Annotated in this window: 54 protein-coding genes, 1 pseudogene and 1 riboswitch (1 of these 56 cut by a window edge); of the genes and pseudogenes, 19 read left to right on the top strand and 36 right to left on the bottom strand. The window is 71.3% G+C overall.

All coding sequences use genetic code 11. The features are described from left to right. A protein-coding gene (locus ACF1G2_RS26020) for a thiolase family protein (protein ID WP_391800580.1) crosses the window boundary here: on the bottom strand, positions 1-573 show its start. It extends 597 nt beyond the left edge of the window; the window shows 573 of its 1,170 coding nt (coding positions 1-573); it begins with the start codon at positions 571-573; its stop codon lies off the left edge, out of view. 117 nt (positions 574-690) lie between these two features. On the opposite strand from ACF1G2_RS26020, the gene ACF1G2_RS26015 reads away from it, so the two are divergent. From ACF1G2_RS26015 to ACF1G2_RS26005, 3 genes are all read left to right on the top strand, one after another. Further along, positions 691-1,152: a winged helix-turn-helix transcriptional regulator gene (locus ACF1G2_RS26015; RefSeq protein WP_391800579.1), complete on the top strand. Its 462-nt coding sequence runs from the start codon at positions 691-693 to the stop codon at positions 1,150-1,152. A 109-nt stretch (positions 1,153-1,261) separates the two neighbouring features. Next, the gene (locus ACF1G2_RS26010) at positions 1,262-2,137 is read left to right on the top strand and encodes an undecaprenyl-diphosphate phosphatase (protein ID WP_385852935.1); all 876 of its coding nucleotides are present in this window, start codon (positions 1,262-1,264) and stop codon (positions 2,135-2,137) included. An 88-nt stretch (positions 2,138-2,225) separates the two neighbouring features. After that, a complete protein-coding gene (locus ACF1G2_RS26005; protein WP_391800578.1) occupies positions 2,226-2,441 on the top strand; it encodes a hypothetical protein in 216 nt (71 codons plus the stop codon). Positions 2,442-2,454: 13 nt separating this feature from the next. Here the strand turns inward: ACF1G2_RS26005 and ACF1G2_RS26000 are convergent, their stop codons facing one another. Next, positions 2,455-3,054 (bottom strand): flavin reductase family protein, encoded by a 600-nt coding sequence (locus ACF1G2_RS26000; RefSeq protein ID WP_391800577.1) that lies wholly within the window; start codon positions 3,052-3,054, stop codon positions 2,455-2,457. A gap of 82 nt (positions 3,055-3,136) precedes the next feature. Between ACF1G2_RS26000 and ACF1G2_RS25995 the strand changes: the two genes are divergently transcribed. Both ACF1G2_RS25995 and lnt read left to right on the top strand, forming a co-directional pair. Continuing rightward, positions 3,137-3,574, top strand: coding sequence for a nuclear transport factor 2 family protein (locus tag ACF1G2_RS25995; protein WP_391800576.1), 438 nt, complete (start codon positions 3,137-3,139; stop codon positions 3,572-3,574). 143 nt (positions 3,575-3,717) lie between these two features. Further along, entirely contained in the window at positions 3,718-5,364 is a 1,647-nt protein-coding gene (gene lnt / locus ACF1G2_RS25990) for an apolipoprotein N-acyltransferase (RefSeq protein WP_391800575.1), read from the top strand. On the opposite strand, the gene ACF1G2_RS25985 is transcribed toward lnt, so the two are convergent. Both ACF1G2_RS25985 and ACF1G2_RS25980 read right to left on the bottom strand, forming a co-directional pair. Continuing rightward, the gene (locus ACF1G2_RS25985; protein ID WP_391800574.1) at positions 5,288-6,193 is read right to left on the bottom strand and encodes a Gfo/Idh/MocA family protein; all 906 of its coding nucleotides are present in this window, start codon (positions 6,191-6,193) and stop codon (positions 5,288-5,290) included. The genes lnt and ACF1G2_RS25985 overlap by 77 nt on opposite strands. A gap of 64 nt (positions 6,194-6,257) precedes the next feature. Next, positions 6,258-7,463 carry an FAD-dependent monooxygenase gene (locus ACF1G2_RS25980; protein WP_391800573.1) on the bottom strand — a complete coding sequence of 402 codons (1,206 nt, stop codon included), beginning with the start codon at positions 7,461-7,463 and terminating at the stop codon, positions 6,258-6,260. An 82-nt stretch (positions 7,464-7,545) separates the two neighbouring features. Here ACF1G2_RS25980 and ACF1G2_RS25975 point away from each other — a divergent pair, with 82 nt between their 5' ends. Both ACF1G2_RS25975 and ACF1G2_RS25970 read left to right on the top strand, forming a co-directional pair. Then, positions 7,546-8,145: a TetR/AcrR family transcriptional regulator gene (locus ACF1G2_RS25975; RefSeq protein WP_391800572.1), complete on the top strand. Its 600-nt coding sequence runs from the start codon at positions 7,546-7,548 to the stop codon at positions 8,143-8,145. Positions 8,146-8,273: 128 nt separating this feature from the next. Next, complete coding sequence (locus ACF1G2_RS25970) at positions 8,274-8,741, top strand: hypothetical protein (RefSeq protein WP_391800571.1); 468 nt, start codon at positions 8,274-8,276, stop codon at positions 8,739-8,741. Between the two features lie 143 nt (positions 8,742-8,884). On the opposite strand, the gene ACF1G2_RS25965 is transcribed toward ACF1G2_RS25970, so the two are convergent. From ACF1G2_RS25965 to ACF1G2_RS25910, 12 genes are all read right to left on the bottom strand, one after another. Beyond that, positions 8,885-9,358 (bottom strand): hypothetical protein, encoded by a 474-nt coding sequence (locus ACF1G2_RS25965; protein ID WP_391800819.1) that lies wholly within the window; start codon positions 9,356-9,358, stop codon positions 8,885-8,887. Between the two features lie 114 nt (positions 9,359-9,472). Continuing rightward, positions 9,473-10,156 carry a uracil-DNA glycosylase gene (gene ung / locus ACF1G2_RS25960; RefSeq protein WP_391800570.1) on the bottom strand — a complete coding sequence of 228 codons (684 nt, stop codon included), beginning with the start codon at positions 10,154-10,156 and terminating at the stop codon, positions 9,473-9,475. Between the two features lie 80 nt (positions 10,157-10,236). Then, positions 10,237-11,811, bottom strand: a complete 1,575-nt coding sequence (locus ACF1G2_RS25955; protein ID WP_391800569.1) for an ABC transporter substrate-binding protein — start codon at positions 11,809-11,811, stop codon at positions 10,237-10,239. A 148-nt stretch (positions 11,812-11,959) separates the two neighbouring features. Then, positions 11,960-12,727, bottom strand: coding sequence for an SDR family oxidoreductase (locus tag ACF1G2_RS25950; RefSeq protein WP_361678071.1), 768 nt, complete (start codon positions 12,725-12,727; stop codon positions 11,960-11,962). Positions 12,728-12,753: 26 nt separating this feature from the next. After that, the gene (fabG, locus tag ACF1G2_RS25945; RefSeq protein WP_391800568.1) at positions 12,754-13,515 is read right to left on the bottom strand and encodes a 3-oxoacyl-ACP reductase FabG; all 762 of its coding nucleotides are present in this window, start codon (positions 13,513-13,515) and stop codon (positions 12,754-12,756) included. Positions 13,516-13,681: 166 nt separating this feature from the next. Continuing rightward, on the bottom strand, positions 13,682-14,065 hold the full coding sequence (locus ACF1G2_RS25940) for a DUF3037 domain-containing protein (protein WP_391800567.1): 384 nt from the start codon (positions 14,063-14,065) through the stop codon (positions 13,682-13,684). Beyond that, positions 14,062-14,907: a HipA family kinase gene (locus tag ACF1G2_RS25935; RefSeq protein WP_391800566.1), complete on the bottom strand. Its 846-nt coding sequence runs from the start codon at positions 14,905-14,907 to the stop codon at positions 14,062-14,064. Before ACF1G2_RS25935 ends, ACF1G2_RS25940 begins: the two co-directional genes overlap by 4 nt. 26 nt (positions 14,908-14,933) lie before the next feature. Beyond that, positions 14,934-15,266: a hypothetical protein gene (locus ACF1G2_RS25930; RefSeq protein WP_391800565.1), complete on the bottom strand. Its 333-nt coding sequence runs from the start codon at positions 15,264-15,266 to the stop codon at positions 14,934-14,936. A gap of 151 nt (positions 15,267-15,417) precedes the next feature. Then, positions 15,418-15,711, bottom strand: a complete 294-nt coding sequence (locus tag ACF1G2_RS25925; RefSeq protein ID WP_391800564.1) for a hypothetical protein — start codon at positions 15,709-15,711, stop codon at positions 15,418-15,420. Continuing rightward, positions 15,708-18,434 carry an ATP-binding protein gene (locus tag ACF1G2_RS25920; RefSeq protein WP_391800563.1) on the bottom strand — a complete coding sequence of 909 codons (2,727 nt, stop codon included), beginning with the start codon at positions 18,432-18,434 and terminating at the stop codon, positions 15,708-15,710. Before ACF1G2_RS25920 ends, ACF1G2_RS25925 begins: the two co-directional genes overlap by 4 nt. Positions 18,435-18,678: 244 nt before the next feature. Then, positions 18,679-20,847, bottom strand: coding sequence for a hypothetical protein (locus ACF1G2_RS25915; protein ID WP_391800562.1), 2,169 nt, complete (start codon positions 20,845-20,847; stop codon positions 18,679-18,681). Between the two features lie 28 nt (positions 20,848-20,875). Then, positions 20,876-21,766, bottom strand: coding sequence for a M48 family metalloprotease (locus tag ACF1G2_RS25910; protein WP_391800561.1), 891 nt, complete (start codon positions 21,764-21,766; stop codon positions 20,876-20,878). A 1,037-nt stretch (positions 21,767-22,803) separates the two neighbouring features. On the opposite strand from ACF1G2_RS25910, the gene ACF1G2_RS25905 reads away from it, so the two are divergent. Together ACF1G2_RS25905 and ACF1G2_RS25900 are read left to right on the top strand one after the other, a co-directional pair. Then, a complete protein-coding gene (locus ACF1G2_RS25905) occupies positions 22,804-25,104 on the top strand; it encodes an alpha-N-acetylglucosaminidase (RefSeq protein WP_391800560.1) in 2,301 nt (766 codons plus the stop codon). Positions 25,105-25,199: 95 nt separating this feature from the next. Continuing rightward, positions 25,200-25,619, top strand: coding sequence for a Rieske (2Fe-2S) protein (locus ACF1G2_RS25900; RefSeq protein WP_383170923.1), 420 nt, complete (start codon positions 25,200-25,202; stop codon positions 25,617-25,619). Here the strand turns inward: ACF1G2_RS25900 and ACF1G2_RS25895 are convergent. Next, positions 25,606-26,265 carry a cysteine hydrolase gene (locus tag ACF1G2_RS25895; RefSeq protein WP_391800559.1) on the bottom strand — a complete coding sequence of 220 codons (660 nt, stop codon included), beginning with the start codon at positions 26,263-26,265 and terminating at the stop codon, positions 25,606-25,608. The genes ACF1G2_RS25900 and ACF1G2_RS25895 overlap by 14 nt on opposite strands. Positions 26,266-26,388: 123 nt before the next feature. Here ACF1G2_RS25895 and ACF1G2_RS25890 point away from each other — a divergent pair, with 123 nt between their 5' ends. Beyond that, positions 26,389-26,847 carry a pyridoxamine 5'-phosphate oxidase family protein gene (locus ACF1G2_RS25890; RefSeq protein ID WP_391800558.1) on the top strand — a complete coding sequence of 153 codons (459 nt, stop codon included), beginning with the start codon at positions 26,389-26,391 and terminating at the stop codon, positions 26,845-26,847. A 167-nt stretch (positions 26,848-27,014) separates the two neighbouring features. On the opposite strand, the gene ACF1G2_RS25885 is transcribed toward ACF1G2_RS25890, so the two are convergent. Beyond that, the gene (locus tag ACF1G2_RS25885; RefSeq protein WP_391800557.1) at positions 27,015-27,920 is read right to left on the bottom strand and encodes a LysR family transcriptional regulator; all 906 of its coding nucleotides are present in this window, start codon (positions 27,918-27,920) and stop codon (positions 27,015-27,017) included. 73 nt (positions 27,921-27,993) lie between these two features. Here ACF1G2_RS25885 and ACF1G2_RS25880 point away from each other — a divergent pair, with 73 nt between their 5' ends. After that, a complete protein-coding gene (locus ACF1G2_RS25880) occupies positions 27,994-29,028 on the top strand; it encodes a DMT family transporter (RefSeq protein ID WP_391800556.1) in 1,035 nt (344 codons plus the stop codon). 113 nt (positions 29,029-29,141) lie between these two features. Here ACF1G2_RS25880 and ACF1G2_RS25875 read toward each other — a convergent pair whose 3' ends face one another. After that, entirely contained in the window at positions 29,142-30,473 is a 1,332-nt protein-coding gene (locus ACF1G2_RS25875) for an aminotransferase class I/II-fold pyridoxal phosphate-dependent enzyme (RefSeq protein ID WP_391800555.1), read from the bottom strand. A 35-nt stretch (positions 30,474-30,508) separates the two neighbouring features. Between ACF1G2_RS25875 and ACF1G2_RS25870 the strand changes: the two genes are divergently transcribed. Both ACF1G2_RS25870 and ACF1G2_RS25865 read left to right on the top strand, forming a co-directional pair. Continuing rightward, the gene (locus tag ACF1G2_RS25870) at positions 30,509-31,174 is read left to right on the top strand and encodes a pyridoxamine 5'-phosphate oxidase family protein (RefSeq protein ID WP_391800554.1); all 666 of its coding nucleotides are present in this window, start codon (positions 30,509-30,511) and stop codon (positions 31,172-31,174) included. Positions 31,175-31,183: 9 nt separating this feature from the next. Further along, positions 31,184-31,824, top strand: a pseudogene (locus ACF1G2_RS25865) (FMN-binding negative transcriptional regulator). Here ACF1G2_RS25865 and ACF1G2_RS25860 read toward each other — a convergent pair. The 3 genes from ACF1G2_RS25860 to ACF1G2_RS25850 form a co-directional block, all read right to left on the bottom strand. Continuing rightward, positions 31,821-32,783, bottom strand: a complete 963-nt coding sequence (locus ACF1G2_RS25860; RefSeq protein WP_391800818.1) for a DMT family transporter — start codon at positions 32,781-32,783, stop codon at positions 31,821-31,823. The pseudogene ACF1G2_RS25865 and the gene ACF1G2_RS25860 overlap by 4 nt on opposite strands. Positions 32,784-32,978: 195 nt before the next feature. Further along, complete coding sequence (locus ACF1G2_RS25855; RefSeq protein ID WP_391800553.1) at positions 32,979-34,007, bottom strand: DMT family transporter; 1,029 nt, start codon at positions 34,005-34,007, stop codon at positions 32,979-32,981. Between the two features lie 41 nt (positions 34,008-34,048). Then, positions 34,049-34,588 carry a Clp protease N-terminal domain-containing protein gene (locus tag ACF1G2_RS25850; RefSeq protein ID WP_391800552.1) on the bottom strand — a complete coding sequence of 180 codons (540 nt, stop codon included), beginning with the start codon at positions 34,586-34,588 and terminating at the stop codon, positions 34,049-34,051. Positions 34,589-34,786: 198 nt separating this feature from the next. On the opposite strand from ACF1G2_RS25850, the gene ACF1G2_RS25845 reads away from it, so the two are divergent. Continuing rightward, the gene (locus ACF1G2_RS25845; protein ID WP_383296361.1) at positions 34,787-34,996 is read left to right on the top strand and encodes a hypothetical protein; all 210 of its coding nucleotides are present in this window, start codon (positions 34,787-34,789) and stop codon (positions 34,994-34,996) included. 69 nt (positions 34,997-35,065) lie between these two features. Next, positions 35,066-35,494 (top strand): SRPBCC family protein, encoded by a 429-nt coding sequence (locus ACF1G2_RS25840; protein WP_391800551.1) that lies wholly within the window; start codon positions 35,066-35,068, stop codon positions 35,492-35,494. A gap of 151 nt (positions 35,495-35,645) precedes the next feature. Here ACF1G2_RS25840 and ACF1G2_RS25835 read toward each other — a convergent pair whose 3' ends face one another. Next, complete coding sequence (locus ACF1G2_RS25835) at positions 35,646-36,278, bottom strand: PadR family transcriptional regulator (protein ID WP_391800550.1); 633 nt, start codon at positions 36,276-36,278, stop codon at positions 35,646-35,648. Positions 36,279-36,426: 148 nt separating this feature from the next. Here ACF1G2_RS25835 and ACF1G2_RS25830 point away from each other — a divergent pair, with 148 nt between their 5' ends. Beyond that, positions 36,427-37,236 (top strand): PhzF family phenazine biosynthesis protein, encoded by an 810-nt coding sequence (locus ACF1G2_RS25830; RefSeq protein WP_391800549.1) that lies wholly within the window; start codon positions 36,427-36,429, stop codon positions 37,234-37,236. Positions 37,237-37,303: 67 nt separating this feature from the next. Here the strand turns inward: ACF1G2_RS25830 and ACF1G2_RS25825 are convergent, their stop codons facing one another. Continuing rightward, positions 37,304-38,125, bottom strand: coding sequence for a CPBP family intramembrane glutamic endopeptidase (locus tag ACF1G2_RS25825; protein WP_391800548.1), 822 nt, complete (start codon positions 38,123-38,125; stop codon positions 37,304-37,306). A 195-nt stretch (positions 38,126-38,320) separates the two neighbouring features. Further along, positions 38,321-39,820, bottom strand: coding sequence for a glutamate-cysteine ligase family protein (locus tag ACF1G2_RS25820; RefSeq protein WP_391800547.1), 1,500 nt, complete (start codon positions 39,818-39,820; stop codon positions 38,321-38,323). 478 nt (positions 39,821-40,298) lie between these two features. On the opposite strand from ACF1G2_RS25820, the gene ACF1G2_RS25815 reads away from it, so the two are divergent. Together ACF1G2_RS25815 and ACF1G2_RS25810 are read left to right on the top strand one after the other, a co-directional pair. Next, on the top strand, positions 40,299-40,898 hold the full coding sequence (locus tag ACF1G2_RS25815) for a hypothetical protein (RefSeq protein ID WP_391800546.1): 600 nt from the start codon (positions 40,299-40,301) through the stop codon (positions 40,896-40,898). A gap of 328 nt (positions 40,899-41,226) precedes the next feature. Continuing rightward, positions 41,227-41,433, top strand: coding sequence for a DUF5999 family protein (locus tag ACF1G2_RS25810; protein WP_308354866.1), 207 nt, complete (start codon positions 41,227-41,229; stop codon positions 41,431-41,433). Between the two features lie 101 nt (positions 41,434-41,534). On the opposite strand, the gene gcvP is transcribed toward ACF1G2_RS25810, so the two are convergent. Beyond that, positions 41,535-44,420, bottom strand: coding sequence for an aminomethyl-transferring glycine dehydrogenase (gcvP, locus tag ACF1G2_RS25805; protein ID WP_391800545.1), 2,886 nt, complete (start codon positions 44,418-44,420; stop codon positions 41,535-41,537). A 179-nt stretch (positions 44,421-44,599) separates the two neighbouring features. Further along, positions 44,600-44,698: riboswitch (glycine riboswitch) on the bottom strand. Between the two features lie 114 nt (positions 44,699-44,812). Here gcvP and ACF1G2_RS25800 point away from each other — a divergent pair. Continuing rightward, complete coding sequence (locus tag ACF1G2_RS25800) at positions 44,813-45,181, top strand: PRC-barrel domain-containing protein (protein ID WP_391800544.1); 369 nt, start codon at positions 44,813-44,815, stop codon at positions 45,179-45,181. A 124-nt stretch (positions 45,182-45,305) separates the two neighbouring features. Here the strand turns inward: ACF1G2_RS25800 and ACF1G2_RS25795 are convergent, their stop codons facing one another. From ACF1G2_RS25795 to ACF1G2_RS25750, 10 genes are all read right to left on the bottom strand, one after another. Next, positions 45,306-46,721, bottom strand: coding sequence for a DNA polymerase IV (locus ACF1G2_RS25795; RefSeq protein WP_391800543.1), 1,416 nt, complete (start codon positions 46,719-46,721; stop codon positions 45,306-45,308). A 73-nt stretch (positions 46,722-46,794) separates the two neighbouring features. Then, the gene (locus tag ACF1G2_RS25790; RefSeq protein ID WP_391800542.1) at positions 46,795-47,442 is read right to left on the bottom strand and encodes a MerR family transcriptional regulator; all 648 of its coding nucleotides are present in this window, start codon (positions 47,440-47,442) and stop codon (positions 46,795-46,797) included. Positions 47,443-47,622: 180 nt separating this feature from the next. Then, positions 47,623-48,096 (bottom strand): bifunctional nuclease family protein, encoded by a 474-nt coding sequence (locus ACF1G2_RS25785; RefSeq protein ID WP_158985224.1) that lies wholly within the window; start codon positions 48,094-48,096, stop codon positions 47,623-47,625. A 53-nt stretch (positions 48,097-48,149) separates the two neighbouring features. Beyond that, a complete protein-coding gene (locus ACF1G2_RS25780; protein ID WP_391800541.1) occupies positions 48,150-48,893 on the bottom strand; it encodes a MerR family transcriptional regulator in 744 nt (247 codons plus the stop codon). A gap of 29 nt (positions 48,894-48,922) precedes the next feature. Further along, positions 48,923-49,840, bottom strand: a complete 918-nt coding sequence (locus tag ACF1G2_RS25775; RefSeq protein ID WP_391800817.1) for an FHA domain-containing protein — start codon at positions 49,838-49,840, stop codon at positions 48,923-48,925. An 82-nt stretch (positions 49,841-49,922) separates the two neighbouring features. Further along, positions 49,923-50,765 (bottom strand): DUF881 domain-containing protein, encoded by an 843-nt coding sequence (locus ACF1G2_RS25770; protein ID WP_391800540.1) that lies wholly within the window; start codon positions 50,763-50,765, stop codon positions 49,923-49,925. Between the two features lie 5 nt (positions 50,766-50,770). Beyond that, a complete protein-coding gene (locus ACF1G2_RS25765; RefSeq protein ID WP_158985233.1) occupies positions 50,771-51,103 on the bottom strand; it encodes a small basic family protein in 333 nt (110 codons plus the stop codon). Next, on the bottom strand, positions 51,100-52,029 hold the full coding sequence (locus ACF1G2_RS25760) for a DUF881 domain-containing protein (protein ID WP_391800539.1): 930 nt from the start codon (positions 52,027-52,029) through the stop codon (positions 51,100-51,102). The genes ACF1G2_RS25765 and ACF1G2_RS25760 overlap by 4 nt, the downstream gene beginning before the upstream one ends. Positions 52,030-52,130: 101 nt before the next feature. Next, positions 52,131-54,626 carry a sugar phosphate nucleotidyltransferase gene (locus tag ACF1G2_RS25755; RefSeq protein ID WP_391800538.1) on the bottom strand — a complete coding sequence of 832 codons (2,496 nt, stop codon included), beginning with the start codon at positions 54,624-54,626 and terminating at the stop codon, positions 52,131-52,133. A 116-nt stretch (positions 54,627-54,742) separates the two neighbouring features. Continuing rightward, the gene (locus ACF1G2_RS25750) at positions 54,743-55,351 is read right to left on the bottom strand and encodes a CDP-alcohol phosphatidyltransferase family protein (protein ID WP_260227174.1); all 609 of its coding nucleotides are present in this window, start codon (positions 55,349-55,351) and stop codon (positions 54,743-54,745) included. Positions 55,352-55,543 lie beyond the last annotated feature (192 nt).

Below are 55,543 nucleotides of genomic sequence, written 5' to 3'. Positions count from 1 at the left end.
GTCGAAGAGCCCGGCCTCCCAGCTCCGCGCGGCCTTGGCGTGCGAGGCGGCGGCGAACTCGTCCATCGCCTCGCGCCCGAGGGACCACTTCGCGGCGATCAGCTCCGCGCTGATGCCCTGCGGCACGAGGCCCTCGGGGTAGCGCGCGGCGACGCCCGGTCCGAAGGGGTCGGCCCCGGGCGGCACGTTCGACCACATCGGGACCCGGCTCATCGACTCGACCCCGCAGGCGACGGCGATGTCGTACGCCCCCGAGAGCACGCCCTGGGCCGCGAAGTGCACCGCCTGCTGGGATGAGCCGCACTGGCGGTCGACGGTGGTGGCGGGCACGGACTCGGGGAAGCCGGCGCCGAGCCAGGCGTACCGGGTGGTGTTCATGGCCTGTTCGCCGACCTGGTCCACCGTTCCGCCGATGACGTCGTCGACGAGCGCGGGGTCGATGCCGCTGCGGTCGATCAGCGCCTTGAGGGTGTGGGAGAGCAGGGCGACGGGGTGGACCTCGGAGAGGGCGCCGTTGGCCTTCCCCCTGCCTATGGGCGTACGGACTGCTTCGACGATGACGGCGTCGCGCATGATGACGGCTCCTCGCTCACCTGGTGAGTTGGAAAACTGGACCTACACCTGCCAGTAACATAACCCAGTCGGTTTGATTTTCAAACCATCCGATGCCCGCTCCCTTAGGCTGGGCACATGAAGGCCGCCCCCCGCCCCTGTTCGATCGCCGACACCCTCGCCCTCGTCGGTGAGAAGTACGCGCTGCTGGTGATGCGCGAGATCTCGCTCGGCGTCCACCGCTTCGACCGCATCGCGCGGAACACCGGCGCCCCGCGCGACATCCTCACCGCCCGCCTCAAGCGGCTCGTGGAGGCGGGGATCCTGGAGAAGGTGCGGTACAGCGAGCGCCCGGCGCGCTTCGAGTACCGCGCCACCCTCGCCGGGAAGGAGCTGCAGCCCGTCCTGCTGACGCTGATGGCCTGGGGCGATCGCCATCTGAACGGTGAGGACCGCCCGGTGCTCCTGGAACACAGCTGCGGCGAGGTGCTCAGCCCGCGCGTCGTCTGCGCCGGCTGCGGCGGCGAGGCCGACCCCGCCAGCCTGACCCACCACGTGCGGTCACCCGGCTGGACGACCAAGGGCCCTGTGGAGACCTGAGATCAAGGGCTTCACCCAGGGACGGTACGCTGCGCAACGACCGGCGGTCGATCTCCGATCCGACCGCCCCATCTGACCGCACGAGCACATTCGGGACGGCCCTAGCCCCATGAGTTGGTTCGAATCATTCATCCTCGGACTCGTCCAGGGGCTGACGGAGTTCCTTCCCATCTCCTCCAGCGCGCACCTCCGCCTCACCGCCGCCTTCGCCGGCTGGGAGGACCCGGGAGCGGCCTTCACCGCGATCACGCAGATCGGCACGGAGACCGCGGTCCTGATCTACTTCCGCAAGGACATCGCCCGGATCGTCTCGGCGTGGTTCCGCTCGCTCCGCGACAAGTCGATGCGCGGCGACCACGACGCGCAGATGGGCTGGCTGGTCATCGTCGGCTCGATCCCGATCGGCGTGCTCGGTGTGACGCTGAAGGACCACATCGAGGGCCCGTTCCGCGATCTGCGGCTGATCGCCACGACGCTCATCGTGATGGGCATCGTCCTCGGCGTCGCGGACCGGCTCGCCGCCCGTGACGAGGCCGGCGGCCGGCACCGCGCGGCCCGCGAGCGCAAGACGCTCAAGGACCTCGGTGTACGGGACGGCCTGATCTACGGCATCTGCCAGGCGATGGCCCTGATCCCCGGCGTCTCCCGCTCGGGCGCGACGATCTCCGGCGGTCTGCTGATGGGCTACACCCGCGAGGCGGCGGCCCGCTACTCGTTCCTGCTCGCCATCCCCGCCGTGCTGGCCTCGGGCGTCTTCGAGCTGAAGGACGCCACCGAGGGCGGCCATGTGTCCTGGGGTCCGACGATCTTCGCGACGATCATCGCGTTCGCCGTCGGTTACGCCGTCATCGCCTGGTTCATGAAGTTCATCACGACCAAGAGCTTCATGCCGTTCGTGATCTACCGGATCGCCCTGGGCATCCTTCTCTTCATCCTGGTCGGCACGGACACGCTGAGCCCGCACGCGGGCGAGTCCGGCAGCTGACCCGTCCGGCGCCGGTCGGCCCAGGCCGGCGCCGCCGGGGCCGGGTCTCCGCCGGGCGATCTTCGGGTGCGCGTCGCACCCTGGAACCATGGCCTGGCAACCCCCCATCGTCGTGCACCGCCCGTCCCCCGACGGCGGGCGGCGCGTCACCGTCCGCGGCCGGATCGTGGGCCTGGCGCACAACGACACCGACCTCGTCGAGTTCCTGCGCCGAGCGGGGCTCGAGGACGCCGACATGATCCTCGACGATCCGCACCTGGTGGAGTGGCGCGGCGGCCGCCCGCACCGCTGGGAGGCCGCCTGAGCCGCGTGACGCGTCAGACCTCGGGGTCGTACGGGACCCGGGCGATCTCACGGATGCCGCCCAGGGTCCCCCACTCGTTCCGGCCGAGCCGGGTCAGCGGGCGCATCAGCGTGATGTCGGGGTGGCCGTCCACCAACACGGACTCGTCCACCGCCGCGTGCACCACCCGTCCGAAGACGACGGTCGAGTCCCCGATCCGCAGTGTGCTGTGCAGCTCGCACTCCAGCGCGACGGGCGAGGACGCCACCCGGGGCGGCTTGATCCGCAGGCTCGGCTCGCGCTCCACCCCGCAGGCGTCGAACTCGCTCACGCCGCGCGGGAAGTCCGTCGCGGTGGCGTTGATCTGCTCGAAGAGCGGCTCGGGGGACAGGTTCACGACGAACGCGCCCGTGTCCTCGATGTTCCGCAGCGAGTCCTTCCGGCCCACCGAGGTGAACTGCACCACCGGGGGCGTGACCGAGGAGATCGTGAAGAAGGAGTGCGGTGCGAGGTTGTCGGTCCCGTCGGCCGACGTCGTGGAGATCCAGGCGATGGGCCGGGGCACGACGGTGGCGGTGAGCAGCCGGTAGAAACTGTTCCGGTCACTGCGGTCGGGATCGAAGTCGATACGCATGCCGAGAAGTATGACCGGTATCCGACCACGCCTCCGACGCACGGCTCTTGGCGCCCCGCCTCCGCTGCCCGACACTGAGGCGATGACGCAGCGCGTGGACCTCGCGACCGTGATGGACCGGATGGCCATCGACGACCTCGTCACCGGGTACGCGGTGGCCGTGGACGACTCCGACTGGGCGGGCTACCGGGCGCTGTTCACCCGCGACGGCCGGGCCGACTACCGCGGCTCCGGTGGTGTCGAGGGCCCCGCGACCGAGGTCGCCGACTGGCTCGCGGAGACGATGCGGCTCTTCCCGGTGCGCCAGCACCTCATCGTGAACCGCCGGGTCCGGATCCAGGACCTCGGCGGCTACCCGGGCGACAGCGCGGACGTCCGCGCCGACTACGTGAACCCGATGCGCTTCGAGTCGGGCGAGGACTTCGTCTGCGGCGGCCGGTACACGTTCACGCTGGCCCGGACGGACGGCGGCTGGCGGCTGCGCACCGTGGTCGTCGAGGAGAGGTGGCGCCGCCTCTGACGGCCGTAGGCGGTTCGCGCGCGCTGTACGGCACCGTACGGCCTGACCGACGTACGGCCGTAGGGGTCGTCCGGTCGTGGCGCCCGTGGGGCCGCGGCGGTCGTGCGGCGCACACTGGAGGCGACACCTGGAGGCGACGCCGCATGCGGAATCCGTTCGGCAGTCGCGACGGCGCGGCCGCGCCCGGCAGCGGCGCACGCACCGGTCCGCGCCCGGTGCCCGTGACGTCGCACCGCGCCGCCCGCGCCGTGCTCGCGGTCGTCGCCGGCGCCCTGCCCGCGCTGGCGTTCCCGGAGGCCGGGCTGTGGTGGCTCGCCCATGTCGCGCTCGTCCCCTGGCTGCTGCTGCTTCGCACCGCCCCCACCGCGCGCCGGGCGGCCCTCGAGGGCTGGCTGGGCGGCGTCGGGTTCGTGCTCGCCGTGCACCAGTGGCTGATGCCGAGCCTGCACGTCTTCATCCTCGTCATCGCCGCGCTGCTCGGTCTGCTGTGGCTGCCGTGGGGATGGCTCGTGCGCGCGATGCTCGGAGACGGTCCTTCCGGCCTGCGCGCCGCTGCCGCGATCCTCGTCGTCCCCTCCGGCTGGCTGCTCATCGAACTCGCCCGGTCCTGGGAGGGCTTGGGCGGGCCCTGGGGGCTCCTCGGCGCCAGTCAGTGGCAGGTCGAACCGGCGCTGCGGCTCGCCTCCGTCGGCGGCGTCTGGCTGGTCTCGCTGCTCGTGGTGGCGGTCAACACCGCTGTGGCCCTGCTCGTGGTGTCGACGGCCGCCGTACGCCTGACGGGCCTGGTCGGCCTTGTGGTGTGCGCCCTCACCGTGGGCGTGGTCTGGTGGGGCGTCACACCACCTCGCGAGCAGGGCACGGCGCGGATCGCCGTCGTCCAGCCGGGGGTGTACGACGGGCCGGCCGGCGCCGAGGAGCGGTTCGCCCGGGCTGAGGAGCTCACCAGGGAGCTCGCCGGCCAGGATCTCGATCTGGTCGTCTGGGGCGAGAGCAGCGTCGGCGCCGACCTGACCGCGCGCACCGATCTCGCGGCCCGGCTGTCCGCCCTGTCGCGTGCCGTGGACGCGCCGATCCTCGTCAATGTGGACGCACGCCGCGCCGACCGGCCGGGCATCTTCAAGAGCAGTGTTCTGACAGGGCCGCAGGGCCCGACGGGCGACCGGTACGACAAGATGCGGCTCGTGCCGTTCGGCGAGTACATCCCGGCGCGACCGGTGCTCGGCTGGGTGACCTCGGTCGGCAAGGCGGCGGGCGAGGACCGGCGACGCGGGACGGAGCCGGTGGTGATGACGCTGCCGGCCGAGGACGGCCGGCCGCCGCTGCGGATCGGCCCGCTGGTCTGCTTCGAGTCGGCGTTCCCCGACATGAGCCGCCGGCTGACCCGCGACGGCGCCGACGTGCTCGTCGCCCAGTCGGCGACGTCGACCTTCCAGAACAGCTGGGCGCCCGCGCAGCACGCCTCGCTGGGGGCGCTGCGCGCGGCGGAGTCCGGGCGGGCCATGGTGCACGCGACGCTGACCGGTGTCAGCGCCGTGTACGCCCCGGACGGCAGCCGGGTCGGCGCGCCCCTGGGCACCGACCGGAGCGCGGCCGCCGTCTACGACGTACCGCTGGCGCGGGGGACGACGGGCTACGTCCGGTACGGCGACTGGGTGTTGTACGGCGCCCTGAGCGTTCTGGCCGCGCTCTGCGCCGCCGAGGGCATGGGTGCCCTCAGGAGGCCTGCGTCAGAGCTTCGCGCACCACGCGCTCGCACAGCTCGTGGGTGGCGAGGGCGTCGCGAGCGCTGAGCGTCGTCCCGTCCCGTACCGCGTCGAGGAAGGCCAGCACGGCCTGCTCGATACCGCGCTGACGGGCCACCGGCACCCAGTCGCCGCGCCGGCGGGTCGTCGGCTGCCCCTTGTGGTCGACGATGTCCGCGAGGTTGAGGACCTGGCGCTTGGTGTCCTGGCCCGAGACCTCCAGGATCTCCTCGGTGGAGCCGTTCATCCGGTTCATCATGCCGATGGCGGTGAAGCCGTCCCCGGAGAGCTGGAGCACGACGTGGTGCATGAGCCCGTCCTTGATCCGGGCGCGTACGTCGGTGTGCTCGACGTCTCCCGGCAGGAGGAAGCGCAGGGTGTCGACGACGTGGATGAAGTCGTCGAGGACGAGGGTGCGCGGGTCCTCGGGCATGCCGACGCGGTTCTTCTGCATGAGGATCAGCTCGCGCGGGTGGTCCAGGCACTGCGCGTAGCCGGGGGCGAGCCTGCGGTTGAACCCGACGGCCAGGCTCACCCCGCGCGCCTCGGAGAGCTCCACGAGCCGTTCGGAGTCGGCGTACTCGTACGCCAGCGGCTTGTCGACGTACGTCGGTACGCCGGCCTGGAGGAGCCGGGCGGTGATCTCGGGGTGCGCGTCCGTCGGCGCGTGCACGAACGCCGCGTCCAGCCCGGCGGCGAGCAGCGAGTCGAGGTCGCCGTGGCGCTGGTTCCCGGGCACGCGGTGGATCTCGGCGACCCGGTCCAGAGTGGTCTTCGTCCGTGTCTGGAGGTGGAGTTCGACCCCGGGGAGGGCGGCGAGGACGGGGAGATATGCCTTCTGAGCGATGTCGCCGAGTCCGATGCAGCCGACCTTCACGGGGTCTCCCTAGCGCTTGTTGGTGTGCTCTCTCCGGCGGCCTGCGGCCCGCCGTTCGCGCTGGTCAGCTTACGCGGGCCCGCTCGTCGGCGAGCGGGGGCCGCCAGTCGGCGATGCCGTCGAAGCCGCGCAGCACGAGTCCGGGGCCGAACCGTGAGACGGCGGCGATGAGCGCGTTGCGCAGGGCGACGGCGGGTGGGGCGCTCAGCAGGGTGAGCCGGCCGGTGCGGGCGGCCTTGCGGACGATCGCGGTGGTGCGCGGCAGCCGGTCGGCGGTGTACGCGGTGAGGGCGCGGCTCGGCGGAGCTCCCCGGGCGATGTGGTGGGCGAGGACGATCGCGTCCTCGATGGCCTGGTTGCCGCCCTGGCCGAGGGTGGGCTGCATGGCGTGGGCGGCGTCGCCGAGCAGGGCGACACGGCCCTGGTGGAAGGCGGGCAGGGGGTCGATCAGGTGGTGCACGTCGTTCCGCAGCACGCCGGCCGGTTCGACGGCGGCGAGGATCTCGGGGACCGGCTGGTGCCAGTCGCCGAAGAGGCGGAGGAGTTCGGCCCTCTCGTCGTCGGGGGCGTGGGCGCCCTCCGGGGCGGCGGCCATCGCGTAGGCGTAGATCCGGCCGTCCTTGAGGGGCTGGGTGCCCCAGAGGCGGCCGCCGCCCCAGGTCTCGTGCGGGGCGAAGGGCCGGTCGGGGGCGGGGACGACCACGCGCCACGTGGTGAAGCCGGAGTAGGCGGGGCCGGGGTGGCCGGGGAAGAGGGCGCGGCGGAGCGTGGAGCGGATGCCGTCGGCGCCGACGACGAGGTCGGCCTCGATCTCCTGGCCCCCGTCCCCGTCCCCGTCGGCGATCCTGACGAGGGCGGGCCGTCCGTCGTCGCCGGGGTCGACGAGGGACGCGGCGGCTCCGGTCCGTACGACCCCTTCGGGGAGGGCGGAGGCGAGGATCTCGACGAGGGTGGCGCGGTGCAGCAGGACGAGCGGGCCGCCGAAGCGCTCGGCGGCCGCCTTCGCGCTGGTTCGGGCGAGCCAGCGGCCGTCGGGGGCGCGCATGCCGCCGTCGCCCTGCCAGGCGGACAGTTCACGGACGCGGTCGCCGAGGCCGATGACGTCCAGCGCGCGCTGGGAGTTGGGGGCGAGCCCGATGCCGGCTCCCACGGGGGTCAGGGCGGCGGCGCGCTCCAGGACGGTGACGTCCCAGCCGGACTGGTGGAGGGCGACGGCGACGGTGAGTCCGCCGATGCCGGCTCCGACGACGACGGCACGGTGCTGGTCCATGACTCCTCCTCGGGAACTACAGGTGTAGTTGGGCACCTCGAAGGTACTACAGCCGTAGTCGCACCGGTAGTAGGTTGTGCCCATGACGGCCCGCACCCCCGCCTCCGCCCCCTCCCGCACCACACGCGTCGGCGACGCCGCGCTCGAACTGCTCGTGGAGCGGGGGATGCGCGGGCTGACCCATCGAGCCGTCGACGAGCGGGCCGGGCTCCCCCAGGGGTCGACCTCCAACCACGCCCGCACCCGCCAGGCGCTCCTGGAGACCGCGGTACGGCGGCAGGTCGAACTGGAGGCGCGCGTGCTCGCCCCGCACGAGATGCCGGACCCCGGGCGCGGGCTCGACGCGCTCGTGGACGCGCTGGCACTGGCCCTGCACCGATATCTCACCGACCACCGGTCGCTGCTCGTCTCGCGCTACGAACTCGCCCTGGAGGCCACCCGCCGCCCCGAGCTGCGCTCCTTCTTCGACGCGGCGGGGTCGGCGGCCTTCCACGGGCCGCTGATCGCGATGATGGCCGGGGCGGGCTCCCCGGCCCCCGAACGGCATGCCCTCTCGCTGATCGCCTGGTGCGAGGGGCTGATGTTCTCCTGCGCCGCCGGGTCCTTCCACTCCACCGTGCCCGGCCGGGACGAACTACGGACCGGGTTCGAGGAGTTGCTGCGGGGCATGCTCGGCCGCTGAAGGCCCTGGAACGGCCGGAGCGGCGGGAGCGGCGGGGTCCGGTCATCCACATCGCCGAGGTCACCCGTGCGGGGCATTCCCCGCCGGTAGGGGCGCGAAGATCACCGTCCGGCCAGCAGAGTGGCGCGGTGCATGCAACGAGAACCACAGCGAGGTTCCTGGTCGGGGCGGCGGTCGCCGCGCTCACCGGCTGCGTCTCGGTCGGTCCGCCGCCCGCCGCGCCTCCACCGGCTCCGGAGGTGAGCAGCCCCGCCCCCCGCGTGGAGGTCGCTCCGCAGATCGTCGAGGGCCCGGCCCGCGAGGCCCTGGAGGCCGCGCTCCCCGCTTCCCCGACGCCGTCTCCGCTGGCGAAGCCGAGGAAGCCCCGGGAGTCGAGGGAGCAGAACGGGGCCGGCGTACGGAAGGGCGCGGGCAGTACACAGCGCCAGTCGTCCGCGCCGCGGGAACAGAGACGACGGACCAAGCCGCCCCGGCCGCCGGAGGTGCCCGAGCCGCCCCGCTCACGGGCCGATGTGTGCCGGCTCGGCGCGCAGTACGGGGGCTGGCACCCCGAGAGCGTGCAGTCGAAGGTCTGCAAGGACGCGTACGCGCGCTGAAACGGGATGCCGACGGGGCGGGCGCGCGCTCACACGCTCCACGGCGCGCAGAGCACCGAACCGGTACGGGCGCGCCCCGCAAGCCTCGCACGGCCCGCACGCACTGAAATCCGGTACGCGGACGTGCCCCGCAAGGCCCGTCGTCACCGCGAGCGGAGCCGTACCTCCAGGCGGTCGATCGCGGCGCGGACCCCGTTGCCGTACCCGTCGTCGTCCAGGGCGTCCGAGGCCGCACGGGCCCGGTCGAGATGGATCCGGGCCGCGTCGGGCTGCTGGAGCTTGAGATAGTCGGCGGCCAGGTTCAGGTGGAGCGAGGGGTACAGGGCGCGGAGCGCGGCCGTCGCGTCGTGGGCGGCCAGCCGCTCCTCGCTCAGCCCCCCGGCCGCCAGCAGGGCCCGCAGATCCCAGGCCAGCTCGGCGTCCGGGTCGTCCTGCGCGTCCGCCATGTAGTGCGCGAGCGTGCAGCGGTGCAGCGGATCGCCGTCGGGGCCGATCTGCGCCCACAGCTCCACGAACCGGTTGCGGGCCTCCTCGCGGTCCCCGCCGTGGAGCAGCATCGTCGCCTGCCCGATCCGGGTCATGACGCCGTCGTCCGACGCCCGCTGCTGCTCGGTCACTGCGGCCTCCACACGCTCTCCGTCCAGGGGCTCCGACGCTAACCGTCACGGCCCCCGATCCGGCACAGGCTCGGGTGGCACCCCGAGCCTGTCAGCCGGGCGGGCTCAAGGCCCTCAGCCGAGGTTCGGGATCCGCCAGTCGATCGGCTGGTGGCCCTGGGCCGCGATCCCCGCGTCGATCTGCGTGAAGGGACGGGATCCGAAGAACTTCTTCGCCGACAGCGGCGAGGGGTGCGCGCCCTTCACCACGACATGGCGCTCCTCGTCGATGAGCGGGAGCTTCTTCTGGGCGTAGTTACCCCAGAGCACGAAGACCGCCGGGTCCGGGCGGGAGGCCACCGCGCCGATCACCGCGTCCGTGAACTTCTCCCAGCCCTGGCCCTTGTGCGAGTTCGCCTCGCCGGCCCGGACGGTGAGGACCGCGTTGAGCAGCAGGACGCCCTGTTCGGCCCACGGCATCAGATAGCCGTTGTCCGGCACGGGGTGGCCGAGCTCCTCCTGCATCTCCTTGTAGATGTTCCGGAGGGATGGCGGCGTCTTGACACCGGGACGGACCGAGAAGCAGAGGCCGTGCCCCTGCCCCTCACCGTGGTACGGGTCCTGGCCGAGCACCAGGACCTTCACCTTGTCGTACGGAGTCGCCGCCAGAGCGGCGAACACCTCGTCCCGCGGGGGGTAGACCGGCCCCTTGGCCCGCTCCTCCTCGACGAACTCGGTCAGCTGCTTGAAGTACGGCTTCTGCAGCTCTTCGCCGAGGACGCCGCGCCAGGACTCGGGCAGCATGTCGGTGTCGGTCACGTCAACAACCTCCGGTAGGCGATCTCTTGTACGTCCAAGAACCTACCGGGGGCCACTGACAACGCTTCCGCTCGGGCCGCCTACCAGCTGGTCCGGCGGTTGAGCTCCCACATCTGCATGACGGTCTGCGGGTCGAGCGCGCGCTCGGCGCCGCCGATGTCCTCGCTCGCCGCGATGTAGAGCTTGCCCTGCCACAGCGGGAGGAGACGCACGTCCTCCACCATGATCTCCTGGGCCTTGCGGAACTCGGACACGGCCGCCCCGCGGTCGCTCTCGCGCCGCGACTTCGGAAGGATCTCGTCCGTGATCTCGGGGCTCAGGTACGGCGTGCCCAGCGCGTTCTGCTTGCCGACGAACGGCGCGATGAAGTTGTCCGCGTCCGGGAAGTCGGGGAACCAGCCTCGGCCGAAGACCGGGTACTGCCCCTTCTGGTAGCCGGCGGCGAACTCCTTCCACGGCTTGCTGCGCAGGGTCACCTCGAACAGTCCGGAGGCGTCCAGCTGACGCTTGAGCTCGGCGAACTCGAGCGCGGTGCCGGAGCCGTACCGGTCGGTGGTGAACCAGAAGGTCAGCGCGACGGGCTTCTTGATCCCGGCCTCGCGCAGGATCTCGCGGGCCTTCGGGACGCTGGGCTCGCCGAAGCGGTCGAAGAACTCGGTGGTGTGGCCGACGATGCCCTTGGGGACCATGGAGTACAGCGGCTCCGCGGTGCCCTTGTAGGCCTTGGCGACCAGTTCCTCACGGTCGACGAGCTGGGCGATCGCCTTGCGGACGGGCTCCTTGGCGACCGAGGGGTCCTGGGCGTTGAAGACGAGGTAGCGGATGTCGGCGCCGGTGGACTCCACGAGCTGGAGCTCCTTGTTGGCGTCGCTGTCCTGCAGGTCGACGACCTCCTCGGCGGTGAGGCCGCGGTAGGTGGCGTCGATCTCCTTCTTCTTCAGCGCCTCGACCATCGGCTCGGACTCCGCGAAGTACCGGATGGTCACGCCGTCGTTCTTGCGGTCCGCGAACCCCTTGTAGGAGGGGTTCTTGGTCAGCTCGGCCTTGTCGCCCTCGGTGTACGAGTCGAGGACGTACGGGCCGGAACCGGTGAGACCGCCGTCCTCACGGAGCTTGTCGGCGGGGTACTCCGCCGGGTCCACCAGGGACATGGCGGGAGTGGCGAGGATGAAGGGGAAGGTCGCGTCGGGCTTGTTCAGCTTGAAGACGACCGTACGGGCGTCCACGGTCTCGATCTTGTCGAGCGAGCCGAGCATCCCGTTCGGGCCGCCCTCGACGTCGATCTTCCGGATGCGCTCGATCGAGTACTGGACCGCCTTCGCGTCCAGTCTGTTCCCGTTCGAGAAGGTGAGGCCCTCCTCGAGCTTGCACTCGAACACCCGGCTGGCGGTGTCGGTGAACTTGCAGTCCGCGGCATCGGACTGCGGGGAGGTGCTGCCGGTCGGGAAGCTCACCAGCGTCTGGAAGACATTTCGGAACAGTTCCCAGGAATTGTCCCAGGCTGCTGCCGGATCAAGCGTGGTGGGAGAACTCGTCGTGCCGACGACGAGTCTCTGCTCCCCGGCGGAGGCATTGTCAGAAAACAGGCTGCATCCGGACACCAGGGATATGGACGCAAGGGCTGCAGCGGCCTGCAGACTGGTCCGGTTGAACACGTGCACGCTCCTCGTTCAGCCATGGGTCGGCCGACCATACCGCAGCGCCCCGCCAGGTCAATGTTCGACCCTGGCGGGGCACTTGTTGCATTCAACGATTAACCGGGGTCAAACCGGTCAGGAATTCAAGAAAGTGTCCGGATACCGGTCACTCGACGCCGGAGTTGAGGAAAAGCCCTCCGTCGACCACCAGCGTCTGGCCGGTGATCCAGTCCGACTGTGCGGAGGTGAGGAAGGCGGCGGCCCCGCCGATGTCCTCCGGGACCCCGAGCCGTCCGAGCGGGTACGCTGCGGCGGCCTCCGCCTCCCGGCCCTCGTAGAGGGCCTGGGCGAACTTCGTCTTCACGACGGCGGGGGCGATCGCGTTGACGCGGACCACCGGCGCGAATTCATGGGCCAGCTGAAGGGTCAGATTGACCATGGCCGCCTTGCTCATCCCGTACGCCCCGATGAAGGGCGAAGCGGAGATACCGGCGATCGAGGCGATGTTCACGATCGCGCCGCCGTGGTCCTTCTGCCAGGCGCGCCAGGTCAGCTGGGCGAATCCGAGCGCCGAGATCACATTCGTCTCGTAGACCTTACGTGCGACATTCAGGTCGAGTTCGGCGATCGGACCGAAAACCGGGTTGGTTCCGGCATTGTTCACCAGGAAGTCGACCCGGCCGAAGGCCTCCATGGTCGCCTCGACGGCAGCGGCCTGGTGGGCCTCGTCGTGGGCCTTGCCGGGCACGGCGATGACCCGGTCGGAGCCGAGGCGCTCCACGGCCTCCTTGAGGGCCTCCTCGCCCCGTCCGGTGATGCAGACCCGGTCACCGCGGGCGACCAGCGCCTCGGCGACGCCGTAGCCGATGCCCCGGCTGGCTCCGGTGACCAGAGCGACCTTGCCGGACAGCTCGGGCAGTTCCTTCGTGCTCATCTACGTCTCCTCTTCCCGCTCGGGCGTCAGTTGAGCGGGCCGCCGGCCACGTACAGGACCTGGCCGGAGACGAAACCGGCGTCCTCGCCCGTGAAGAAGGCGATGGCGTTGGCGATGTCCTCCGGCTTGCCGACCCGCTGCACCGGGATCATGGAGGCGGCCGCGGCCTGGAAGTCCTCGAAGCCCATGCCGACACGCTCGGCGGTCTGCGCGGTCATCTCCGTGACGATGAAGCCCGGGGCGACGGCGTTGGCGGTGATGCCGAACTTGCCGAGCTCCTTGGCGAGGGTCTTGGTGAAGCCCTGGAGGCCGGCCTTGACGGCCGAGTAGTTCGCCTGGCCGCGGTTGCCGAGCGCGGAGGACGAGGAGAGCGAGACGATACGGCCGAAGCCCGCGTCCACCATGTGCTTCTGGCAGGCCTTGGCCATCAGGAACGCACCCTTGAGGTGGACGTTCATGACCATGTCCCAGTCGGCCTCGGACATCTTGAAGAGCAGGTTGTCGCGGAGCACGCCCGCGTTGTTGACGAGGATCGTCGGCGCGCCGAGCTCGGTGGCCACGCGCGCGACGGCGGCCTCGACCTGGGCGCTGTCGGAGACGTCGCAGCCGACGGCGATGGCGGTGCCGCCGGCGGCCGTGATCTTCTCGACGGTGTCCTTGCAGGCCGCCTCGTCGAGGTCGAGTACGGCGACGGCACGGCCCTCGGCGGCCAGCCGTACGGCGGTCGCGGCGCCAATGCCCCGCGCCGCGCCGGTGACGACGGCTACGCGCTGCTCGGTGGTCGACATGCTGGTTCTCCTCGCCCTTGGATCATCCATGGATGCGGCTCACACGGTGCGTCCCACACATGAGCGACCGCTTAGTACCTTCCGCAGACGAGACGCTAGAAGCCCTGGCACCCGGTGTCAACGGCCCACCGGGTGCACCGGATCACTCCGCATCGCGCGCCGGGGCTCAGCGCACCAGCAGATCGAGCAGCCTTTCGACCTCCGCCTCGGGATCGGCGGTCAGACCGGTGTGCACCGGGCCCGGCTGGACCACGGTGGACCGGGGTGCGATCAGCCAGCGGAAGCGCCGTCCGGCGTCGTCGCGCGCCGCCTGCCCGGCGTCCTCCCCTCCCAGGCAGACGCCCTCCACGGCGTGCAGCGCCGCCCGTACGCCGACGACGTCCGCGCCGGGGTCCAGCGCCCGCAGCTTGCTCTCCTCCAGGTGCGTGCGGGCGGCGACGTAGGACCGGGCGCGGCAGTAGACCACCACGCCTGCGTTGAAGAACTCGCCGCGCTCGACGCGGGGCACGACGCGCAGCAGCGCGTACTCGAAGACGTCACGGTCGGTCACGTGGTGCGGTCCTTCTCGACGGAGTGCGGCCGGGGGGCGAGGCGGTCGGCCAGCCAGCCGGGCGGCTGTGCGGGCCGGCGCTCGACGCGCGGACCGAGGGTGATGCGCTCGTGGATGGTCGCGGCGCGCGGCAGCAGCGCGTCCACGTACGCCTGGCGCAGCGCGTCGGTGCTGTCGAACCCCGGCTCGTCGACGAGCCACTCGTCGGGGACGTCGGCGGCGACCTCCTCCAGGAGCTCGCGTGTGACCAGGGGCGCCAGCTCGGCCGCGGCGGAGGCCACGTCCGGTGAGAAGGGCGCGAGGGCGTGGTCGGAGGCGTCGTACGGCTTGGCGGCGGAGGCCTGGGCGCCGCGCCAGTTGTGGTGCCAGATCATGGTGGCGCCGTGGTCGATCAGCCAGAGGTCCCCGTGCCAGACGAGCATGTTGGGGTTGCGCCAGGACCGGTCGACGTTGTTGATCACCGCGTCGAACCAGACGACCTTCCCCGCCTCCTTCGGGTCCACCTCGTACGCCAGCGGGTCGAACCCCAGCGAGCCCGGCAGGTAGTCCATCCCGAGGTTGAGCCCGCCGCTCGCCTTGAGCAGCTCCTGGACCTCCTGGTCGGGCTCGGAGAGCCCGATGACGGGATCGAGCTGGATCCCGACCAGCTCGGGCACCCGCAATCCGAGCCGCCGCGCGAGCTGGCCGCAGACGACCTCGGCGACCAGCGTCTTCCGCCCCTGCCCGGCCCCGGTGAACTTCATGACGTACGTACCGAGATCGTCGGCCTCGACGATCCCGGGGAGCGAGCCGCCCTCACGCAAGGGCGTGACGTAGCGCGTCGCGGTGACTTCTGTCAGCATCGCCCCAGGTTATCGGGGCGCCGGCTTCAGACGTCGCCGTCCCAGCGCATCAGGTTCTGGAACAGCTCGCCCTGTTCGATCGCGTCGTCCAGGGCGTTGTGGGTGTGGGGCCGCGAGGACAGCAGACGGCTCGGCATCGAACGCTTCGTCGCGTCCTTGACCGGCACACCGGCCTTGGCGGCGTACAGCGACTTCAGATCCATGCAGCGGGAGTGTCCGAAGGGCGAGCCGCCGTCGGCGAACCGCATGAAGTACCAGTACACCCACATCCAGTCGTAACCGAGCGGGTACGCGACGAACACCGGCACGGCGCCGAGCTCCTCGGCGACGCCAGCGAGCCACGCGGCCGCGGCATTCATGGCGTCCGCCGGCTCCCGCCCGTCCCGGGCCAGCCGCTCACGGTCCAGCCCACTGACGGCCAGCGCCTCGGGGTCGTAGTCGTCCGCGGCCTGCCCCGCACCCGGTCGCCCGAGTCGTGTTCCTCGACCGGAACACGCCCGGCTTCGTCCATCAGCCCCGCGCTGCCTGCTGCCTGGCCTTGATGGAGTCACCGGCGTCGAGGGCGTCCTCACTGCCGCCATCGGCGTCCGCCGGTTCCGCCGTCGCCTCGGGGGCTCCAGGCTCTTCCGGCTCCGCGACCTCCTCCGGGGAGGAGTCGTCGGCATCGTCGTCGGCGTCCGCTTCCGCCGCGTCTTCCGGCTCCAGCGGCTCCTCAGGCTCCCCGGCGGGCTCCGGGAGGTAAGGCAGCTCGGAGGACGAGGGCTTGTCCACCGGATGGGACTCGGTCGCGTCGAGCTCGCTCACTGTGCCTCCCTCGTGGTCTGGTCCGGCAGCACCGGCTTGCGAGGTCTGCGGTCGAAGCACGCCAGCGTGCGGGCGAATCGTCTGGCCCAGTCCTCCGAGGGGTCCGCGCAGCCCACCACCTTCTCCAGTTGCGACGGCGTGTACCGGCCGTGGTAGTAGTGCCGCGTCCGGGTTCCCTTCCGGGCCTTCCACTGCGGCTCGCCGACCGGGCACGGGTCGTGGCCGTCGAGCTGGGCCCGCATCACCCAGGCCACGTGTTCGGAGAGACCGTGGGGCGAGGCCGCCGCCCCGACCCGGCTGTGCACCGCACGGTCCACGGCCTGGCCGATCGCGCACTCCACCATGCGCCGGTCCGTGGACCAGTAGGGGGCCAGGGAGCGCCGCATGGCATCCCCCGGAAGGGGAGTGGTCCAGCTCAGCAGATGGGACGCCACGGTCATCTCGGCCCAGAGCGTGATCCGCAGCTCGTCCTGCTCGCTCAGGCGCTGCGCGGTGCGCAGCTGCCGGAGTGTGCACGGCGCCGCTGCGCAGTCCGTCCCGCAGGCGCGGCTTCGCGTCGCGATCATCGGCGCCGGGGAGGCCGGGCGGATGGCCGCGGCGTCCTCGCGGGCCGTGCCGTCCTGCATCCGGACCAGGATCGGATAGTCCATGCCGTCGGTGAACACGGCTGCCTCACCCGGCTTGAGCGTGACCAGGTATTCCGATTGCGCGTCGGTGATGTTCATGGTGGCGCCGACGGCCTCGCGGTCGTCCTGGGCCGGGAGGCGGTGGACGACCTTGGCGGCGGTGTTCTTGATGACGTCGGGCACGAGCTTGCTGGGGATCTGGTCGGCGATCACCAATCCCTCGCCGTAGGCGCGGATCTCGGCGAGCAGGCCGGCGAACATCTCCACGGCATGCGAACTCGCCCCGCCCTCCTCCGAGCGGCGCAGCAGCCGGTGGGCTTCCTCGAAGACCGTCAGATGTCGCAGAGGGAAGGAGAGCCGACGCGTCGTGCGCTGTTCCATCCGCAGGTACTCGATGAGCCGGATGAGGATCGTGCCCATCAGGAACGCCTTGTCCCTGTCGTCACCGACGTCCTCGATCTCGAAGACGACGTTGCGCCTGAGGAGCTCACCGAAGTCGATGGGGTGGCCGCCCTCCAGGAACCGACCTGTCGTCCCGAGCCGGAGGCTGGCGAGGCGGATCTTGATGAAGCCCTGGACGTTGTCGGTGATCTCCTTGCCGTAGCCGATCTCGGAGACGATCTGGAGCGCCGTGTGCTCCAGATCCTCGAGCGTCGGGTAGCGCGGCTCGGTCCCCTCGACCCGCGGTTCGCCCAGGGTGAGATCCCAGCCCAGGTCCTCGTAGCACCGGGTCAGAGCCGCGCTCAGTACCTGCGGGAACGGCTCCTGCGGGTCGAAGGAGGCGAGGAAGAGCGCGCGGACCATGTCCAGATGGGTCTGCAGGGGGAAGTGCTCACCACCCGGGTAGCGGGACGGTTCCAGGGGGTTCAGGCCGGCGGGGAGCGCCTCCCGGTCACCGGGCTTGATGACGATGACGTCGTCCTCGTCGCCCAGCCGTGCGGACATGAACCGGTACTCCGCCTTGGCGGGTTCGACGACCAGCCACGGCAGGCGCTCACGCGTCGCGGCTTCGAGCAGGCCACGGACCGTCTGGGACTTGCCGCCGCCTGTCGCCCCGCAGACGAACGTGTGCCTGTTGAGTGTGGAGCGCGGCAGGTCCAGATCGCCCACGGGGCTGCGGTTCCGGTCCAGGATCGCGCCCAGCCGGAGGGGAGCGGTGGGCGAGGACGTCTGCCGGTCCGCATGCTCCGGGGTGACGTCGAACTCGGGGCGGAGCGCGAAACGTATGCCGGGAATCTCCTGGGAGGGGGGACGGGCGACGGCGGCCAGCAGCTCCGAACTCGCGTGAAAGGGGTAGCCCACGGGCTCCGGCATGGAGGCCCCGAGCAGGGTCGCCAGGTCCACTCCACGCCCCGTGGGCTTGAGCGCGTACGGCAGGCCTTCGAGGTCCGTCGACGCGCAGAGCAGAGCGGCGACCCGCTGCGCGTCCTCGGGCGTGGCGGCACCCGCCAGGAGACGCACCCGCCAGAGTCCGGTGGCCTCGGCCCTGGTCAGCTCCTTGTGCCGGTGCTCCAGACGGGTCCGCTCGAGAGCGTACTCAGGAGAGCTCTCCGCCTTGGACTGCGCTCTCCGCTGCCGGTCGGCGGTGTCCCCGATCATCTCGTCGAGTTCGTCCGGAGCCACCGGGTCGGCGACGACCAGCCAGGCGAAGGGCTCCTGCCACACACCGAGAAGGCTGTCCTCGAGGGTGGGGCGGATCGTGGCCGCCCCCCGTCCTCGGGGTTCGTCCTCGACCAGCAGGCCGTCGGCGACTCCGGCGACGGCGGTCCAGTACGGGAAGCGCGCCATGGCCTCGGCGAACGCCCCTGCCGGAGTTCGACGGGCACGCGCACCGGCCGGGAGCCGGAGCAACACCGCCTCGGGATCGGCGGCGTCATCGGTCCCGACGAGGGACGAGCCACCGAGATGGACCTCGACCGCGCGTGCGGCCGACGGGCGGGACCAGCTGAGCAGGACACGTCCCGGGGGCGGTCCGGCCGTGGCCGGCCCCGCCGAGATGGGGGCATGGCATGCGGAGACGAGCGCCGCGAATCTCTGCGCCCGCAGCCGGTCGTCCTGATCGACCGGCTGGGAGGAGTCCGGCCTCGGGCGCGGCATCTCGGTCAGTCGATAGGTCGGGATGCCCAGAACCGGGTGCGGTGCCGGATGACCCGGAGCGGTCGCGGTCCCCGCGGTGGAGTCCGTGACGGCGGGAGTCCCCGGCCACATCACGATCGTCCGCCCGAGCCGGAAGGCGCCCCCGATGGGCCCCGCTGGTGCTCGTCCTGCCTGGCTGACACGGTTCCCCCATGATTCGATCTTGAGACCCAAGGGTCTCCTGGTGTTCACGGCACGGTGGCCGCTACCTCTTCGGCGCCTGGGGCGGCCAAGAGCCGGGAGGCTGCGGAGGAGCCCCTTGCGGCCATGGCCATGCCGCCGGTTGTTGCTGTGCACCGGGCTGAACGCCGTACGCGCCATACGCGCTGTTCGCGCCGTACGATCCGTTCGCGCCGTACGAGCCGTTCGCGGTCGGCTGCGGCTCGTGCACCGGGTGGGCGGACACCTCAGGCGGCAGGGCGGGGGCCGGCCGACCCGGATCACCCGTCGGCTGCTGCGGCGACACTGCGGCGCTCGGAGGCAGTGGCAGAGCGGCCAAGGGCTGGTTGCTGAACCGTTCGAGCTTCACGATGTTCGGGTTGCACACGGCAGTCCGCGTGCTGACGGATCCGTCCGGACCGCGCTCCACGAAGACGAGGCTGAACTCCGCGAGCGCCTGCAACTGCGTGGGTTCCAGCACGTATTCGTACACCCGCTGGGTCGTGGTCCCGTCGCTCGTGTTGACGGTGGTGCCTTCGGTGCGTGAGGTCGACTCGTTGGTGCCGAACGTCTTGGTCGTGCTCCGGTTCTCCGACTCCGTGTAGCTGCCGCCATCGCTGGACCCGCTGGTCGTGCTGCTCGGGAATCCGAGCCCGCCGCTGTAGGAACTGGAGGAACTGGTTCCCCAGTTGGAACCCCAGGAACGGGAGAACCCCTCCGTCACGGCGGTGGAGGTGGAGGTCCCCTTCGTGACGGACACCGAGCTGCTGACGCTCTCGCCGCGCGTGTCGGTGAGGGAGTGCAGGATGAACCGGTAGTCCCGACCGAGGAAGTCGGCTGCGACGCCGGCTTCCTGGTGGTTCCCGAGCCGCATGAACGCCACGGCGCCGCCACCGATCATGTCGCGTGCGGTCTCCCGCAGATGCGCGTGCATGACGGTCAGCTGCGCGCCGCGCCACTCACAGACCCGCGCGAGCTGTTCCAGGTGGCGCCGCTGCACCTCGTGCTCCCCGAGGGCCACCACGACGGCCGGTGCCTGCTCGTCGAGCGTGGAGAGGCGACGCGCCACGCTGAGGATGGCGAGGTCGGTGAGAAGTTCGATGCTGGCGGTGCCCGTCGTACGGTCGAGGCTGAGGCACGTCAGGTAGCCGGGGCCACGACCCGCGCGCTCGCTGCCGAGCTGCGCGAGCGGCTGGACGAAGGCCTCGAGCCTCAGCAGGTTCTCGCGTATCTGGTCCTTGTTCTTGTCCGTGAGCAGGTCGTCGGCGATGCGGTTGCGTTCCGCCCGGGTCAGAGAGCCGCTGTCGTCGAGATCGCCGAGCAGTGCCCGCAGACCGGCGGCGATCCTCGCGGGTGTGACGTCCTCACCGAGGGCGTCACAGAGGCGGTTGAGGATCCGGCTGTCCATGCTGCGGCTCGCACGCGTGGCCTCCGCCGTGTCCCCGTAGACGGCTTCGACGAGCGCGTCTACGAGTTCGTCCGGCCGGAGGCCGTCGAGGATGCTGCTCTCCGTCTGCTGGCTCGGCAGAAGCTGTACGTCGACGGGGGCGCCCATCTGCGCCGTCAGGACCGACAGCTCCCGGCAGATCTGGGCCTGGGTGAGATCCAGGACGATCAGCGGGCGCTCGCGCAGCGTCGACGCTCCGAAGACGGTGAGGAAGCCCTCCCGGCTCCGCCGGGATCCGCCGAACACGTCCAGTCGCGGGTTTCCCCCCTCGATCGCCAAGGGGCCCCAGAGGTCCAGGCCGCGAATGCGCTGGTCCTCGGTGTACTCGAAATGGGCCTTGGCATGGGTCCACGCGGCGGACTCGTGCTGGTACCGCTGGGCAAGCTCGTGGCGGACCTGCTCGACCTTCTGGTCGGCCGTGGTCGCCGCGCCGCCGGAGAGAGTGTGGACGAGAACGGCGCCCACGGCGGCGACGGCCGCGAGCACCAGTCCGATCGTGCCGGCGAAGATCGCAACCACCAGGAAGAAGGCGGCGAGACCGCCGCCGACCTTCAGCGCGGTTCCCTTGCGGTCCGCGGTGTCGAGGCGGGCAGCCCGTGCCCTGTTCAGCAGCATCTCGGGTACGTCGAGAGGGACGGGCGCAGGGTGGGTGAACGCGTGGCGGTGTGCCTCCGCGTCACGGTAGATCCAGCCGATCCGCTGTCCCGGGTCGAACAGCCGGACCAGCGGATCCGCATCCACACGTGGTTCGTTGGGTTGAACGGTCATGACATGGACTCCTGGTGGGGCACGTTGCTCAGCCGGCTGCCGCGGCGAACTTCTCCAGTTCGCGGATGCGCTGATGCATCGGAGGGTGGGTCTCCATGAGGCGGGCGAGAAGCTTGGCGTTCGCACGGCCCGTATCTGCGCCCTGCTCCTGCCAGCCGCTCAGCACGGCGTGCAGCTGCGGACCGTAGCCGAGTTCCGCGGCCGTTCGGTCGGCTCGCAGTTCGGCCGCGCGTCCGGCCCACGCGAGCAGGTACGGCGTGACGAGCACGACCAGCACCGGCGGAAACGCAACGGTGATGCCGATCACCACGGCCACGAAGACGAGACCGACCAGACACCCGAGGATGGGGAGAACCTGGGCGGCGATCAGGATGCCCATCATCACCCACCGAGCCACGTACATCGCGAACCTGCCCAGGAGGCCGTACCACTGGCCGAGCAGGCCGGCCCAGGCGTGTCCGCCGCGGTGGTGGCCGAACTCGTGCGCCAGTACCGCGGCGAGCTCGTCCGGCTCGAGACGGTTCAGCGACCACCGGGTCACACCGACCATGTGACCGGCGGCGGCAGCGGCGTTGATCTCGTCCCTGTCCTCGATCCACAGTTCGTACGGCGGCTTGGCGATGTTCGCCCTGCGCATGACCTCGTCCCACAGCGGGCGGAGCGCGGCGAGTTCCGCTCCGGTCGGTTCGCGCCACTTGAGCAGCGTCTTCGCGAACAGCCGCTCGGCTGGACGGTAGAAGACGAGCGCACCGGAAGCCAGCCAGGCGACGATGAAGGCGATGTCCACCCCCGCAGGCATCAGCGCGGAGAGCAGCAACACGACCAGTGCGCTGCCGAGGAAGTTCGGCAGCATCAGCAGCAGGGTCGTCAGGGCCGTCGCATCGGCACGCCGACGGACCTGGTGGACGTCCGCGTACATGTCATGACCGCTCGTGTACGCCGGTGCAGGGGGCGGCGGCACGGGCGCGTGGGCAGGCGGGTACCCGGGGGCTGCGGCCGGGAGGTGTGGGTGCGGCTGGGGTGCCGGTTCAGGCTGGGGTTGAAACTGCGGCTGCGGTTGGAACTGCGGCTGCGGTTGGGGGGCCTGCGGCGCGTATCCGCCCTGGGGGTAAGGCTGTTGCGGAGCGAACCCGGGTTGTGGAGCGAACCCCTCGGCGTAGGACGCGTACGGCGCGTGCTGCCCGTACTGAGGGGGCTGCTGCGGAGGGTATCCCGGCTGAGGCTGAGGCTGGGGAGGGAGACCCTGAGGTGGCTGCCCCTGCGCCACGGGCTGCTGCGGCATGTGGGGCGGCGGCCCGTATCCCCCCTGCTGGGTTGGCGGCTGGGGCGGGAGCTGCTGCTGCCCCTCGCGTGACGCGTACGGATCCGTCGGGTGACTCACCAAGGTTCCCTTTCAAGGCCGCGGCAGGACTCCGGTTCTCACCGGCCGCGTGTACGAGGGCCTCGGGCAACTCCGTGCACGAGGGCAGGGAGGACGGACCCGTTGAGTCCCGCCCCCGTCCCCCGGTATTGGCAGTAGTCGCACTGGCCTTTGAAGAAGCACCCATCGTTGTCTACTCGAACGGATCTTGTCCACTCGCATGGTTGACCGATAGTCAGGCGGCGCGTCTCAGCGTCAGCGGAAGAGCGCGCCGAGAAGTTCACAGCCCGTGCGGTGGTACGCCCTGCGCCCCGTACGTTGGAGGCGATCAGCTCCACCCAGGCCCGCAGGGATGCCTCGGGCATCTCGTTGCCATGCTCGTACGCACCGGCCGGCCAGGCGGCCGCGTCGCGGTCAGGGAGAGACCACCGACCGATCAAGAGCCCCTGGCACAGGCCGGCACGCGAGCACGGTCCGACGGTCTGCACCCGCACGGATGAGCGCCCTCCGTTCCTCGGCTCCGCCTGCGTCGCCGGGGCCGCCCGTCGTCGGACAGTGGGCGGACCATGCGTCACCCACTCCGAGCAGGGAGCCAGATGGGTAGCCCCCCGGTCCTCCGACGTCTCAGGACCCTCGCCGCCGTGGCGCTGGCCACGGCGACCGCGCTGGCGCTTCCGGGCGCGGCCGCCTCGGCCGCGCAGGACGCCGACCCGGCGCACACCCGCGCCCGCACCGCCTCGCACCGCACCCTTGTCCCCATGACTCCACCCCACAGCGTGACCCACACCGCCGTCCCCGCCTTCGACCCCGCGCCCGCACGGGCGAGCCTGGAGCGCCTGCTGCCGTCCAGGGCCTCGCAGTTCACCCTGGTGCCGGTCGCCAGGACCGCATCCGGCGACCGGTTCTCCGTCTCCGGCGGCCCTGGCGCGATCAGCGTCCGGGGCACCTCCCCCGCCACGCTGCTCACCGGCGTCGGCTGGTATCTGGAGCATGTCGCCGGGGTCGACATCGGCTGGCCCGGCGACAGCGTCGGCCGGCTGCCCGCCACGCTTCCCGCGGTCGACGGCGAGGTCACACGCACGGCGAACGTGCCCCATCGCTACGCCCTGAACGACACCGACGAGGGCTACTCCGGTCCGTACCGCGACTTCGCCTCCTACCAGCGCGACATCGATCTGCTCGCTCTGCACGGGGTGAACGAGGTCTTCGTACCGACGGGGGCGGAGTACACGTACTACCGCGCGCTCCAGGACTTCGGTTACACCGAGGAGGAGTTGCGCGCGTGGATCCCGGCTCCGGCCCATCAGGGCTGGTGGCTGCTGCAGAACCTGTCGGGGTTCGCGGGTCCGGTCTCCCGGCAGCTCGTCGAGTCCCGTGCGGCGCTGGGCCGGCGGATCGCGGACCGGCTGCGCTCCCTGGGGATGACGCCCGTCCTGCCGGGGTTCTACGGCACGGTCCCGGCGGGCTTCGCCGACCGCAACCCGGGAGCCCGCACGGTGCCGCAGGGCACCTGGATCGGCTTCGGCCGCCCGGACTGGCTGGATCCGACGGGGCCGGTGTTCGACCGGCTCGCCGCCGCCTACTACCAGGTCCAGCGACGGAGGTTCGGCGACACCGACATGTTCAAGATGGACCTGCTGCACGAGGGCGGCACGCCGGGATCCGTGGACGTCCCCGGCGCGGCAGGTGCCGTCCAGCGGGCCCTGGAGAGCGCACACCCCGGTGCCACCTGGGTGATGCTGGGCTGGCAGCGCAACCCCTCCCCGGCCGTCCTGAGCGGCGTGGACCGCAGCCGGGTGCTCATCGTCGACGGGCTCTCGGACCGGTACGACAACCTGGACCGGGAGGCGCAGTGGGGCGGGACGCCGTACGCCTTCGGCACGATCCCCAACTTCGGCGGCCACACGGGCGTCGGCGCCAACACCGCCGCGTGGACCGACCGTTTCCACGCCTGGCTGGCCAAGCCCGACAGCGCGCTGCGCGGCATCGCGTATCTGCCGGAGTCCACCGGCGGCAGCCCGGCGGCCTTCGAGCTGTTCACCGAACTCGCCTGGCAGACGGACCCGATCGACCGGGCGGCCTGGTTCGCCTCGTACGCCTCCCGCCGGTACGGAGGTGAGGACCCGCACGCGGCCGCCGCCTGGGAGCAGCTGCGCCTCGGCCCGTACGGCATGACCTCGGGCGGCTGGAGCGAGCCGCAGGACAGCCTGTTCACGGCGCGGCCGAGCCTGACGGCGACCCGCGCGGCGCGCTGGAGTCCGACGGCGATGCGCTACGACGCGACGAGGGTCGAGCGCGCGCTCGCGGAGCTGCTCCTGGTGGCTCCGGAGCTGCGGACGACGGAGGCGTACCGCTTCGATCTCGTCGACGTCGCCCGCCAGGCGCTGACCAACCGGAGCCGGGTGCTTCTCCCCCGGATCAGGACGGCGTACGAGGCGAGGGATCTGGCGGCCTTCCGGGTGCTGGTCGAGGAGTGGAAGGCGGACGAGGAGCTGCTCGGCCGGCTGGTCGGCTCCGATCCGCGCTTCCTGGTCGGGCGGTGGCTCGCCGCCGCGCGGTCCTGGGGAGCGGACGCGGCGGAGCGCGACCGGCTGGAGTACGACGCCCGCTCGATCCTGACGACCTGGGGCGACCGTGTGCCGAGCGAGAGCGGCCTGCGCGACTACGCCAACCGTGAGTGGTCGGGGCTGATCGAGGATCTCTACGCCCCGCGCTGGGCGGTGTACTTCGCGCATCTCGACCGCGCCCTGGTGGACGGTACGGCTCCGGCCGCCGTCGACTGGTTCGCGGTGGACGACGCCTGGGCGCGCGGTCACGCCACCTATCCCACCCGTCCGGAGGGCGATCCGGTGGCGCTGGCGGGCGAGGTCCTGGCAGCGCTCCGTTCGGGTTCGTAGCGGGTTCGTAGCGGGTTGAACTTTTCGGCGCTCCCGCTCGTACTCACTCCTACCAAGAGATCGCGTCGGTGTGATCGGAACGCAAGGGGAGTGCGATGAGTGGAGTAGCACGTCGGACGGTCGTCTCGGCGGCGGGCGGTATGGGTCTGGTGGCCGCGCTCACCGCCTGCGGCGCCTCGGACAGTTCGTCGTCGGGCGGCGGCTCGGGTGACGCCCCGAAGGAGGCGGGGTCGCCGCTCGCGAAGACCGCGGACATCCCGGTGGGCGGCGGCAAGGTCATCGACGGTCAGGGCGTGGTGATCACCCAGCCCAAGGCCGGCGAGTTCAAGGCCTTCTCGTCGAAGTGCACCCACCAGGGCTGCGCCGTCAGCGGGGTCGCCGACGGGGTCATCACGTGCCCGTGCCACCAGAGCATGTTCGACGCCTCGGACGGCACCGTGAAGGGCGGCCCGGCGACCAGCCCGCTGCCGCCTACGCCGATCAAGGTGGACGGGGACTCGATCACGCTCGCGTGACGCGCCGCGGGCTCTTCCAGCAGCGCAGCACCTCCTCGGTGGTGGCGACGGTGGAGACGAGCGCGAGCGTGTGACGGATCATCGCGGGGGTGTAGTCGGCCGGCACTCCCGCGATGGCGTCACCGGGCACGACCACGGTGTAGCCGAGGTTGACCGCGTCGAAGACGGCGTTGGGGATCGCCACGTTGGCCGAGACGCCGGTGACGACGAGGGTGCGGCAGCCGAGGTTGCGCAGCAGCGGGTCGACGTCGGTCCCGGCGACGGGCGAGAGCCCGTGCAGCCGTCGTACGACGATGTCCTGGTCGGCGACCTCGATGGGTTCGGCGATCCGCACGGCCGCGCTGCCGCGGTGCTGCTGCACGGGCAGCCTGGCCGCGGCGCGGAAGAGCCGGGCGTTGCTGTTGGCGCCGCGCCCGTCCGGCCTGCGCTCGGCGACGGCGTGCATCACCTGCACGTCGGCCTCGTGGGCGGCCGCCACGAGCCGGGCGACGTTGGCCAGCGCGCCCGAGGCACGCGCGGCGGTGGCGAGTTCGGGCAAGGCGCTCTCCTCGCCGACCACGCCCTGCTGGCACTCGACGGTGAGCAGCACCGTGCCGGACGGTTCGAGCTGTTCCTGGAGCTGTTCCCACTGTGACGCGCTGGTCATGGTCTCCCCTGTCCGCATCGCCGTGCCGTACTCCGGGCGGGCGAGGCTAGCCACCCTTGCCCCAGGAGGGAAGAGCCCCCATGATTTCTGACACTCCATCAGACTCATGGAAAGGGGCGGACGATGGCCGTCGCGCAGCGCCGTGGACGCCGGATCATGATGACCCCGGCCGAGCTGGACACCTTCCTCACCGAGCAGCGCACCTGCCGGGTCGCGACCGTCTCCGCGGACGGCCGTCCTCATGTCGGCGCGCTCTGGTTCGTCTGGGACGGGACCTCGCTCTGGCTCTACTCCCTCATCCGCAGCCGCCGTTGGGCGGAGCTGCGCGCCGACCCGCGCATCGCGGTGGTCGTCGACGACGGCGAGGAGTACGGGGAGCTGCGCGGCGCGGAACTGTCGGGCACCGCGGTCTTCGTCGGCGAGGCACCGCGCACCGGCGAGCCGTGCCCCGAACTCGACGTACCGGAACGCCTCTTCGCCGCCAAGAACTTCGGCCTGGACACCATGCCGCATGACGGCCGGCACGCCTGGCTGAAGCTGACCCCGGACGCGGTCGCGTCCTGGGACTTCCGCAAGATCTAGCCGCCACGGAAGCCCGGGGCACGGCGTGCCGATCCAGCCGCCACGGAAGCCCGGGGCACGGGGTGCCGATCCAGCCCCCGCAGAAGCGCGGGGCGCGGGGCGCGGATCCAGCCGCAGCAGAAGCGCGGGGGCACGGGACCCACGCCGGACCACACCCCCGGCCTCCCTCAGCTGCTCAACGGCGCCCCGATCTCCCGCAGCGCCTCGACCGCCGCCCTGATGGACGGCCGGCGGTCGGCATCGCTGCGCCAGGTCGCGTAGATGTGCCGCTTCACCTTCTGCCGCACGGGCAGCAGCACCACCCCGTCGGGGGTCGGGCCGCGACCGAGGCGCGGGGTGACGCACACCCCGAGCCCGGCGGCGATCAGCGCGAGCTGCGTGTGGTGTTCCCCGGCGAGATGGGCGATGCGCGGCTCCATGCCCTGCGACCGCAGGGTGAACATCAGCCAGTCGTGACAGAACTCCCCCTCGGGCCAGGAGACCCAGTCCTCGTCGCCGAAGTCGACGAGATCCACCTCGTCCCGTGCGGCCAGCGGATGTCCGGCGGGTACGGCGACGTCGGCAGCGTCGTCGAGCAGGTGGGCGCGCTCGAGGCCACCCGGCACCGGGGCCTTCTTGTTGCTCCAGTCCAGGACGATCGCGAGGTCGGCATCGCCCCGCAGCACCTCGCGGATACCCCGCTCCGGCTCCAGTTCGGTGGTCCTCACGCGGAGGTCGGGATGGGCGGTGCGCAGCGCGGCCAGGGCTCCGGGCAGCAGCCCGCGCGCCGCCGTCGGGAAGGCCGCGATCCGCACCTCGCCGACGACCTGGCCGCGCTGCGCCTCGATGTCCGACTGGGCGAGCTCCACCTGCGAGAGGATGCGCGCCGCGTGCTGGGCGAGCAGCAGACCGGCGTCGGTGAGGCGTACGCCACGGCCGTTCTTGGCGAGCAGCTGCTGGCCGATCTCACGCTCCAGCTTGGACAGCTGCTGCGACACGGCCGAGGTGGTGACATGCAGGCCGTCGGCCGCTCCACTGACCGATCCGTGCCGTGCGACGGCGTCCAGGGTCCGGAGGCGCTCCAGGTTCAACATGTAAGCAATCCTAAGCGAAGACCTTCATCTATTCTCGCTTGTTCTAAGAGATACGAGCGGTCACTCTGGGGGCATGAGCACCGCGACCTCCCCCGCCGCCCGCAGCCCACGTCTGGTCGACTGGCGGATCCGCTTCGGCGTACTGGCCCTGATATGGGGCTTCAGCTTTCTCTTCATCAAGGTCGGTACCGAGGGGTTCGCGCCGTTCCAGGTGACCTTCGGCCGGCTGCTGTTCGGTACGGCGGTGCTGGCCGTGGTGATGGCGATCAAGCGGGAGCGGCTGCCGCGGGGGCGGCGCACGTGGCTCCATCTCACCGTCGCCGCGTTCCTGCTGAACGCGCTGCCGTTCTCCCTCTTCTCGTACGCCGAGCTGACCATCCCCTCGACGCTCGCGGGCATCTGCAACGCCACGACACCCCTGTGGGGCATGGTCCTCTCCCTGGTCGCGCTCTCCGAGGACCGGCCGACGCGAGTGCGCGCGGCGGGGCTCGGCATCGGGTTCGTCGGGGTCCTGACGGTGCTCGGCGCCTGGCAGGGCTTCTCCGGGCTCGACGTCACGGGCACGGCGCTGGCACTGCTGGCCTCCTTCAGCTACGCGGTCGGCTGGATCTACGTGCGCCGCACGCTGGCCGGCAACGGGGCGTCGAACCTCTCGCTCGCCGGCACCCAGGTCGGCATCGCGACGCTGCAACTGGCCGTGGTGACGCCGATGTTCACCTCGCTCCCGTCGTCTGTCGAGATCGTCCCCCTGCTCGCCGTGATCGCGTTGGGCGCGCTGGGCACGGGGTACGCGATGCTGCTGCAGTACGGACTCGTGGCCGAGGTCGGCCCGACGACGGCGGCGATGGTCACGTACTTCATCCCGGTGATCGCCACGGCGGCGGGCGTCGCCGTCCTGGGCGAACACCTCGGCTGGAACACCCCGGTCGGCGCCGCCGTCGTCCTCGCGGGCGCCGCTCTGACCCAGCGCCGAGGCCCGTCGAGAAGGCCTCGGACCACGATCCGGGCGGCGGCGACGACCTCGCCGGTCGCCTCCCCCACGACCTCGCCGGCCGTCGCCTCCCCGGCGGCACCCCGCCCGGACCAGCACACGGCGGGCCGGCCTTAGGCCCGCCGAGTCCGTCCGGACACCGCGCCGCCCTCCGGCGCGGGGCTCCGGCCGGGGCCGGATCCGGGCGGAGCCGTACCCGAACGGGCACCGGAACCCCCACCCGCCAGCCCTCAGCCGTAACTCCGCGCCGGGGCCGGGTCCGAGGCGCGGGCCAGGGCGTCGGCCAGAGGGGCGATGTCCCGTGGCGTCAGGCCGGAGACCGTGACCCGCACCGCCGGGCCCGCCGTCATCCGGAAGCGGGCTCCGGGAGCGACCGCCCAGCCCGCGCCCAGCAGTCGGGTCACCGCGCCCGTCTCGTCGGAGACCGGCACCCAGACGTTCATCCCGCTCCGCCCGTGCGCCTCGACGCCGCGCCGCTCCAGGGCCCGTACGAGCGCGTCGCGCCGCTCCGCGTACGCGGCGGCGACCGCCGTCGGGTCCACGGCGCCCGTCGCCCACAGATGCGCGACCGTGTGCTGGAGCAGTCGGCTGACCCAGCCGGGCCCCAGCCGCTGGCGCCCGAGGACCCGGTCGACGGTCTCGGCGTCGCCGGTCAGCGAGGCGACCCGCAGGTCGGGTCCGTACGCCTTGGCCACGGAGCGCACGAAGGCCCAGCGGCGGGTCACCCCGGCCAGCGGGTGCAGCGGCAGGTCGACGATGCCGTGACCGTGGTCGTCCTCGACGAGCAGCACGTCCCGGTGGTCCGCCAGGACGCGGCGCAGGGCGGCGGCCCGGTCCGCACCGACGGCCGCGCCGGTCGGGTTCTGCGCGCGGTCGGTGATGATCACCGCCCGTACGCCGTCGCGCAGCGCTCCCGCCACCGCCGCCGGCAGCGGCCCCTCGTCGTCGACCGCGATCGGCACCGGCCGCAGCCCGAGCGCCGGTACGAGGTCGAGCAGGCTGCCCCAGCCCGGGTCCTCGACGGCGACGGCGTCGCCGGCCCTGAGGTGGACCGCGAGCACGCGCTCGATCGCGTCGAGCGACCCCGAGGTGACGGCGACCGGCCCGTCGGGGACCCCGTCCGCGTCCAGTGCCGCGCGGGCGAGCCGCGCGAACCCCTCGTCGACGGGGGCCTCCCCGTACATGCCGGGACACTCCGCCGCCCGCCGCGCCGCCTCTGCGAGCGCCGCCCCCAGCGAGGGGAGCAGCTGAGGGTCCGGGTTGCCTCTGCTGACGTCCCGCACCCCGGCCGGAGCGTCCACCCGGATGGAGCCGCGTGCCGTCGTGGCGGGCCTGGGCCGCACCCGGCTGCCGCGCCGTCTGTCCGTCTCGATGACCCCGCGCTCCCGCAGGGTCCGGTACGCGGCCGCGACCGTGTTCGGGTTCACCCCGAGCGTGAGCGCCAACTCACGCATGGGCGGGAGCAGTTGTCCCGGCTCCAGGGCTCCCGCGCCGACCCCTCGTTCGACGCTGGCGGCAATCTCCGATGCGCGACGACCTTCGATCCGATACTCTCCTAGCACAAACAACACTATGCACTAGTGCAATGGAGAACGCAATGACGGATACCTACGAGCCGACCGAGCGGACCATCCCCACCCGCTCCCGCAAACGCGCCTCGTACGACCGTGCGTTGGTGCACTCGATACTCGACGAGGCGTACGTCTGCCACCTCGGCTTCGTCCGCGACGGCGCCCCGGTCGTGCTGCCGACGCTCTACGGCCGGATCGGCGACCGCCTCTACGTCCACGGCTCCACCGGCTCGCGCCCCCTGCGCATGGCGGGGAGCCCCGGCGCCGAGGTCCCCGGACTGCCCGTCTGCCTCACCGTGACGCACGTCGACGGCCTGGTCCTGGCCAAGTCGGCGTTCCACCACTCGATCAACTACCGCTCGGTCGTGGTCCACGGCACGGCCCACCAGGTCACCGACCCCGAGGAGCTGCGCATCGCGCTCGACGCGCTGGTCGACCAGGTCGTCCCGGGCCGCGCGGACGACTCCCGACGGGCCGATGCCAAGGAACTGGCCGCGACCGCCGTCATCCGTCTCGACCTGGACGAGGTCTCCGCGAAGGTCCGCACGGGCGGCCCGAACGACGAGCCGGAGGACGCGGCCCTCCCCCACTGGTCCGGTGTGGTCCCCGTACGCAGGGCCTACGGCACCCCGGTTCCGGCGGAGGACCTCGATCCGTCCGTCGCCCTGCCCGACTACCTCGCCGCCGTCTGAGGCGCCGCCATGCTGATCCATCCCTGGGACGCCGCCCACGACCCGGCCGAGTGGCGCGACTGGCTGACCCGCCACGACTTCGGCCAGCTCGCGGTCAACGGACCGGCGGGCGAGCCGCCGTGGGTGCAGCCGATGCACTTCCGGACTCCGAGCCGGGACCGCACGGGCAGGTGCTCGCCCATCTCGCCCGCCCCAACCCGCTCTGGCCCGCCCTGGAGGCGAACCCGACGGTCCTGCTGAGCGTGGTCGACGACTACGCTTTCGTCCCCGGCCCCTGGACGGCCCCGGAGGGAGCCCCGCCCGAGAGCGGGACCCCCACCTCCTTCTACGCCGCCGTCCAACTGCGCTGCACGGCGCACGTGGTGGACGACCCGGCGGAGAAGGCCAGGCTCCTCGACCGCCAGGTCGCGCACTTCCAGCCGTCGGGCGGCACCGCCCCGGTCACGGCCGGCGAGGCCCCCTTCGGGCGCCTCCTTTCGGGCCTTCGGGTGCTGCGCCTCGACGTGACCGAGGTCCGCGCGAAGTTCAAGTACGCGAACCACAAACCGGAACCGGTCCAGGACCGCATCGTGGAGGGCCTGACGACCCGGGCGGGCCGAGGAGACCGGGAGGCGGCGGCGCACCAACTGCGCCGCAGAGGGGCGCCCTAGGCGACCGCCTCCCGACGGCGCGCCGTCGCCGTGCGGGCCTCCGCGAGGGCGAGCCCCGTGACCGCCACGAGCAGCAGCAGCGTGCCCAGCACGGTCGCGGCGGTCAGCTCCTCGCCGAGCACCGTCACCGCGATCACCGCCGCGCTCACCGGTTCGAGCAGCATGATCACGGAGACGGTCGCCGCACGCACCACCGCCGCGCCCGCGAAGTAGAGCGCGTAGGCGAGCGCGGTCGGCACCGCCGCCACGTACACCAGCAGTCCGAGCACCTCCAGGGGCTGCCCGGTGTGCGGGAACAGGCCTTCCGCCGCGGCCATCGGGAGCAGCCCTGCCGCGCCGACGGCGAAGGCCCAGGTGGTGGTCGACAGGGCGTCGGACCCACCGCCGTCGCGGCCGAGCCACCGGGTGAGCAGGGTGATCGCCGCGTACCCGGCCGCCGAGAGCACGGCGAGCGCCACGCCCAGCGGCCGCACCTCGCCGCTCTCGCCGCCGAGCACCAGCACGGCCAGTCCGGCCAGCGCCCCGCCGACGGCGGCCGCGCCACCGCCGCCGAGGCGTTCGCCCATGGTGAGCCGCGCGCCGAGCGCGATCATGACGGGGCCCGCGCCGAGGGTGACGACGGTGCCGACGGCGAGCCCGGTCGCCTCGACCGCCGCGAAGTACGCGCTCTGGAAGACGGTCAGCCCGATGCCCGTACCGAGGATGCGGATCAGCCTGCGCCGGCGCGGTTCCACCGTCGCGGCGGCCCCTCGCGGGCCCGCCGCCGCGGTCCTACGGGACCGGGTCCGCAGAGCCAGGGCCCCGAGCAGCAGCGCGAGGCCGCCGACGCAGCGCCAGAAGGAGAGCGCCAGCGGTCCCATGTCGCTGACCAGGAAGATCAGCGAGGCCGCGGCGCCGGCGGTGCCCCAGGCGACTCCGGCGACGATGAGATAGAGCAGACTCCGTCCGACGGCAGGCATGACGGCCGCGGGCGTGGAGGAGGAATTCGACACGTGCTTCTCCGTGTGACGACGGGGTGGTGTGGTCGCTCGACTCCGCACGCGGGCAGCGACGAACCGCTCGGGGACTGCCCGAGCCCGGTCTTCGTCAGGGAGAGCGCCGCCCGCGCCTAGGCGGCGGGAGGCGGAAGGACGGTCGAATGCATGATCGGCACCTTACGGGGCCGTCCGACCGGCCGACAACTCCGTTTCACCACCCTCCGGCTCGGCCCTGGACCCGGCCACGGGCTCGGCCGCTGCCCCGGTCTCGGACCCTGCCACCGGAGCGGCCGGTGCCGCCTTCGGCGTGGACGACTGGGCGATGAACGCGCCCACGAGGACCACCGCGCCGCCGACGATCTGCGGCGCCGCCAGGTGTTCGCCGAGCAGCACCCACGCCAGCACGGTCGCGACCACGGCCTCCAGGCAGGCGACGACGCCCGCGACCTGCGGCGACAGCCGGCGCACCGAGATGACACCGGTGACGTACGCGAGGACGGTGGCGATCAGCACGATCCAGCCGATGAGCAGCCAGGCGGGCGCCTCGGTGCCGTTCATGTCGGCGGTTCCGCCGAGGACCGACCACTCCATGCCCCACGGCCGTGCGACGACGGTGAGGACGAGCGCGCCGAAGAGGAGGCCGTACGCGATGACGCCCAGCGGGTCGGCCGGGTCGGACTCGTCGCCGCCCTGGTCGGAGAGGACGAAGTAGCCGACCTGGCAGCAGGCCGCGCCGAGGGCGAGCAGGAGTCCGAGCAGGTCGAAGCTGAGTCCGGACCAGACCTGGACCACACAGGCGAGACCGCCGACCGCGAGGACGACGCCGAGCGCGGCGGCGCGGGTGACCGGCCGGCGCTGGACGAAGCGGACCCAGCCGAGGACGAGGGCCGGGGCGAGGTACTCCACGAGCAGGGCGACGCCGACGGGGATCCGGGAGATCGAGGCGAAGTAGAAGGCCTGCACACCGGCGACGGCGAGGAGGCCGAAGCCCGCCAGAAGTGCGGGTTTGCGCCGCAGGAGGTCGCGGTGGCGCCAGGCCACCGGCAGCATGACGAGGGCGGCGCCGACCACCCGGAGCCACACCACATGGAGCGGGTCGAGTCCCGCCTCGATGAGCGGCTTCGCCGCCACACCGGAACCACCGAATGCGAAGGCCGACACCAGGGCGAGTCCCAGGCCGGCGCTTCTCCCCTGAGACGCGTACATCGGGCCATGATGACAGGACTGCGTCAGGAGCGTCACCCCCGTCACACCTGTTGAGACAGCTCCCCGATCCGGCCGGTCAGAGCGAGGGGATCGACGCCTGCCCGGCGCAGGACCTCGACGGCCCGGCTCTCCGGATCGGAGGCGATGACGGCGAGGAGATCGAGGCCGCTGGCCCGCTGGTCTCCGCGCCGTTCGGCCCGCTCCCACGCGCCGTCCATCGCGGCGGCGGCCGCGGGCGACCAGCCGTCCGCCGCCTCCGGGTCCCGTACGGCGTTCAGGGTGCCGGAGTCCTCGACGGAGCCGCGCCACCGCAGGCCGTAACCGATCGAGCGCTGGACGAGATAGCCGAGTACGCGTGCGAGCTGCGGCGGCCCGCCCTCGAAGGCCTCGCCCACCTCGGGGTCGGACTCGATGAGGGAGTGGAGCAGGTGGGCGGTGTCGATCTGCCGGTCGCCGTCGCGCAGGGCTCTGCGGCGCGCGCTCGCCACGACCGTCGCCAGTTCGGCGGTGAATCGGCCGAGCTGGATTTCCGGGCGGCGGGCCGGGGGCTGCTGAGGCACACGAGGGACAGGGCTTTGCACTCTCCCACCTCATCAGCCTCCGGGGGCCGGAGCATCCCCGGCGAGAAGCATGTTCGCATCCCACCGAAGTTGGGCACACGCGACCGGTTCCTCCTCCTTCAGGAGGAGATTGCGCGCGTTTCCTGCCTCAGGGGCGCGCGCCGCCTTGCCTTGCGCCCCGAATGCAACCACGGCGCCCTTCCGTTTCGTCTCCTGGACATGTTCTGGATGGTCGCCCTGCTCGCGCTCGACGGGCGGCAGTACGTCTACCGCGTGTACGCACCGCGGGAGGCGCTGCCTGCCGATCTCTTCTGGGCCGCGTTCCACTGCCACGACGAGGGAGGCGGCCCGCGGGCCTCCGACTGGTTCGACGCGGCGCAGATCTGGTGGATCGGCGACGTCGAAGAACTGACGGTTCATCAGTATTGAATGTTCACGGCCGCCCGGCTACGTTCCGCGACACCAGAGTCGGACGGAACGCGTGAAGGGGTGGGTCGCATGGCCGAAGTCAGCGCGGAGGCACGGATCGAGGCGCCGGCCGAGAAGGTCTGGGCACAGCTGACGGACTTCTCGTCGTACGGCGAGTGGAACGCCACGCACACCAACTTCCCGAACGGCGGTCCGGCCTCCCTGGAGACGGGCGCCACGTTCGCGGAGAACATGAAGCTGATGGGCTTCCCCGCCGAGGTGACCTGGACGGTCGAGGAGCTGGAGACCACCCGGGTGCTGGCGATCCGGGGCAAGGGCCCGATGGGGGTCGTCGTCGGCACGCGGTACTCGCTGGCGACGGAGGGGGATGCCACCACGGTACGGATCGACGGCGAGTTCACGGGCGCGGCCGTCTCCCTGATGGCGGGCAAGCTGAAGGACTCGGCGACCGCCGCGCTGAACGAGTCCCTCCGTAAGCTGGCCGGCCTGGTGACCTGAGCCTCCCACCCACCGAACACCCCGACCCGGAGCCCGTCGCCGCCGGGACGACACGCCCCGGCGACGACGGGCTCCGGTGACGACACACGCCGGTGACGACACGAGGGGTCCCGCGGCGATCGCCGCGGGACCCCTTCGCACTTCCGGGCACTCAGTGCTCGTCGGCCAGAATCAGGTAGAGCTTCTTACGGGCTTCGTTGATGACCCCGACCGCCTTCTGCCGCTGCTCGGCGCTGCCGGTCTTCCAGACCTGGCCGAACGCCTCCATCAGACCGAAGCCGGCCTGCCGGATCTCGTTGACCGCCTCCCAGTCGACACCGCGCCCGGCCTCCTCCCAGGGGGCCTCCGGCCCCGACTCGGCCTCGGTCCGGCCGGCGTCGGTGAGCGTGAACAGCTTCTTGCCGCCCTCGCTCTCGCTGGTGATCAGGCCCTCGTCCTCCAGGAGCTGCAGGGTCGGATAGACCGAGCCGGGGCTGGGTTTCCACGCCCCGCCGCTGCGCTCGCCGATCTCCTGGATCATCTCGTAGCCGTGCATCGGCCGGTCCTTCAGCAGCGCGAGGATCGAGGCGCGCACATCTCCGCGCCGCGCCCGTCCCCGGCCGCCGCCTCCGCGACCCCGGCCGCCCCCGAAGGGGCCTCCGCCCCACGGTCCTCCGCCGCCGAAGCCCGGCCCGAACTGCCCGAAGGCCGCGCGCCGCCCTTCGAAGTCACCGCGAGGTCCTCCCCGACCACGAGGGCCGGGTCCGCAGTCTCCATGTCCGTGTTCGTGTCCATGTGAACGCATCGCAACGCTCCTTCCATCGGGTACATCGTCGAACTGTCGCGATGCCTCAACGATATATCGGAACAGTTCGTTTGCCAACACCCGAACGGTCCAGTCGTCCCTGATTGGCCTTGGCCTGCCGCTTTGCCGCCCCGATACGGTCCGTGCCATGCGGATCCGAATCGTCGACGCGTTCACCGACCGCCCCTTCTCCGGCAACCCGGCGGGCGTCCTCCTCCTCGACTCCTTCCCCGACGACCACTGGCTCCAGAAGGTGGCCGCCGAGGTCAACCTCTCCGAGACGGCCTTCGCCCACCCGCTCCCGCCGGGCGGTGAGGCGGACTGGGCGCTGCGCTGGTTCACGCCGGCCACCGAGGTCGACATGTGCGGGCACGCCACGCTGGCCACCGCCCACGTCCTGCACACCACGGGCGCCGCGACAGGGACCGTCCGCTTCGCCGCCCGCTGCGGCATCCTCACCGCCACGGCGGCGCCCGACGGCACCGTCACCATGGACTTCCCGACGTCGTCACTGACCCCCGTCCCGGCCCCCGACGGCCTGGAGCAGGCCCTGGGCGCGGAGATCGTCTCCGTCCACGACACCGCGGCGCACATCGGCGACCTCGTCGTCGAGCTGCGCGACGAGGCCGCCGTCCGCGCCCTGACGCCCGACCTCGCGGCCCTCACTGACCTCTCCGATCGCGGAGTGATCGCCACCGCCGCGGCCGAAGACCCCGACCGGGGCTACGACTTCGTGTCCCGGGGCTTCTTCCCTCGCGTCGGCATCGACGAGGACCCCGTCACCGGCAGCGCGCACACCGCGCTCGCCCCCTTCTGGTCCGCCCGCCTCGGCCGCGACGACCTCACCGGTCTCCAGGGCGGCGCGCGGACGGGGCTCGTCCGCACCCGGCTCCGCGGCGACCGCACCCTCCTGACAGGCCACGCGGTCACCGTCGTCGACGGCGAGCTCAACGTCTGAGGAACGGTCCCGGCCGACGAAAAAGGGGCGTACGGCCGTCGCCGTACGCCCCCCTTCACCTCTCCGCCTACACGGTGGGCAGCCAGTCCACCCTCCCGGCCAGCAGGCCGTACCCGACGAAGGCCACGATGTCGAGCAGCGCGTGCGCCACGACCAGCGGGCCCACCCGCCCCCAGCGGCGGTAGAGGTAGACGAAGACGACGCCCATCACGACGTTCCCGACGAAGCCGCCGATGCCCTGGTAGAGGTGGTACGAGCCGCGCAGCACCGAACTCGCCACCAGAGCGGCCATGGGCGACCACCCCAACTGCCCGAGCCGGCGCAGGAGGTAGCCGACGACGATGACCTCCTCCAGTACGGAGTTCTGGATCGCCGACAGGATCAGTACCGGGTACTTCCACCAGACGTCCGGCAGCGACTCGGGCACCACGGTCAGATTGAACCCGGCCCCCCGCGCCACCAGATAGAAGGCCAGTCCGGCGCTTCCGATCCCCGCCGCGACCAGCGCGCCCCGGCCGAGGTCGGGCCAGGGGCGCGTCCGGTCGAAGCCGATGGCGCGCATTCCCGAGCCCTCGCGCAGCAGCAGATGGGCGACGAGCACCACCGGCACGAGCGCCGAGGCGATCCCGAAGAGCTGCCAGGCCAGGTCCAGCCAGGGGCGCCCGGGCGCGTACGAGCCGTTGAGCGTCGCCGCCTGTTCCTTCAGTCCACCGGGCTTGGTCAGCGAGCCGGTGAAGCTGATCAGCGACGACAGGGCGCTGGCACCGAGCGACAGCGCCAGGACGATCAGCGTCTCGGACCTCAGGATCCGGCGCGGCAGACCGTCGGGCGGAAGGGCAGCGGGCACCACTCGTTGATCCGACACCACACCTGTTCTCCACTTCCCCATCGCGTTCCGGGTACGGAGATCATGCGTGACGGCCGGGGGCGCGCGCCATTCCGGGTGCCGCACGCGCCGTTCCGGATGCCGGCTCGCCCCCTTCCCGGGTGCCCGCTCGCCCCTGATTCCAGGTGCCGACGAGCCCCGTTCCGGCCGGCTGCGCACCCCCACTCCGGGTGCCTTGCGTGCCCTGCTGCCGAGGCGCTAGTCGATCCCCACGGGCCATCGGTGCACCGGCTCGCCGCCCTGCATCAGCTCGGCGTACCGGCGCGTGGTGGCCGCCAGCGCCGCCTCCCGGCCGAGGCCGGACTCCAGCGCCTTGTGGAAGGTGTCGGCCTGCCAGGACGCGCCGTTGACCCGCCCCCGGCAGCGCTCCTCGATCACGCCGAGGTAGAAGTCCCGGTCCGCCGGTTCGACGTGCCAGGCGTCGAGCCCGGCCGCGGCCAGCGGCAGGAGCTCGTCGAGGACGAGGCGTACCGCCGGGACGGTCGCCACGCCCCCGGAGCGCCCCGGCCGCGGCCAGCGGAGCTCCGCCTCGATGCCGTGGCGGCAGGCGGTGTCGAAGTTCGCGGCGGCGTCCTCGAAGGGCAGCCGCTTCCAGATCGGCCGGGAGTCCTCGGCCAGCGCCCGTACCAGTCCGTAGTAGAAGGCCGCGTTGGCGACGACGTCGGTGACCGTCGGACCGGCCGGCAGCACCCGGTTCTCCACGCGCAGATGCGGAACGCCGTCGACCCAGCCGTAGACCGGCCGGTTCCAGCGGTAGACCGTGCCGTTGTGCAGCACGAGTTCCTGCAGCCGCGGGACCCCGCCCTGGTCGAGGACGAGGAGCGGGTCCTCCTCGTCGCATATCGGCAGCAGGGCCGGGAAGTACCGCAGGTTCTCCTCGAAGAGGTCGTAGACGGAGTCCACCCACCGCTCCCCGAACCAGGTCCTCGGCCGCACCCCCTGCGCCTGGAGCTCGGGCGGCCGGGTGTCCGTGGCCTGGGTGAAGAGCGGGGGCCTGGACTCGCGCCACAGCTCCCGGCCGAAGAGGAAGGGCGAGTTGGCGCCGACGGCGATCTGGACCGCCGCCACGGCCTGGGCCGCGTTCCACACGGCGGCGAACCGGGCGGGCGTGACCTGGAGGTGCAGTTGTACGGAGGTGCAGGCCGCTTCCGGCACGATCGACGTGGCCGTGCAGGTGAGCTCCTCGACACCGTGGATGTCGAGCGTGAAGTCCTCGCCGCGGGCGGCGACGATCTGGTCGTTGAGCAGGGTGTACCGGTCGACGGTCGAGATGTTCTCGGAGACGAGGTCGTCCTGCGCGAGCGTGGGCAGAATTCCGATCATGAGCACGCCCGCGTCGAGTTCGCGGGCCTTGCGGTCGGCATATCCGAGGCCGGTCGTGAGTTCCTCCGCGAGCCGGTCGAAAACGCGGCCGCCGAGTCGGTGCGGAGCGATGTTCACTTCGAGGTTGAACATTCCCAGTTCCGTCTGGAAATCCGTGCTGGCGATCCGCTCGAGGACCGCGCCATTCACCATCCTCGGCATGCCGTCGGCGCCCGCGAGATTGAGTTCGATCTCCAGGCCCATCAGATTGCGCGGCCGGTCGAACCTCTTCTCCGCCAGGAGCCTCGCCAGCCCCGCCAGGCACTGTTGGAGCTTCCTGCGGTATCTCTGCCGATCGGACAGGTCGAACCCGTCTGCCACGACCTTCTCCCCCATGGAAGCTTCCCTCCCGATCGGGCGGCCACGGCGACGGCCGCGCGTGTCACGGACGATGATGCCCACCCGATTGATCCATAACGCCTGCGGGCCCCCTTCGTCGAACGATAGGCTGGGTCACGCAATCACCCGGCACGTCCCGAGGGCAACCGCAAAGGACATATTCCGCGGCCATATTCAACGAAAACGTGGGGTCGATAACCGGCCGTCCGCATCGGTGAAGTCCTCGCAGGCAGACGACCTGCACGCGTCACAAATACGATGAATCGCCTCCGCGTTAAGGCCGGATGACGCCTTGTCGGCAATATCGGCGACCGCTAGAGGAAACAACGCGTGAACACGTCTCGTATAAACTCCGCGAACGAGGCAGAGTGTTGGCGCCCGGCCGTGGCTTCATGGCCCCCTCGGCCCGGCAGCCCACAGCGCCGTCGTACCTGCCCACGCGTCACCGTGTCTCCTGAGTGAGAGGCGACCCACCATGCTCCGACCTTCACCGGCCCCTGCGCCGGCCCTGCGCAGTGTCCTCGCGGCCCTCGGTTCCCCCACCGCCGTCCGCGAGGCGCGAACTCCCGCTCTGCGAGCGGCCCAAGGGCCACTGAGCCCCGAGGCACCCCTGCCCCTCCACGTCCTCGACGTGCGGGATCAGGTCGTCCCGTCGGGGCAGGCACCGCGTACGCGGCTGGCCGGCTGGCGCTTCCTGATCCGGGGCACCGACCGGGCGGTGGCCGCCGCCGACACCATGCTCACCCTCGACGGCTGGTCCTTCTCGCACTTCTTCGAGGGTCCCTACGTCACGGCCACCGAACGCGCCCTGCTCCAGGCCGAGTCGCTGCCCACGGTGTACCAGCCGCGACTGCTCTCCGTACCCGAGCTGTACATGCTGACGCTCTGGCTGCACGGCGACACGGACGCCGACGGAGCGATGTCCTCGCCCGACCCGGCGGACCTGCTCGTCCCGCTCGCCCCGGCACCGCCCGGCATCGCGGCCCACCGGCCGCACCGGGTCGCCGACCTGCTGCCCGTCCTCACCCTGCGACTGGCTCCCCCACCACTGTTCGGCACCCCGGCGCCGGCCTGAACCACCTCTGCCGAGACACGTCACGCCCCGCGGCCCCGACCGGGCCGCGGGGCGTCCTGGTGTCCGAACGGCTCCCTCGAACACCCCGACCCGGACGGACTAGCCCACTGGGGCTACCCCGAACCACCCGAAGAGACCGCCCAGTTACGTTGAACCGCCCGCGCGGGTGATACGTCTTCATGCAGTAGGAAGAGCTGCCGTGAAATACCTGCGGATCGCCTTCCGTAGCGGAACACTGGACCAACCGAACCGACAACGGGGGGCGGCCATGAGCACCGCATCGAGCCGCAGGACGACAGAGACCACGACGCAGCGAAAGAACCCATCCATGTGCCAGCACCAACCTGCCTGTCCCACCGCCGACTCCGCCGACCGGGAGGCGGCCCGTCCGACGGCGCACCACCCGGAGCAGGGCTGGAGCCTGCTGTGCAACGGGGTCCTGCTCTTCGAGGACACCGGTGAACTGCTGCCGGACGGCCAGATCATCGCACCGCACCGCCCGCTGACGGCGGGCCGGGTGACGACCGCCGCCTGACTCCGGGGCGCGTCGGGCACGACACGTACGAGGGAACACGCAAGGGCCGGCCCGGAGAGAACTCTCCGAACCGGCCCTGACTCATGTCCGCGCCGCGGGTACTACTGGTCGTACTCGTCCAGCGGGGGGCAGGAGCAGACGAGGTTGCGGTCGCCGAACGCACCGTCGATGCGGCGGACCGGCGGCCAGTACTTGTCCGCAGCCGAGACACCGGCCGGGAAGACCGCCTCGTCACGGGTGTACGGGTGGTTCCACTCGCCACCCAGCGCGGCGGCCGTGTGCGGGGCGTTCGCCAGCGGGTTGTCCCCGGCCGGCCACTCGCCCGACGCGACCTTCTCGATCTCGCCGCGGATCGCGATCATCGTGTCGCAGAAGCGGTCGAGCTCCGTCAGGTCCTCGGACTCGGTCGGCTCGATCATCAGGGTGCCGGCCACCGGGAACGACATCGTCGGCGCGTGGAAGCCGTAGTCGATCAGGCGCTTGGCGATGTCGTCGACGCTGACTCCGGTCGCCTTGGAGATCGGACGCAGGTCGACGATGCACTCGTGGGCGACGAGCCCGGCCGGACCGGTGTAGAGCACCGGGTAGTGCGGCTCCAGGCGCTTGGCGATGTAGTTCGCCGCGAGGACGGCCACCTGCGTGGCGCGCTTGAGGCCCTCGCCACCCATCAGACGCACGTACGACCAGGAGATCGGCAGGATGCCCGCGGAGCCCCACGGAGCGGCGGAGATCGGGCCGACGCCCGTCTCCGGGCCCGCGGTCGGCTGCAGCGGGTGGTTCGGGAGGTACGGCGCGAGGTGCGCGCGCACACCGACCGGGCCGACGCCCGGGCCGCCGCCGCCGTGCGGGATGCAGAAGGTCTTGTGCAGGTTCAGGTGCGAGACGTCGCCGCCGAACTTGCCAGGCTTGGCCAGACCGACCAGCGCGTTGAGGTTGGCGCCGTCGACGTAGACCTGGCCGCCCGCGTCGTGGACCTCGGCGCAGATGTCGGCGACGTGCTCCTCGAACACACCGTGCGTGGACGGGTAGGTGATCATCAGCACGGACAGTTCGTCGCGGTACTGCTCGATCTTGGCGCGCAGGTCCGCGACGTCGACCTCGCCGTCGTCGGCGGTCTTGACGACGACGACCTTCATGCCGGCCATGACGGCGGAAGCGGCGTTGGTGCCGTGCGCGGAGGACGGGATGAGGCAGACGGTGCGCTGCTCGTCGCCGTTGGCGCGGTGGTAGGCGCGGACGGCCAGCAGACCGGCCAGCTCGCCCTGGGAACCGGCGTTGGGCTGGATCGACACCTTGTCGTAGCCGGTGACCTCGGCGAGACGCTCCTCGAGCTCGGTGATGAGCGTGAGGTAGCCCTGTGCCTGCTCGACCGGGGCGAAGGGGTGGATCTGGCCGAACTCCGGCCAGGTCACGGGCTCCATCTCGGTGGTCGCGTTCAGCTTCATGGTGCAGGAGCCGAGCGGGATCATGCCGCGGTCGAGCGCGTAGTCACGGTCGGCGAGCTTGCGCAGGTAGCGCAGCATCGACGTCTCGGAGCGGTGCGCGTGGAAGACCGGGTGGGTGAGGTACGCGTCGGAGCGGAGCACCCCGGCGGGCAGCGCGTCGTCGGTGGCGGCGTCCAGGGCCTCGATGTCGGCCGCGACGCCGAAGGCGCTCCACACGGCGTCGAGCTGGGCGCGGCCGGTGGTCTCGTCGCAGGAGACCGAGACGTGGTCGGCGTCGACGAGGTAAAGGTTGACGCCGGCCTCACGGGCGGCGGCGACGGCCTCGGCGGCCTTGCCGGGCACCCGGACGGTGACGGTGTCGAAGAAGCTTCCGTGGACGACGTCGACGCCACCGGCCTTCAGGCCCGCGGCGAGGATGGCCGCGTACCGGTGGGTGCGCTGCGCGATGCCCTTGAGGCCGTCGGGGCCGTGGTAGACGGCGTACATGCCGGCCATGACGGCGAGCAGCACCTGCGCGGTGCAGATGTTGCTGGTGGCCTTCTCACGGCGGATGTGCTGCTCGCGGGTCTGCAGCGCCAGCCGGTAGGCCCTGTTGCCGTCGGCGTCGACGGAGACGCCGACGAGGCGGCCGGGCAGCGAGCGGGCGTGCTTGTCCTGGACGGCCATGTAGCCGGCGTGCGGGCCGCCGAAGCCCATCGGGACGCCGAAGCGCTGGGTGGTGCCGACGGCGATGTCCGCGCCGAGCGCGCCGGGCGAGGTGAGCAGCGTCAGCGCGAGCAGGTCGGCGGCGACGGTGACGATCGCGCCGAGCTCGTGGGCCGCGTCGATGAGCGGCTTGATGTCACGCACGGCACCGGAGGCGCCGGGGTACTGGAGGAGCACGCCGAAGACGCCGCGCTCGGCGACCTCGGCGGGGATGCCCTCGGACAGGTCCGCGACGACGACCTCGACACCGGTCGGCTCGGCGCGCGTCTCGATGACCGCGATGGTCTGCGGCAGGGTGTCGGCGTCGATGAGGAAGACGCCGTTCTTGACCTTGCCGACACGGCGGGAGAGCGCCATGGCCTCGGCGGCCGCGGTGCTCTCGTCGAGGAGGGAGGCGCCGGAGGTGGGCAGACCGGTGAGGTCGGCGACCATCGTCTGGAAGTTGAGGAGCGCCTCCAGGCGGCCCTGCGAGATCTCCGGCTGGTAGGGCGTGTACGCCGTGTACCAGGCCGGGTTCTCCATGACGTTGCGGAGGATCACCGGCGGTGTGAAGGTGCCGTAGTAGCCCAGGCCGATCATCGGGGCGAGGACCTGGTTGCGGTCGGCGAGCTCACGCAGCTCCGCGAGGACCTCGGCCTCGGTGCGGGCGGCGGGCAGACCGAGCGCCTCGGCGTTCTTGATCACGTCGGGCACGGCGGCGGCCGTGAGCTCGTCGAGGGAGCCGTAGCCGACCTGCGCGAGCATCTTGGCCCGTGCTTCGGCGTCGGGCCCGATGTGCCGCTGCTCGAACGGAATGCCCTGTTCGAGCTCGGAGAGCGGAATGCGGTGGGCGGACATGTACGGAGGCCTCCTGGTCGTCACGACCTGCGAGGGGCACCACGGCGCGGGTACCCGGACGGCCTCCCCCTCTGTCATCTCAACCTGAGAGCTTCACCGGCATGCCGAAGGGGCGCGCCGGTTTTCACCGTCGGTGAGAGCGGATGCCGTCGGACTTCCGCTCTGCTTTCCAGAGTGACCTCGCCCGTGCGGTACAGGTGCCTGAGAGATTCCGGGGAGGATTTGCTCCTTCGGCGCCTCCGAAAGGTTTCTCCGGAGGACTCTCCCGCACGGTGTCGACAGCCACAGCCAGCCTACCAGCGCCGTTCCCGGACCAGTCGCTCAAGTGGCCGACATCCCAGATGTGCACTTTCGTAGTCCTTGTAGAGCAGTTGCGACCTGTTGGAGGGACCGTGCAGACCGACATCGATCCGCGCAGCCTGATCGGCCGCAAGGCGTACGACCGCAACGGACACAAGATCGGCACCGTGGACGAGGTGTACCTGGACGACGCGACGGGAGTCCCCGAGTGGGCGGCGGTCCGCACGGGACTCTTCAGCCGGGACGCGTTCGTCCCGCTGGAGCCGAGCGAACTGGTCGAGGACGGCCTCCACATCCCGTACGAACGCGCCCTGATCAAGGACGCCCCGGACTTCGGCGTGGGCCGCCACCTCTCCCCCGAGCAGGAACTCCAGCTCTACCGCCACTACAGCCTGGCCCTCCCGCCCCCGCCCCCGATGGACCACGACTTCGGCCGCCTGGCAGGCCAGGAGGACACCTGACCGCCCCACCCGCCCCCGCCGGCGGCGAGGCGCCACCCACAGGAAGGCCCGCACCTCTGCCATGCCATCTGCACGGCTGGTGCGGGCGGGAACGACAAGCCCGGCCGAAGGCCGGGCGCACCCCCTAGGCGACCGCCGCCTCCCCTCCCTCCCGCCCCACCAGCGGCAACGGCTCCCCCGGCTCCAGCTCCGGATCGTCGACGAGAAACGTCCGCACCCGCCCCGGCGGCGACTGCGGCTCCTCGAAGCGCACGGTGACGCGCCCGACCCCGCTCCCCTGCACCCACCCGGCCCCGTACACCGCATGGCGTACGTCGTTCCCGGGCGCCCATCTCCGCTCGGCGGCCTGCGGCTCCTCCGGCTCGGGGGCCGCCGCGGGCGCCGGCACGTCCTCCCCCACGCCCCCTGTACCCTCCGGCCCCCCTGGGCCTCCCGAACCCCCTGAATCCCCCGCTTCCTCCGCCCGCTCCGCCGCCTGGGCGAAGAGATCCTCCTGCGTGTAGTCGGCGAGGCCGCTCACCCCCACGCCGAGCAGCCGCACGCCACCGGTGGTGTCCACGCCCTCCAGGAGTCGCCCGGCCGCCTCCCGCACCACGAGCGGGTCGTCCGTGGGCCCTCGCAACGTCTCCGAGCGCGTGAGCGTCGAGAAGTCGAACCGCCGGACCTTCAGCACGATCGTGCGGCCCGAGTGCCCCAACGCCCGCAGCCGCCCCACGCACCGCTCGGCAAGCCGCTCCACCTCGGTCCTGATCCGCACCCGGTCATGCAGGTCCACGTCGAAGGTGTCCTCGACCGACACCGACTTCGCGTCCCTCTCGGCCACCACGGGCCGATCGTCGTGCCCCTGGGCCATTCGGTACAGGGAGGTCCCGTGCGCCCGCCCCAGCAGCCGTACGAGCTCGTCCTCGCCCGCTTCCACGAGATCGGAGACCGTGGTCATCCCGGCCCGCCGCAGATGCTCCCCGGTGGCCGGGCCGACCCCCGGCAGGATCCGCACCGACTTCGGCCCCAGCAGCTCCCGCTCGGTCCCCGGCTCCATCAGCACCAGCCCGTCCGGCTTCGCCTCCTCGGAGGCGATCTTCGCGAGCATCTTCGACCCCGCGAGCCCCACGGACCCCGTCAGCCCCGTGGTGGCGAGAATGTCCCTGCGCAGCCGCTCACCGGCTTCCAGCGCGCTCGCGCGGTCGTCGGCCACTCCCCCGGCCTCCAGGTCCACGAAGGCCTCGTCCAGGCTCAGCGGCTCGACGAGCGGCGACAGCCGCCCGAGCAGCTCCATGACCTGCTCGCTGATCGAGCGGTAGAAGCCGAAGCGCGGCACGAGGTAGGCCGCGTTGGGTGCCAGCCGCCGCGCCTGGGCCATCGGCATCGCGGAGTGCACACCGAAGCGCCGGGCCTCGTACGAGGCGGTCGCCACGACCCCACGCGGGCCGAGACCACCCACGACCACCGGCTTTCCGCGCAGACTGGGCTTCGCCGCCTGCTCGGCGGCGGCGAAGAAGGCATCCATGTCGAGATGCAGGATCGTCGGCGCGGCTCTCACACGTCCGATGCTGCCCTACGCCACTGACAATCGACCGCACGCACATACGGACGCGTCACAGCCGGAGAACGGCTCAGACCGCGCGGTCCCGCCGCCGGCGCGCGAGCTCGTCGCCGGGGTTGTGACCGATCAGGGTCTCGCCGGTGTCGATCCGCTCCCCGTGCAGCTGGGAGAGCGCCGCCTCCACATCGCGCCGGACCACGCCGACCGCGATCCCGAAGACGCCCTGACCGCCCTGGAGCAGGTCCACGACCTCGTCGGGCGAGGAGCACTCGTAGACCGTGGCCCCGTCGCTCATCAGCGTCATCCGCTCCAGGTCGCGGAAGCCGCGGGCCCGCAGATGCTGGACGGCGGCCCGGATGTTCTGCAGCGCGACCCCGGTGTCCAGGAACCGCTTGACGATCTTGAGTACGACGACGTCATGGAAGCTGTACAGCCGCTGCGTCCCGGATCCGTACGCCGGCCGCACGCTCGGCTCGACGAGCCCGGTGCGTGCCCAGTAGTCCAATTGGCGGTAGGTGATCCCCGCCGCCGCGCAGGCCGTCGGACCGCGGTATCCCACCGTGTCCGTACCGGCCGCCTCGTCGGAGACGACGTTCGGCGCCGCCCCCGCACCCGTGTCCGCCCCGAAGTCGCCCACACTGCCGTGAAGCGGATACGGACCGCTCTCCCCGGGCGCGCGCCCGAGGGAGCCCCCTGCCGTACCGTCGCCGCTGCTCATCACGCCGACCCTCCGTCCTTGACCTGCCCACACGAAGGTAGGCAGTCGCTCGGGGTGCGTCAACGATCGCCACACTCGGCACGCCGAGTGATAATCACCCTGAGAGTGGTTTCCCGTGCCCCTCTCCGGGGAAAGGCTTTCCGAATGCCCGGACGGCACCCGGTGAACAGCGGCCGGACCTCACTGGCTGCTGGACCCGAAATCCTCGGGGGAGATCTGGTCGAGGAACTCGCGGAACTTCTCCACCTCGTCCTCCTGCTCGTCCGGAATCGCGATACCGGCGTCGTCCAGCACGCCGTCACTGCCGAAGATCGGCGTTCCGGTGCGAAGGGCCAGCGCTATGGCGTCGGACGGCCTGGCGCTCACCTCGACACCGCTGGCGAAGACCAGCTCCGCGTAGAAGACACCTTCACGGAGATCGGTGATGCGGACCTCGGTGAGCTCTTGGCCCACGGCTTCAAGGACATCCTTGAAGAGGTCGTGCGTCAGCGGCCTGGCAGGGGCCATCCCCTGCTGGGCGAAGGCGATCGCGGTCGCCTCACCCGGTCCGATCCAGATGGGGAGGTACCGATCGCCTCCCACTTCACGCAGGAGCACGATCGGTTGGTTGGAGGGCATTTCCACCCGGACACCCACAACGTCGAGCTCGTTCACACAGCAACCCTAGGACGTGCCCGACCGGTTTGGGTAGTCGGGCCCCCACAAGATCACTGCAAGCGAAGTCCGAGCGCGGTCTGGACCAGTGCCGCGTGGAGCCGCACGGAGAGCCCGGCGAGCTCCTTCGCGGTGGCCTCCGCATGGGCTCTGGTCTGCGGGTTACGGTGCCGACGCAGTGGCGCCACCACCTGCTCGACCAGTCCGGCCTCCCGGTCGGCGGCCGCTTTGACCGCCCGGAGATGCCTCGGTTCCAGACCGAATCTCCCCAGATCCGCGACGAGCCGGGCGACGGTGACAGCCTCGGCGTCGTAGCCGCCCTCGGGTCCCGCGGCGATGAGTCCGTACGACTCCCACTCCGCGAGCTCCCCCTCGGTCACCTCGGCGGCGGCCAGCAGCTCGGCCCGCCCCACGCGCGCCGCGGTCGGACGGTCGCCCTCCGCCTCCCACGCCCCGTCGAGCAGGTCGCGCTGCGGGCTGGGAGCGGGGAGCCTGATCTGCTCACCCCGGGCGAGGGCGTCGAGATGCTCCCGGATCACCTTCAGCGGAAGATAGTGATCGCGCTGCATTCGCAGGATCTGGGCGAGCCGCTCCACGTCCTGCGGGCTGAACTTCCGGTACCCGGAGGCCGTCCGCCGGGGCTCGACGAGCCCCTCGGCCTCCAGAAACCGGATCTTCGAGATGGTCACTTCGGGAAACTCGTCACGCAGCTGGTTCAGCACCGTCCCGATGCTCACCAGCCGGTCGCCCGCGGTGGCGGTGCCGTGACCGGCACCGCCCGTCGGTGTTCGCAGCATGGACCTTCCCTGAAGGCTTCCCCGAGGCGTCACACGCCTCGCTGGCTCGAGTGGAAGACCAGCCGGTACTTGCCGATCTGCACCTCGTCGCCGTTGGACAGAACCGCCGAGTCGATCGGCTCCCGGTTGACGTACGTACCGTTGAGGCTGCCGACGTCGGCGACGGTGAAACTGCCGTCCTGCGCCCGCCGGAACTCCACATGGCGCCGCGACACGGTGAAGTCGTCGAGGAAGATGTCGCTCTGCGGGTGACGGCCGGCCGTGGTCAGCTCGCTGTCCAGCAGGAAGCGGCTGCCCGAGTTCGGGCCGCGGCGCACGACGAGGAGCGCCGATCCGGCCGGCAGTGCCTCGACGGCCGCCTGCGCCTCGGGCGACAGGGACGGCAGCGCCGTCTGGCCGGTGACCTCGGCGTCGTACGCCTCAAGGCCGGAGATCGAGATCGTCGACGTCGTCTCGGACGCGCGCTCCACAGGCGCCCCGCCCCGCAGCGGCGTGCCGCAGTGGGAGCAGAAACGGCTGTCCGCCGCATTGCGGTGACCGCACCTCGTACACACCGGCATGGACGCGTCCTCCTGCCGCGGCTGACCCGCGGAGGTCTGTGTCGCATACGGGTCGGGGGTGAACCCTCCACCCGTACCTGAGGTTGATGGTTCCCCGAAACCTATGCGCCCGGCACCGGCAGGGTCAACAGACGACGCGCCGTGGTCGTCGACCTCGTCACGGAAGAGCGGGCGTTCGCCACCCTGCTCCTCGCTCTGGGCGTGGCGCGGCGCGCGGTGCTTGGCGTTGCCGCCGTCCTCGCGTGCGCTCTTGCCGAACAACTTCGCAAAAAAACTCACGGGCGATTCCCCTTGACCGAAACAGACCCGCCCGTGGGGCAGGACGAACCCTGAATGAACACACCTGCCGACCCGGACATCCTCACAACGTCCGTATCCACCCGACAGTTTCCACCACGCACCACGCTTGTGGTGCGGCGACCCCCCGCAACGTCTTCCCCTTGTCGCGCGGCCGCCATGCGCCCCCGCCTCACTGCGAGGACGACTGAGCGTAGTCAGGCCGCTTCGCAGGTCGCAAGGCATCCACGACGATCTTCTGGGACCGGGCCACGGTCGCGGTGGCCTGCTCCTTCTCCAACGTCTGCACGACGCCACCAGGGATGTTGAGCGCGGGCTCAAGATCCTCGGGCTTGCCGATGACCTTGAAGACGTACGGAGCGGCCACCTTCGTTCCATCGATTTCTATATCGGTGCCGCTACCCGTGAAGTAGCTGTCCGCGACGACTCGTACGTCGTTGACCTGAATCGCCTCGGCGCCGGCCGCGCGCAGCTCCTGGATGGCGTCGAGCAGCATGTCCGACTCGACCGCCGCGGCCGCCCCGCGGACGGTCAGCGTGATGCCCGGGCCCTCCGCGGCGACGGTTCCGGCCAGGATGCCGAGCTGCTGCTCCTTCTCCTGGGTCTGCTTGCGCGCCTCCTCGGCCTGGTCGGAGCTGGACTCCAGCTCCGAGCGCTGGGTCTCCAGACGCGCCGCCTCGTCCTCCAGCCGCTGGGTGCGGTCGTCGAGCTCGTCGAGGATGCGGACCAGGTCCTCCTGGCGCGCCCCGCGCAGCGCACTGTTGTCGCTGGTGGAGCGGACCTGGATGGCGAGACCGAGGCCGAGGACGAACAGCAGCACCGCGACGATCAGTTGGGCCCGGCTCACCCGCGGCGGCCAGAGACCGGCCGCCAGCCGCTGGCGTCCGGTCAGCGGCTCCTCGGGGGCGGCGGGCGCCGCGGGGGCGACGGGTTCGGAGGGCGTCGCCTGCTCCGCCGGCGTCGGCCGGTCGTCGTCCGGGTTCTCAGGGGACTTGGGGTTGGTCGCGTCGCTCATCGGTGTCACGCCCGGAAGACGTGCCGCCGGATGGCGGCCGCGTTGGAGAAGATCCGGATGCCGAGCACGACGACGACACCGGTGGACAGCTGCGCGCCGACGCCCAGCTTGTCGCCGAGGAAGACGATCAGCGCGGCCACGACCACGTTCGAGAGGAAGGAGACCACGAAGACCTTGTCGACGAAGATCCCGTCGAGCATGGCCCTGAGGCCGCCGAAGACCGCGTCGAGGGCGGCGACCACGGCGATCGGAAGATAGGGCTCGACCACCGCCGGAACCTCGGGACGGACGAACAGTCCGACCACGACTCCCACGATCAGGCCCAGTACGGCGATCAAGATGTGCCCTTCCCTGTGTCGGCCGTGGCCCGCCCGGTGGGCTTGGTGGCCCCGGCTCCCCTCGGCTCTGCTGTACGTACGATCAGGCTCGGCGCGGCCGGCAGACGCACATCGGCCTCCGCCGAGATGCTGGTGCGGATCCCGAAGTTCTCCTGCAGCGCGTGCAGGTACTGCCCGTCGGCGCTGTCCTGGAACGCGGTGGCCAAGCGCTGCCCGTCCCCCACCGCGAGCACCGTGTACGGCGGCACGAGCGGCTTGTTGTCGACCAGTATGGCGTCACCGGCGGCCCGGATCGCCGAGAGCGACGTCAGCCGCTGACCGTTGATGGCGACCGCCTCGGCACCGGACTCCCACAGACCGTTGACGACCCGCTGCATGTCGCGGTCACGGACCCGGCCGGTGTCGGAGAAGCCGCTGCTCTCGCGCGGACCCCCGCCACCCTCCTCGGTGTCCTTGGCGTCGTCGACCACGAGCTTCACGCCGGGGCCGTGCACCGGCGTCGCGCCGGAGAGCAGCGCCACCAGCTCGGCCTGGTCGCCACCGTGCTCCTCGAGCGCCTCGCGCTGCCGCTCACCGACCTCGGCACGGATCTTCTCGACGTCCTGCTCCAGCTTCTCGGCCGCCGCGGTCTCCGCGTCGATCCGGTCGATCAGCTCCTGCCGTTCCTTGGCGACGACCGGCGCGGAGATCCGCGCCTCGGCGGCGCCCACGGTCACCACCGCGGCGGCGAGAACGAGGCCGGCCGCGAGCCCGAGCTTGGCCCGGAGCGTACGGGGCAGCCCGCCGCCCTCCGCCTCACGCCGGGCCGAGGCCTCGGCGTACCCGTCGTCGAGCGCATGGTCCATCACGTTGTTCAGCAGCGACATGGACGCGTCCGGGCGCGGGGGTGGTGTTCCTGTGCTCCGAACGGGGTGCTGCTGCGACATGCCGCACATCGTCGCACGTCGGCGCTGCTACCGCCGAATGGCCCCACCGGAGAGCCGGGCCGCGTCCGACGGACACCACCCGGCTCACCCGTCCCAGCGCTCTACTGACCTGCGCTGTCGACCACACCCGCCCACTCGTCGAGGAGCGCCTGCGCGGACGCGTCGTCGGGCCCCTCGGCCCACAGATGAGTGACGGCCTCGGCCGGGTCCGGCAGCACCATGACCCAGCGCCCGTCGGCCTCCACGACCCGCACACCGTCGGTGGTGTCCACCGACCGCTCGCCGGCCGCCTCCACCACACGGCGCATGACGAGCCCCTTCACGGCCCACGGCGTCGCGACGTCCCGCTTCAGGACGTGCGCCCGCGGGATTCGGGCATCGATCTGGCTCAGCGTGAGCTGGGTCCGCGCCACCAGACCGATGAGCCGTACGAAGGCGGCGGCACCGTCGAAGACGCTGGAGAACTCGGGAACGATGAACCCGCCCCGGCCGTCGCCACCGAAGATCGTGGTGTCCTCCCGCCCGACGCGGGTCAGATCGTCGGGTGAGGTCGTCGTCCACTCCACCTGCGTGCCGTGGTACGCGGCGACCTGCTCGGCGATCCGTGTGGTCGTCACGGGCAGCGCCACGCGCCCGGAACGCCGCTCGGCGGCCACGAGGTCGAGCATGACCAGAAGCGAACGGTCGTCCTCGATGATCCGGCCACGCTCGTCGACGAGCGACAACCGCTCGCCCACCGGGTCGAACCGCACCCCGAACGCGGCACGCGCCGAGGCGACGATCTCCCCGAGCCGCACCAGCCCGGCCCGCCGGGTCTCCGCCGACTCCGTGGGCCGCGCCTCGTCCAGGCCCGGGTTGATCGTCAGCGCGTCCACCTGGAGGCGGCCGAGGAGGCTCGGCAGAACGAGCCCCGCGCTGCCGTTGGAGGCGTCCACGACGACCTTCAGCCCGGCCTCGGCGACACCGGAGGTGTCGACGTTCCGCAGCAGCGAGCCGGTGTAGGAGTCGAAGACGCTCGCCGGGAAGGAGAGGTCCCCGATCTCGCCCGGGAAGGCCCGCCGGTACTCCTGACGTGCGAAGACCCGGTCCAGCTTGCGCTGCCCCGCCTGCGAGAGATCCGCTCCCCGCTCGTCGAAGAACATGATGTCCACGGAGTCCGGGACACCGGGCGAGGTCCGCAGCATGATCCCGCCCGCGCTTCCTCGGGCGGTCTGCTGCCGTGCGACCGGCAGCGGTACGTTCTCCAGGTCGCGCACGTCGATGGCACTGGCCTGCAGCGCTGAGATCACGGCCCGTTTCAGGGCGCGGGCGCCCCGGGAGTGATCACGCGCGGTGGTGACCGTGGAGCCCTTCTTCAGCGTCGTGGCATACGCCCCCGCCAGCCTCACGGCCAGCTCGGGCGTGATCTCCACGTTCAGGATCCCGGAGACACCGCGCGCGCCGAAGAGATGCGCCTGGCCACGCGACTCCCAGATGACGGACGTGTTGACGAAGGCGCCGGCCTCGATGGTCTTGAAGGGGTAGACCCGTACGTTCCCCTGAACGATCGATTCTTCGCCCACGAGACACTCGTCGCCGATGACGGCGCCGTCCTCGATCCGGGCCGCCCGCATGACATCGGTGTTCTTCCCGATGACACAGCCGCGCAGATTGCTCTGCTGGCCGATGTAGACGTTGTCGTGGACGACGGCCTTGTGCAGGAACGCGCCGCTCTTCACGACCACGTTCGACCCGATGACGCTGTGCTCGCGCACCTCGGCACCGGCCTCGACCTTCGCGTAGTCACCGATGTACAGCGGCCCGCGCAGAACCGCGTCGGGGTGTACCTCGGCACCTTCCGCGACCCAGACGCCGGGCGAGATCTCGAACCCGTCGAGTTCGACCTGGACCTTGCCCTCGAGCACGTCGGCCTGCGCCTTGACGTAGCTCTCGTGGGTGCCGACGTCCTCCCAGTAGCCCTCGGCGACGTAGCCGTAGATCGGCTTGCCTTCCTTCATGAGCTGAGGGAAGACGTCACCCGACCAGTCGACGGAGGTGTCGGCCTGGACGTAGTCGAAGACCTCGGGCTCCATCACGTAGATGCCCGTGTTGACGGTGTCCGAGAAGACCTGTCCCCAGGTCGGCTTCTCCAGGAACCGCTCGACCTTCCCCTCCTCGTCCACGATCGTGATGCCGAATTCCAGTGGATTCGGCACACGGGTCAGACAGACGGTGACCAGAGCGCCCTTCTCCTTGTGGAAGGCGATCAGATCGGTGAGGTCGAAGTCGGTGAGCGCGTCACCGGAGATCACGAGGAAGGCATCGTCCTTCAATGCCTCCTCGGCGTTCTTCACACTCCCCGCTGTGCCGAGCGGTTTCTCCTCGTTGGCATACGTGAGCTCCATTCCGAGCTCCTCGCCGTCACCGAAGTAGTTCCTGACCAGCGAGGCCAGAAACTGCACGGTCACGACGGTCTCGGTGAGTCCGTGCCTCTTGAGCAGTCGAAGGACGTGCTCCATGATCGGCCGGTTCACCACCGGCAGGAGAGGCTTGGGCATGCTCGAGGTCATGGGGCGAAGTCGTGTTCCTTCGCCACCGGCCATCACGACGGCCTTCATGTCGGAAGCGTCCTCCTTGAAGAGACGACGGTCCAGCCGACTTCACCTGCCCGCGCTGTGGGCCTCGGGCGTCCTCGCTCGTGCCGGCGACACTGCACGGCACAGGACAGACGGGCTCAATCGGCCTCGGTGTCCGCCTTCACGAGTCGACGGACCTGGACCACGTAGAGGATCCCTGCCCACCAATACAGAGTTGTACCCCATCCGGCGAAGGCCCACCCGAAAACTTCGGCGAGTGACGAAAGCCAGCCCGTTCCGTCACTGAGCAGCAGCAAGGGGAAGGCGTACATCAGGTTGAAAGTCGCAGCTTTCCCCAGGAAGTTCACCTGCGGCGGCGGATAGCCGTGCCTGCGGAGGATTCCCACCATCACGAGCAACATCAGCTCGCGCGCGAAAAGCGCGGCGGTCAGCCAGAGCGGCAGGATCTCGCGCCAGGTCAGCCCGATGAGGGTGGAAACGATGTACAGCCGGTCGGCGGCAGGGTCGAGCAGCCGGCCGAGGTTGCTGATCTGGTTCCAGCGCCGGGCGAGCTTCCCGTCGAGATAGTCGCTGACACCGCTGAGCATCAGCACGAGCAAGGCCCAGCCATCGCTGTTGGGCCCACCGAACACGGGTCGGAGAATCAGCCACAGGAAGAGCGGCACGCCCACAAGGCGAGCCATGCTCAAGATGTTGGGGATGGTGAGGACCCGGTCCGTCTGAACGCGAGTCTCCTGGACCTCCACCCGGGGGCCTCCTGTGGGGGAACGTGCCGATGATGCCCCTGACCTTACCTTCAGCCATGGCGACGGGATGCACAGGGGTCGTGCGCCTGTTCGTGAACGCAAAAATGCCTCAACCCCCGGACCAGGTCCAGGGGTTGAGGCTAAAAATTGTTCGGCGGCGTCCTACTCTCCCACAGGGTCCCCCCTGCAGTA

Origin of the sequence: Streptomyces sp. NPDC013457 (assembly GCF_043089925.1) — a bacterium.
Taxonomy (GTDB): domain Bacteria; phylum Actinomycetota; class Actinomycetes; order Streptomycetales; family Streptomycetaceae; genus Streptomyces.
Note: the sequence above shows the minus strand (reverse complement) of the source record. Positions and strands in the feature narration are given on the sequence as shown.

Excerpts from the sequence above, each read along its gene's own strand:
- ACF1G2_RS25980 (WP_391800573.1), bottom strand. The coding sequence starts at position 7,463 with ATGGACCAGCACCGTGCCGTCGTCGTCGGAGCCGGCATCGGCGGACTC.
- ACF1G2_RS25880 (WP_391800556.1), top strand. The coding sequence starts at position 27,994 with ATGAGCACCGCGACCTCCCCCGCCGCCCGCAGCCCACGTCTGGTCGAC.
- ACF1G2_RS25910 (WP_391800561.1), bottom strand. The coding sequence starts at position 21,766 with ATGTACGCGGACGTCCACCAGGTCCGTCGGCGTGCCGATGCGACGGCC.
- ACF1G2_RS25840 (WP_391800551.1), top strand. The coding sequence starts at position 35,066 with ATGGCCGAAGTCAGCGCGGAGGCACGGATCGAGGCGCCGGCCGAGAAG.
- ACF1G2_RS25950 (WP_361678071.1), bottom strand. The coding sequence starts at position 12,727 with ATGAGCACGAAGGAACTGCCCGAGCTGTCCGGCAAGGTCGCTCTGGTC.
- ACF1G2_RS25935 (WP_391800566.1), bottom strand. The coding sequence starts at position 14,907 with ATGCTGACAGAAGTCACCGCGACGCGCTACGTCACGCCCTTGCGTGAG.
- ACF1G2_RS25820 (WP_391800547.1), bottom strand. The coding sequence starts at position 39,820 with ATGGGGGAGAAGGTCGTGGCAGACGGGTTCGACCTGTCCGATCGGCAG.
- ACF1G2_RS25835 (WP_391800550.1), bottom strand. The coding sequence starts at position 36,278 with ATGCGTTCACATGGACACGAACACGGACATGGAGACTGCGGACCCGGC.
- ACF1G2_RS25855 (WP_391800553.1), bottom strand. The coding sequence starts at position 34,007 with ATGTACGCGTCTCAGGGGAGAAGCGCCGGCCTGGGACTCGCCCTGGTG.
- ACF1G2_RS25780 (WP_391800541.1), bottom strand. The coding sequence starts at position 48,893 with ATGCTGCGAACACCGACGGGCGGTGCCGGTCACGGCACCGCCACCGCG.
- ACF1G2_RS25870 (WP_391800554.1), top strand. The coding sequence starts at position 30,509 with ATGACGGATACCTACGAGCCGACCGAGCGGACCATCCCCACCCGCTCC.
- gcvP (WP_391800545.1), bottom strand. The coding sequence starts at position 44,420 with ATGTCCGCCCACCGCATTCCGCTCTCCGAGCTCGAACAGGGCATTCCG.
- ACF1G2_RS25860 (WP_391800818.1), bottom strand. The coding sequence starts at position 32,783 with ATGCCTGCCGTCGGACGGAGTCTGCTCTATCTCATCGTCGCCGGAGTC.
- ACF1G2_RS25825 (WP_391800548.1), bottom strand. The coding sequence starts at position 38,125 with ATGGGGAAGTGGAGAACAGGTGTGGTGTCGGATCAACGAGTGGTGCCC.
- lnt (WP_391800575.1), top strand. The coding sequence starts at position 3,718 with ATGCGGAATCCGTTCGGCAGTCGCGACGGCGCGGCCGCGCCCGGCAGC.
- ACF1G2_RS25790 (WP_391800542.1), bottom strand. The coding sequence starts at position 47,442 with ATGAGCAGCGGCGACGGTACGGCAGGGGGCTCCCTCGGGCGCGCGCCC.
- ACF1G2_RS25915 (WP_391800562.1), bottom strand. The coding sequence starts at position 20,847 with ATGACCGTTCAACCCAACGAACCACGTGTGGATGCGGATCCGCTGGTC.
- ACF1G2_RS25830 (WP_391800549.1), top strand. The coding sequence starts at position 36,427 with ATGCGGATCCGAATCGTCGACGCGTTCACCGACCGCCCCTTCTCCGGC.
- ACF1G2_RS25905 (WP_391800560.1), top strand. The coding sequence starts at position 22,804 with ATGGGTAGCCCCCCGGTCCTCCGACGTCTCAGGACCCTCGCCGCCGTG.
- ACF1G2_RS25815 (WP_391800546.1), top strand. The coding sequence starts at position 40,299 with ATGCTCCGACCTTCACCGGCCCCTGCGCCGGCCCTGCGCAGTGTCCTC.
- fabG (WP_391800568.1), bottom strand. The coding sequence starts at position 13,515 with ATGTCGACCACCGAGCAGCGCGTAGCCGTCGTCACCGGCGCGGCGCGG.
- ACF1G2_RS25930 (WP_391800565.1), bottom strand. The coding sequence starts at position 15,266 with ATGAATGCCGCGGCCGCGTGGCTCGCTGGCGTCGCCGAGGAGCTCGGC.
- ACF1G2_RS26005 (WP_391800578.1), top strand. The coding sequence starts at position 2,226 with ATGGCCTGGCAACCCCCCATCGTCGTGCACCGCCCGTCCCCCGACGGC.
- ACF1G2_RS25755 (WP_391800538.1), bottom strand. The coding sequence starts at position 54,626 with ATGAAGGCCGTCGTGATGGCCGGTGGCGAAGGAACACGACTTCGCCCC.
- ACF1G2_RS25920 (WP_391800563.1), bottom strand. The coding sequence starts at position 18,434 with ATGCCGCGCCCGAGGCCGGACTCCTCCCAGCCGGTCGATCAGGACGAC.
- ACF1G2_RS25895 (WP_391800559.1), bottom strand. The coding sequence starts at position 26,265 with ATGACCAGCGCGTCACAGTGGGAACAGCTCCAGGAACAGCTCGAACCG.
- ACF1G2_RS25885 (WP_391800557.1), bottom strand. The coding sequence starts at position 27,920 with ATGTTGAACCTGGAGCGCCTCCGGACCCTGGACGCCGTCGCACGGCAC.
- ACF1G2_RS25890 (WP_391800558.1), top strand. The coding sequence starts at position 26,389 with ATGGCCGTCGCGCAGCGCCGTGGACGCCGGATCATGATGACCCCGGCC.
- ACF1G2_RS25770 (WP_391800540.1), bottom strand. The coding sequence starts at position 50,765 with ATGAGCGACGCGACCAACCCCAAGTCCCCTGAGAACCCGGACGACGAC.
- ACF1G2_RS26000 (WP_391800577.1), bottom strand. The coding sequence starts at position 3,054 with ATGCGTATCGACTTCGATCCCGACCGCAGTGACCGGAACAGTTTCTAC.
- ACF1G2_RS26015 (WP_391800579.1), top strand. The coding sequence starts at position 691 with ATGAAGGCCGCCCCCCGCCCCTGTTCGATCGCCGACACCCTCGCCCTC.
- ACF1G2_RS25810 (WP_308354866.1), top strand. The coding sequence starts at position 41,227 with ATGTGCCAGCACCAACCTGCCTGTCCCACCGCCGACTCCGCCGACCGG.
- ACF1G2_RS25845 (WP_383296361.1), top strand. The coding sequence starts at position 34,787 with ATGTTCTGGATGGTCGCCCTGCTCGCGCTCGACGGGCGGCAGTACGTC.
- ACF1G2_RS25975 (WP_391800572.1), top strand. The coding sequence starts at position 7,546 with ATGACGGCCCGCACCCCCGCCTCCGCCCCCTCCCGCACCACACGCGTC.
- ACF1G2_RS25900 (WP_383170923.1), top strand. The coding sequence starts at position 25,200 with ATGAGTGGAGTAGCACGTCGGACGGTCGTCTCGGCGGCGGGCGGTATG.
- ACF1G2_RS25760 (WP_391800539.1), bottom strand. The coding sequence starts at position 52,029 with ATGTCGCAGCAGCACCCCGTTCGGAGCACAGGAACACCACCCCCGCGC.
- ACF1G2_RS25995 (WP_391800576.1), top strand. The coding sequence starts at position 3,137 with ATGACGCAGCGCGTGGACCTCGCGACCGTGATGGACCGGATGGCCATC.
- ACF1G2_RS26010 (WP_385852935.1), top strand. The coding sequence starts at position 1,262 with ATGAGTTGGTTCGAATCATTCATCCTCGGACTCGTCCAGGGGCTGACG.